Raw genomic sequence first — 57,671 nt, 5'->3', positions numbered from 1 at the left:
CCCATGGGTTCCATCACATAATTTCGCAGCTCCATAATACGCTTTTGAAAGATTTCACCTTCATTTAATGGGCATCCTTCTTTAGCAAGCCGCTGGTGTAAATTAGCCCAGATGCGTTCATCTGACCAATCTTCTAAAGTATCGGTGCTGGGAATTTGAAGGTAATAACGAGAAATCTTGCTATTGCGAAGCATATGAGCCGCAAAACCATCTGGATGTACACCATAAAGAGTATGCTGGGCTGAAGGGGGAGCGTAGGCTAAAATGGCTAACCAGCGATAGTTGTATTGTTTGCTGTAAATGTCTACAGCTTCAGAGGCAACAGATTGACGAGCTAAGCCATGATAACCATCACATCCAGCTACAAAATCCGCTTGAATCGTTACAGTTGTTTGATTATCTAAATCAGAACATACAACTTCGACTTTGTCATCACTTTGAATAATCTTTTTGCCTTCATGATGAAAGAGTAAATTACCGCCATCCTTGATATATTTTTCAATCAAATCATCGTTGAGATCGCTTTGAGGATAAACATAATGAACATCTCCTCCACTTAAGTTTCCATATTCAAAATTTAGGCTTTTATCGGGATAGCGAAATTCACAAGAACCGTGAGTATAAGCCTTTTTGAGCAGGGTATCCGCCAGGTCATTTTTTCTGAGGATTTCAACCGTTGTACTTTCTATCACTCCGGCTCTTCCTCTGGCATAAATTTCTTCACGATTGTATTTATCAATGATAATACAGTCTATCCCATTTCTCAGCAAAATACTTCCGAGCACAATACCAGCAGGGCCAGAACCGAGAATACAGACCGATGTTTTTAACTGTGTATAATTTTTCATAGTAAACTCCTGATATGTGTCATTTTTGGTTGAGCAATAATGTGAGTTAAATACCAACATTATTGCTCAGTTTAAGTGAATCATTAAACCGTCACAAGTTGCTTGACAACTGAAGGAAAATGAATTTTTTTTCGTAGCTGTTGAGTCATTGGATGTAAGTCACGGGGTTGAGTTCTGGGGCGGAATAATCCATCCTTTTCCCATCGGTGTTCATTGAGGCTAATTGCCCAAGCATTTAACCAGGCAGACTCCGGAAAATCAGCTAATTTTTCAGGCATTGTATCTTCAAGTGCCATGCGAAAAATAACCTGGGCAAGTTCCTCAAACATTTCTAAACTAGCAATATGATCATCGATGAGTTGCTGCTCAGTTTTATTGGATTGTAAATTACGCGATCGCAATTGCTTGATGAAATCCATTTCTAAGTAATCAAGATACTCATAAGTTCCCCGATTTTGCGAGAGTTCTGCCCAGTCTATAAACAACTTTTGCATCCGGTGAGCTAACAAAAAGAATTGACCTGAACCTTGACGAATTTTTGCCCGTTTTTCAGAGTCAAGGAAAATCGAATTAAACATCAGAGGCGCACTAAATGCCCAGCCGGATAAGGTATCCCAAATCACCTTAATGGCCATGACCAAATCTTGATCAAAGCAGGAGTAAACTTTGTGAATATTATCTTTTACCCCTTCGGAATAGGTGAGTAAAAAGCGATTTGCTTCCGCCACTATTTCTGAAGTTAACTTGCCTTGCAAATCCGCTTCAATCATCTGAGTGACGAGAGAATTTCCAAATCCAATTAGGTCAGTGCCAGGAGAATAGAATGGATCGGGAAATACCCCAGCTTCACCAACACAAGCCCAACGATTATTTGAGAAAACTTGCTTAGAGGAATAGCTATAGTGAGGCATCTTCATAAATTTTTGAGTTGAAATCCCTTGAAGATGATTAGCTAAAGTAGGTTCATAGGTTTGGAGCCAATTAAATGCTTTTTCCTCAGTGTTATGTTCTCCGAAAGGATGAACCGTTTCATCAGTGACAATCCCAATACTGGTATAGTTACCGGGGAGCGGAATCATCCAAATCCAGTAGCCTTTTCCACACAAGTGATTAGTTGAATAATATCGTTGATTTCCAGGGACACGCTCATGCCAGTTTTGGTTACTTTTGGGAACAAAATCACTGACATCCACCCGTTCATTGACCCAGAACCAAACCGCACTATGTTTAGAACTATTCCGTTGAGCTAAACCCAGTTTTTTCTGCAAAAATCGACGACGACCCATCGCATCAATAACCCATTTAGCTTTAATAATATTTTTTTGCTTCGTGTCATCTTGAGTGTAAACAATTTCATGGAATTCTTGATTATTTTTAGATAGTATAATATCAATAATCTTACAATTTTCTAAAGATTCAATTCCTGCTTCGATGTTTAAGTTTCGCAGATCATTTTCAAACTTACCTCGGTCAATTTGATAAGAGGAAGGGGAATGAAATTTAGAGAGTCCGAGTTCAGGACGTTCTTCAAATTTACCTTGAGCATCACCTAAGAAGAAACGGAGTCCCAACTTTGGCATATGATTCAGTTTAAAATAATTATCGCTAAACTGAAGTATTTCAGCAAGATAATAGGAACCGACTTCAACCGTTGATTCTCCAACTTTAAAAGCACCTTCAGGTAGAGGTCGAGCCAAACGGTCGAAGACAATAATAGAAAGATCAGGCATTGTTAACTTCAACTGTCTAGCTAAAGTTGAACCCGCTAAACCACCACCGCAAATTGCTACATCATAAGTCATTGTATTCATTATAAAATCTCCTGCTGTATTGAGAGTAAACCTGATTTTAGTTAACATTAATTCAAAGAAAAATGAGACTAACCTAAGCAAGCCTTTAAAGTCTCAGCTAAGACCTGTACATTCGGTTGATCAAAAATTGAATAATGGTCTCCCGGTACATCGTAAATTTCTAATTTGTCGCTTGCTAAATTACCCCAGCCCTGTTCAGGGTCACGAGTTTCCCAATCTGCTTGATTCGGTAAATAAAACTTATTGAATTTAGCAGGTTTTTTAGCCCGAAACATGGTAATTTTACCGGAATAAACCTGTGGTGAATAAGCCCACTTTGCCTGCATATTCGCCTCAGCTACGATAGCACGACTGAGATGATGAGGTAAAGGTTTTCCTAAACCTAGATAAAGCTTGCAAAGGATGGCTTGCAGTTGGCGTTTAGTAACGTCTTTGAGTTCCTCAAATAGTGACTTGGATAGTCCCAATTGGGATAAGTATTTGAAGTAGTGTTGGTTTCGGAATACAAGGCGAGGAAAAGCACTTTTATTGAAAGTGTCAAACATCACCAGCAATGCCACCTTTTCTCCTTGCTGTTGAAGTTGTTGTGCGGTCTCAAAAGCAATCGTACCTCCCATAGAGTTTCCTCCGATAAAATAGGGGCCATGGGCTTGAACACTGCGAATTTCTTTAAGATAATTAGCCGCCATTGCTTCGATTGTAAAGTCAGGCATTTGTTTGCCATCTAACCCTTTAGCTTGCAATCCATAAAACGGTTGCTCTGAACCTATAGATTTGGCTAATTCTCGTAAGTTCAACACATTTCCTTGTTGTCCATGAATGCAGAAGAAAGGCGGTTTAGAACCACGAGGTTGAAGTGGAACTAATGAAGACCAAGGGAGAGAAGATTCGTTTTCAGCAAGAATTTCGGCCAGTTGTTCAATGGTTGGAGATTTTAGTAGTGTTACCAAGGGTAAAGTTTTACCAAAGGTTTGTTCAATTTGAGTAAACAAACTCATCGCCATTAAGGACTGTCCACCTAAATCAAAGAAGTTATCTCGAATTCCAATGGATTCAATTCCTAATACTTTACTCCATAATTGAACGAGTTTGAGTTGAGTTGAATTGCGGGGTGCAATATAAGCAGGTTTAGACGAATTCCTGGATGGTTTGAATGTAGATTGATTGGCTCGTTTCTCCTCTAATTGTTGCTGTTCAGTTGCGCTTAAAGGGAGTACATCCAAGATAGACTGCTCTGGATTGATTAAAATGTTTTCCAGAATAGTACGATAATTCTCCTGCATTTGAGCAATGGTTGCTTCCTCAAATAAATCAGCATTGTATTTGAATATAGCAGCCAAAGTATCACCTTCTTGAATCAGATAGAGATAGAGATAAAAATCCGCTGTTCCGCTATCAAGATTGAATGTTTCGACATTTAAACCTGGTAATTTTAAGGTATGAATTGTTGTATTTTGCAGTGCAAACATCACCTTAGATATAGGGGTTTGCAGTAAATTTAGAGCGTTAATAATTTCTTGAATGGGTAAATCTTGATAAGCGTAACCTCCGGAGACAACCTGACGAACTTGACTCAAACACTCCCGAAAAGTTTGGTTTACTTTAAACTGTGTCCGTAGAATCAGTAAATTCGCAAAGTAACCGATTAATCCCTTTGTTTCTTTCCGACTCCGATTCGCAATTGGACTACACACAAAAAAATCGTCTTGGTCAGTGTAGCGATATAATAGCACCTTAAATGCAGCTAATAACGTTGCAAATAACGTTGCTCCTTCTTTTCGACTGAAGCTTTTAAGTTGAGTCGTGAGTTCAACAGAAAGTAACTGTTTATTGTAGGCACTAGAATGGGTAGGATTAGTCGGATAAGGATGGTCAGTTGGCAGCTTTAAAGCTTGTAAATTATTGCCAAGTTGTTGCTTCCAATAGTTTAGCAAAGTCTCTTTAAACTCACCTTGAATACATTGACGTTGCCAAACAGAAAAGTCCGCATACTGCACTGGAAGTTCTGGGAGGGGTGAAGATTGACCGAGAGAAAATGCTTCGTAGAGTGTTGCTAACTCCTGAAATAAAACTCCTTTTGACCAGGCATCGACGATAATATGGTGAACATTCAGTAACAGAAAATAATCCTGTTCATCAAGTTTAAAAAGTCTTCCTCGAAACAGAGGCAGTTGAGTCAATTCAATCGGTTGCTCAATATCTACCTTCACTAATTCCATTACCTTCTTTTCCCGTTGTTTTTGAGGGAAGCTCTGTACATTAATTACAGATAAACTAAAGGAGAAAGAGGAGTGAATGACTTGAGTGGGTTGACCTTCAACTAAGGTAAAAATCGTTCGCAAAGCCTCGTGACGTTGAATAAGTTCATTCAGACTTTGCTCTAAAGCCAATGGATTGAGTGAGCCGGAAATGCGAAACCCAAACGGCATATTATAAGCAGCAGCTTTTCTTGGTTCCAACTGTTGTAAAAACCATAACCGCTCTTGAGGAAAAGAGAGAGGAAGTGGATTTTCTCGGGAAACAGAGACTAAGGGTGGAGCTTGATTTTGTAAGCTAATGACCGTTCTAATTGCTTCCCATAGCTCCTTTTTAGCAGCCACTGATTGAGTTGAATTATTGGCAACTGGAGAAGTTTTATGTTGTTTTTTGTTCAATGTTTCGAGTGACATATCAGAGCCTAGATACTGTCCAGAGAGTTGGTGAGGAAGCGGCTGGAGTAAAAAATACTCGCAGCCTAGATAGATTTTAAAAATTTAACAACTTTTTTTTTCTTCAATCATCTCCACAATTGTTGAGATATTTTGAAAGTTATCAAAACTAATCTCACTCACATCTAACTGAATTTCAAAAGTCTCTTGCAAGTTAGAAATTAGAGTCATCGTGTTAATCGAATCTAGACCCAAGTTGAAGATATCTACATCGTATTGCAAATCTTCTAGGGTCACATCGGGTATAACTTCCAAAACTAACCCTTGAACTTGTTCTTGAATTGTTGTAGTTGTCATCATGGTGTTAGGCTCCTTAAAATTTCAGTATTTGGACTGTGATGATATCGGTTTAAACTAATTCCTTTCTCATAATTTTTCCGAGTGGACTTTTGGGAATTTCTGGGCGGAATTCAATGATTTTTGGAACTTTAAACTCCGCTAGACGCTGCTTACAAAATGAAAGAATCTCTTGATACTCACAATTTTTTAGACCTTTTTTGACAATTACAGCTTTAACCAACTCGCCAGCATAAGACCCTTTTACACCGACAACAACAGCTTCTTTAACGTGAGGATGATTCATCAAAATATCCTCTACTTCTATCGGGTCAACTTTGCGACCTCCGGTATCAATGAGCAGCTTCTTGCGACCGGTAATATACACTCGACCCCACTCATCTTTTTTCCCTAAATCACCTGTATAGAAACATCCCTCCTTAAAGGCTTGTTGATTCAGTTCTGGCTGATTAATATAACCTTGGGTTAGAGAACGACTTTTTATCACAACTTCTCCACTCATTCCCATGGGTTGTTCATTCCCACTTTCATTAACAATTTTGAGTTCAACATTATTGAGCGGAAACCCAACAGAGTGATAAATTTTGTTGATGTCTTCCTCTAAATTAATTGCCACAGAGCCAGCCTCAGTACAGCCATAAAGCTGTCGAATAGGAATCCTAAATCGCTGCCAAAACTTATCGAAAATGTCTTTGGACAAGAAGTTTCCGGCTGAAAAGCATAATCTCAAACTAGATAGGTTCACCGAGGTTTTTGTTCGAGTTTCTGCTAAAGCCTTGAAGATATAAGGCACTGCTGGAAAGATTGTAATCTTCTCCGTTTCAATCAGTTCAAAAACTCGCGGACACCGGAAGACAAAGGGAACCTCAACAGGTGTACCATCCTTTTGCAAAACCTGTTCTAAAATAACTAAGGTTGCACCATTACAAGTTGCTGCGAGGAGACAATTTCCTAACCCATGGGCATGATACATCGGAACTGCACAAAGAATCTTGTCTGAGGGCTGAATTTGGGTGGTTTCTGCGAAGTTTTTAACCTCATGGTAAAGACTCGCTTGGGTGCGTGCAATTCGTTTTGGTTTCCCCGTTGATCCGGATGAATATTGATACAGAAGCTCAGAAGAAAGAGCGTTTTCTGAATACTCTTGATGTTGAGATTTTCCTGGCAGAATTAGATGGTAGAGATAGTGGCTTCCCGGATAAACACCATCCACAACAATTAACTCAATTTTTCGGTCAATATTTGCAATAATATCCTGAAAAATTTTGGCACGCTTGAGGTCAGTAATTACTGCTTTTGCCTTGCTATCACTGAGACAATAACTCAGTTCTTCGGCTTTGAATAAATGATTGAGGGGCAGAACAATTCCCTGTAACTGAGCAACAGCATAGAAGCTATAAACAAACTCAGGACAGTTGGGTAAAACAAAAGCGACACAATCACCTTGACCAATTTCTAGAGAACTTAATCCCTCACTTAATCCTTGAACTTTGGAGTCAAGTTGCTCATAGCTAATTCGGGACTCATTATAGACAAGTGCTGTATGTTTTGGAAAGGAATGGGCAGCTTCTTTCAACCGTTTAATAATCATACTTTTACCTCTATTATGGGACCTTATCAACCGATACTATTAGAGCTTTCGTCTAAAATTATTTTCCGGAAACTTCTCTGTAATCATCATGGTGTACTGATGATTGGAGATGACGCAGTAGGTTCTATACAGGAGATTGTCTTTGGGTTGAATCTGGAAATAATCGGCTAAATCACCTGCATGTTCTTTGCCAAGCTCGACATTTTCTTTGAAGATTTCCACTTTATTCTCGACCCAGAGTTTACCAATGGGAGTTTTGGTCTGTAACAGTTGGGTTCGCATTTTTTCATTCAGTCTGTCGAGAACTAAAATTGAATCGGCATAGACATAGTTGCGGTCACTCATCTTACCTTGAAGTAACACTTTTCGAGCGATAACTTCTGTGCCTTTTTTGAGGTTCATCGGCAGGATGTCTTCTGTGATTGTAATCTGGTCTTCAAACAGCTTTTTGATTTTGATTGCTTCCCCCGAATAGGCTTCAATCATATCCGTAACAGTGCCGTTTGTCGTCAGCAATATTCGCTGGAATGGGCTGAGTAATACAGGTTGAATATAATTCCGTTTTCTCGGAAAGTTTTGGGAAAAAATTGGCCTTAAGACTAGGGTTTGAGCGTTCATTTGCATTATTTCTCTAGAATTGGGCAAAAAGATCTGTTTGATGAGATATTGTGAGTTGAATCAATCTAAGTTAGCCTTCAATTTTTTCTTCAACTCACAACAAGTTTTAAACAATGGCACTGAATTTTTGGGTAGCTTGAGGGCATGAAGGGGTGAGGGCTAACTTTTCCGGCCAACGACCCACTGTTTCACCAATAACTGCCATTTCTTGCATCAGTTCTTGATAACGATGAGGCGTCAAGGATTGAGGGCCATCAGACAGGGCTTGGGAAGGGTTGGGATGAACTTCTATCATCAGAGCATCAGCTCCTGCTGCAATTGAGGCCATTGCCATTGCCGGGACGTATTCGGCTTTACCAGTCCCGTGACTGGGGTCAATCATAATGGGAAGATGAGTCAATGTCCGCAAGACAGGAATCACGGATAAATCGAGGGTATTGCGGGTATATTTGCGGTCATGGGTGCGAATTCCCCGTTCACACAAAATAACATTGGAATTTCCGGCTGCTAAAATATATTCAGCCGCCATTAACCATTCCTCAATGGTTGCGGACATTCCCCGCTTCAGTAGAACCGGTTTCTCTTGATCACCAACTCTTTTTAACAGAGAAAAGTTCTGCATATTACGAGCACCAACTTGGAGAATATCTGCAACAGTTGCTATCTTTTCAATGTCGGCTGCATCCATTACCTCGGTGATAATTCCCAAGCCTGTTTCTTGACGTGCAATGGCCAGCAATTCCAAACCACTCTCACCATGCCCTTGAAAAGCATAAGGGGAAGTCCGAGGTTTGTAGGCTCCACCACGTAGGAAATGAGCACCTGCTGCTTTAACTTGTTGGGCGGTTTCGACAATCATCTGTTCATTTTCAACCGAACAAGGGCCGGCAGTTTGAACGATGGGACTGTGTTCGCCAAAAGTAACAGAACCGTTCGGTGTTTCAACAATAATTTCACTGGGTTCACCATGTCGGAAGTCTCGACTCGCCCGTTTAAAGGGATGTTCAACTCGTGATACTTTTTCAATAAAAGGACTGACAGCCTGAATTTTTAAGGGATCGAGTTCAGCCGTGTCACCGACTAAACCAATCACCACTCGGTGTTTGCCGATGATTTTTTCGACGCTGACTTTGTATTGGGACAGTTCGTGTTTAATGCGTTCAATTTCGACTGTTGGAGTGGCTGCTTTGAGGACAATTATCATGCTTTATTTCCGTTGAGATTGGGTTTTATGATTTGGGAAGTGATTAACCGGACTTGATCTAACATCAACTTAGTTTTGACGAAGATCAGAAGTTGATATGTAGAGTGTGTAGGTCTTGGTGTGCATACTGAAAAACCCTTGATTGTTAGCTTCTAAAAACTTATCGGGGTTCAGCGTATGTTTTATGCCGAAGAACGATTTTTTTTTCGAAACTTCTCAAAACTGACCTAGACCATTGGGTGAACAAGATTCACCGAAGCCTTGCTCCACTTGAGCTCAAACCAATTTCCAAACCTAGGTCTGATCAAGGCAACAAGACTCACCCAAAACTGGAATCCAAACCCTATAAGTGGTAAGTTGAGTTAGTAACGCACCCTACCAGTAGCCGTTGAGATTAGTTTGTCTGATTTGGGAAGTGATTAACCAGACTTGATCTAACATCAACTTAGTTTTGACGAAGATCAGAATTTGATCTGTAGAGTGTGTAGGTCTTGGTGTGCATACTGAAAAATCCTTGATTGTTAGCTTCTATAAACTTATCGGGGGTCAGCCTAAGTTTTATGCCCGAGCAGCGATTATTTTTACAAAACTTTACAAAACTGACCTAGACCATTGGGTGAACAAGATTCACCGAAGCCTTGCCCCACTTGAGCTGAAACCAATTTCCACACCTAGGTCTCATCAAGGCAACAGGACTTACTCAAAACTGGACTCCAGGAAAATTGGCGTACACCAATTACCAATTACCGATTACCAAGTCAACTTCCTAAGTCCTAGGAGGCATGAATACTTACACCCAAGCTAGCGGTGAAGCGTTCCTGAAGTCAATTGAGAGCTTGCCTTGGGTTCACTATCATGGTCACATAGCGCGTTCGCGTAGCGTGGCCGAAAGGCCATCGCATTCGCGGCTCTTTGGTATCGACAGGCAACAGCGGTAGTGTTTCTGTCTGACCGGGAGGGATTTGGACTACCGATTGCCGAAGCCGCATCATTTGGTCGCTTTGTGGTGGTATCTCAAGGGAATCAAGCCGGTTTGGAAGCAGGGGGGTCTGCCATCATCACCGTTGATCCTGATCAGCCCAGGGAGGCAGAAGATCAGGAAACCCCCTGGAAGAACTCCTAGCTGCGATCGCGGTAGAGCAACCACCCACGAAAAACTTAGCACTAGCCAGATATCCGGCTGCTGACTGGATTACGAAACAGGTAATAGTCAGGACAAAACTAACTCCATCTTTGCCCCTTGGGGAAGAATGATGGATCCAAACTAGGACTTGGATAACTTCTTTTTAAAGACATCCGAGTTGAACTTAGCAGCGATTAGTTGAGGGCTGTTCGACCCCAGAAGGTATGGCAAAATGCTCATGGCTTCTTCTGGTTGCCATGGGTCTACTCCTATGCGCTTCAATAAGGTCTTGACCTGTTCAGACACCATGGCACTTCCAGACCAGGGTGCCCAATTGATGCTCAAAGCAGGTAATCCTAGGGCTTGACGATGATGTGCGATCGCATTCAGGAAAGCATTAGCAGCAGCGTAATCAGCTTTTCCCTGACAGCCCCACAGGGAGGCAATCGAGGAGAAGCAGACGAAAAAGTCTAGGTTCATGTCTTGGGTAAGTTCATGGAGCAGCCATGCCCCCATTACTTTAGGTTGCAGGGTAGCCTGAAATACATTCAGGTCCATCCCTTGTATCTCCTGATAATTTTCAATCCCGGCAGCATGGATAACACCTTTGAGGGGAATCTGAGTATTACGCAAGTGTTCAAATACCTCAGACATCTCATCCTGATTACTGACATCAGCCTGAGCCACAATCACCTTGGCTCCCATGGCTTTGAGTTCTTTAACCGCGTTAACCCGTTTCCAAGACTCACTGTCTTGGGGTAAGCTTGCCCACTGATCTGATGGTGGAAGTTCTCGGCGTCCTAGTAGCACTAGGTTTTTTGCCCCTTGTTCAACCATCCACCGGGCAACCCGGAGTCCTAAACTGCCCAAGCCACCAGTAATCAGGTAGATACCATCAGCCTGCACTGTTAAACATTCCGTTTGAGTGGGTTTGCTAGATACCAGGCGAGCCAGATAGCGTTGTCCCTGGCGGAATGCTACATGGTCTTCCCCGTCTCCCTGGCAAATTTCTGAGAACAGAGCCATGGCCTGTTGCGTAGCACCCTTATGATCAGAATTATCAGAATTATCAGAATTATCAGATATAGATGGGTCTAAATCGAGTAGCCCTCCCCAAATTTCAGAGTGTTCTAGGCCAATTACTCGTCCCATGCCCCACAAAGAGGCTTGAGCCAGTGCTACCGGAGCAGGGTTGGCTTCCACTGCTTGGCTGCCAGAGGTTACTAACCACAATTTCGGTAAGGTTGAACTACCAGTATTGACCAGTGCCTGAACTAGTCCCTGAACTAGGTGCAGTACGCTTCCACAACTCAATACGTGAGACTCTTCGAGAGAGGATGGTGTGAGTGCTTCAGACTGTTCAGTCTCTAGACTCCACAGATGAATTACTCCATGACAGGGCAATGGATTATTTCCAAGAATTTCCTGGAACAGCCGCTTAAAATGATTGGGATCAGCAGGGTTGATGGTTCCAAGTCCTCCTGGTAGGCTTTGGTCAACTTCACCTGGATAAATCAGGCAACAGCTCTGACCATGCGATCGCAAATTTTCTGCTAATGCCTGTCCTACGCCACCGTAATCCGCAAAGATCACCCATTGACCAGGCTCAGTTGCTTCAGTGGCCTGAGTTTCTGCTTCGGGTGTACGCTCTTGAAGTTGCCACTGAATCTCGTACAGGGAATCCTCGACCAGGGAATCGGTCAGGGACTCTGGGGTAACCTCCTGTTGCTCTTCCCCTACCAACAAGTTCGGTAGTGGTGTTTGAGATGGTGTTTGAGATTTCTGCTCTACCCAATACCGTTCTTTCTGCCAAGGGTAGCAGGGTAAACTCACAACCCGAGAATTGGAAGATCGGAATAGTTTATGCAACGCGACTGTAAAGCCCTGGGTGTAGAGTTTACCTAGAGAGGTGAGCATGGTGGCCCGTTCCCCCTGACTAGGGCGTAGGGAGGGTAAGACAACCCCCGCTTGATCGAGATGGTTGAGGGTTTGAGCAATATATCCGGAAAGGACAGGGTCAGGGCTAATTTCTAAGAAGATGGTATGACCAGCTTCCACTAGCGCTTCAATAGCTGGAGCAAAGCGGACAGGTTGCCTGATATTTTGCCCCCAGTAGATAGCATCGAAAGCTGAACCTTCACTAGAGCTACCGGTAACTGTAGAGTAGATGGGAATAGTTTCTGGCTGGGGTTCGAGCCCTTCCAGTTCCTGCACCAATTCCTGCTGAAAGGGTTCCATTTGGGAACTATTGAAGGCATAATTCACTGGCAGCAATTGGCATAACACCGACCGTTGCCGCTGTGCCAGGAATTCAAGGAATAATTCCATTGCTGTAGACTCTCCAGACACCACCGTTGAGGTGGGACTGTTAATTGCTGCGATGCCTAGGTTGGGGTTTGCCGATTCGAAAATAGGATCGTATTCAGACAACAGTTGTTCTGTATCCGCTACGGAGAGTTCCAATGCTGCCATCTTGCCATTGCCTGTAGCTTGCTGCATCACGCGACCGCGATCGCAAATTAACTTCACAGCATCGGTTAAGCTCAGAGTACCAGCAATGTGAGCTGCTGCAACTTCACCTACACTGTGACCCACCACTGCTTTTGGCTCTATGCCCCAAGAACGCCACAGCCGAGCCAAGGCAACTTGTAGGGCAAAAATAGCAGGCTGAGCAATTTCCGTTTCCCCAAGGCGGGATTCAGACTCGTCCGCTGTTAACTCCGCTAACAATGACCAGTTAGCCTGGGAGCGAATCAGGGCATCGCACTCCTCTATAGCCCCTCGAAATACTGGTTCCGATTGCAGTAGCTCCCGTCCCATCCCCCACCATTGAGGCACCTGACCAGAGCAAACAAAAACTACATTCGGGGGGCGGTTGCCCGGTTCACTACCACCAGCTAGGTCAACATCTGAGGGGTCTTGGAGTAAATCTTGCAGGCGCTCCTTCGCGTCTTCAGGGGAGTTAACTACCACAGCTAAGCGGTGTTGATGGTGAGTGCGCCGGACACTAGCGGTGTAGCAAATGTCCTCTAATAAGGTAGGGTCGATATCTCTAGTGGCTAACCAGTCTTGATAAGCCTGAGCCAGGGATTTGACCGCTTCTGGACTATGGGCTGAGAGCGGTAGTAAGTAGGGTGGCTTGAGGGGTCTTGTCTGATCCGGGACTTGGGAGGATTCAGGAGCTTGTTCTAAGATCACATGGGCGTTAGTACCGGCAAACCCAAAGGAACTGACCCCAGCCTTGGCTAAACCAAACTCCTCAGGCCAAGGACTTAGAGTCTGCTGAACCCGTAGCGGTAGAGTATCGAAGGGAATATCGGGGTTAGGGTCTTCAAAGTGCAAGCTGGGGGGTAGTTGTTTATGTTTGAGGGATAAGGCAACTTTGATTAAACTAGCAATGCCAGCAGCAGCTTCCAAATGCCCAATATTGGTTTTAACTGCTCCGACAGCACAATAGTTTCCCTCCTGACGATCAGTGGCAAGCACGGAAGCGAGGGCGATCATTTCCATGGGATCTCCCAGGGGTGTGCCAGTACCATGGGCTTCAATGTAGCTAATTTCCGAGGGTGCTACGCCAGCATTGTCTAAGGCTTGAGCGATCAGTTCTTCTTGAGCTGAACCATCGGGAACCGTCAGTCCCTTGCTACGACCATCGTGGTTAACCGCACTGCCTCGGATAGTGGCGTAAATCGGGTCATTATCAGCTAATGCCTGGGATAGGGGCTTGAGGACAATGCAACCTGCTCCTTCACTGCGAACGTAGCCATTGGCTTTGGCATCAAAGGCTTTGCAGCGACCATCGGGAGACAGGGCTTTTAGCTTACTTAGGGCAATGTGACCAATGGGTGACAGGATAATATTCACACCCCCAGCCAAAGCCAAGGTAGACTCTCGAGTCCAAAGACTCTGACAGGCCAGGTGAACTGCAACCATTGAGGAAGAGCAGGCGGTGTCGATTGCGATCGCAGGGCCTTTAAAGTCGAATAAATAGGAAAGGCGACCAGCGGCAATATTCAAGGCATTACCGGTCAGATCGTATCCTTGGGGCTGAGTGGAATAATCTGGATGAGTGTAGCTGTAATCATTGTTGGAAATTCCCACAAATACTCCAGTTCGGGAGCCAGCCAAGTGGTCTCGCACCTGTCCTGCATCTTCCAGGGCTTCCCAAGCCACCTCTAGCAATAGCCGTTGTTGGGGGTCCATGGCAGTGGCTTCTTGGGGGGAGATGCCGAAGAAGTGGGGGTCAAACTGGTCTACTTGGGGCAAAAAGCCCCCGTAGCGAGAGTTCATTTTGCCAGGAGTATCTGGGTCAGAATCATAGAGGTCATCGAGATCCCAACGGGTTTTGGGGATTTCAGTAATGGCATCGACTCCATCACATAATAATTGCCAAAAAGCCTCTGGATTTTCGGCACCAGGAAAACGACACCCGATGCCAATTATTGCAATTGGTTCCATGTTAAAAATCCTTTTAATTACAACGTAATAGTCTTGAAATTGAGTCTTATTGATTAGTCAATTTATGTGTGGCGTGTAATAGTCAAGACTAAAGTTATTGGGGAGCATCCCATTGCTGTCAATCTAGGATCTAAACCAATCAATTGCAATACTAGAGATAACAGCATTTTTTCATGATACTTTTTCCAAATTGTAATGCTCCGATTTATTGTTAAAACTATGAATCTTGAACTAAGCGCTGAGCAAGTTCTTCAACTGTTGGATAGTTAAAAATTAAGACTGGATTAAATTCACGTCCAAGCCACTTTTATAACCGTCCCAGCAAAATCAAAGCCTGGCTATAATCTAAATCATAGTTATCAAAAGGCTCATTAATATCAATATCAGCTGGTTCCATTTCCAGACGCTCAGCTAACTGATCAATTAACCAAGTTTTAATTTCGTCTTGAGTAATAGTAATAGATTGGGCCATTTGCCTAACTCTGGTATTTTTTTCATGGTGACTACAGTAAGGTTTGGTTTGGTTTGGATATCAATTATCCTGTCAGCCTGCAACAACGTTTTACTGCCTTTTGGTAATTGGTAATTTGCAATTGATAATAGCGGTAATTTTACCGAGCATCGATTACCAATAACCCGACAATCTTTTGTTGCATCCCTTTTAGAGAAGGGGTATGATATTCAACTTATTGTACCAAGTTGTTCTATTTATTTGTCTGGGTCACTCAGAGAAGTTACGCAGCTATTTACAAAACTTTATAATTTTTCTGCAATGGTAGTAAAAGTTACCAGGGGGCGGGCGTTTGGGGAGATGGGGAGATGGGGAGATGGGGAGTTGATGTAGGGTGGGCAGTGGTTGATACAGATCAGATTAGCTGACCAAGCCGGTTGGTAGGCACTGCCCACCATCGGATTAATCACAATGGTGCCAGATCTCAGGAGTCCAGTAGGGTACGTTAATATAATGTAACGCTCTCAATAAATATAGAAACTATAGCGTTTTTAATAGCTATTAGGATTAGGCTGATTATCAGCCAGTAATCTTAATTTTGCTTCAATTTTTGGCTTTAAATTCGGTTCACGTTTAATGATTGCCTTAAAAGCTCGTTTAAATGATGAAGTTAAAATTAAATTAGTCATTGTTTAATTCGGCGATAACATCATCAACTGTACCCCGAAAAACGTTACCTTGTTGATATTCTTGGTGAGCTTTAGTAATATTAACAGCGATTTATTCTCTTCTTTGTTCAATTTGTCTATGTCTAACAATATTAATTAAATCGTTCTGTTCATCTAAAGAAAGAGCGTCAATCATTTCTAAAATTTGATTGAAGTTACTTGTTATCATTTTTTCCTCTTTTGTCAAAAAAAATCTTATTTTACTCTAATTTAATCTAATTTATTCCTAGAGGGGCGACAAGCGCCCCTCTAGGTTGTATGTAAGCATATGCGCTACTTGAGGTGCTGCGCGAACAGCTATCAGCCGTCAGCTAATTAACGGGAGGTAGTTCACGTAGGGTGGGCAGTGCTTGATACCGATCAGATCAGGTGACAAAGCCCGTTGGTACCCACTGCCCACCATAGCAATCTTGTAGGGTAAGTTACTATAATGTAACGCACCATCTCAATAAACATAGAAACTATAGCGTTTTTCATAGGTACGAGGTAAACAATTTTTTTTTCTATTGCCTCTTGCCTCTTGCCTCTTGCCTGCTCCCTGCTCCCTAAAAAAAAGTACCTCACCTAATTCAAAACCGCTATATATGACCACTGCCACTCCACCCCTAACCTTAGAGGAGTTCCTCAAACTCCCAGAAACCAAACCCCGATCAGAATTTATTAATGGGGAAATCGTGATTAAGCCCATGCCACAAGGCCAACATAGTCTGCTTCAGATTGAGTTGTGTCAAGCTATCAATCGAGTCGCTAATCCCAACAAAATTGCCAAGGCTTTCCCCGAACTGCGCTGTACCTTTGGGGGTCAATCAATTATTCCCGACATCACAGTCTTTCGTTGGGAAAACATCCCCATTGAACCAACTGGCAAAATTGCCAACCGCTTTGAAATATCTCCAGATTGGGCAATCGAAATTCTTTCCCCAGACCAAAGACAAACCAAAGTCCTGAGCAACCTGATCCACTGTTTGCGTCACGGAACTGAACTAGGATGGTTAATTGATCCGGAAGAAGAAAGTATTATCGTGATCGATCAGACTCAACGATTGGAAATTCTTTCAGCAACGTCTACGTTACCGATTCTCAATGGAGTAGAGTTAGAACTAACAGTTGAGGAAGTTTTTGGGTGGTTAACCCTAGGGTAGACCGTATCAATCTTAATTTGGTGCGTTACATTTGATGCTTCGCACCCTACAAGAGCTTACTGATAACTAATAACTGATAGCTGATAGCTGATAACTGATAGCTGATAACTGATAGCTTACCCCTAAGCCTCCCCCCATCCCTCAATGGTAGCTACCAAAATGTTAACTAAAGGATGGTCTAGGGCTTCCTTGAAAGCTTCCACTCCTCCTGCTTTCAGGGCATTGATAACCTTAGCTTTTAGGGTTGGGTTATTCTCAATTTGGTCAACAACTTCACTGACAACTATCATCTTTTCTTGACTTGTTGTAGTGGGATTACTCTGGGATAGTTGGTTTAGAAGTTGCTGGATTTCAGCTGCTGCTTCGGCTAGGCTTTGTTTTTGCTCTGGTGTCGCATTATTATTCTCAATATTTTGTGTAGCGTTGTCGCCTGTTGCGACCGGAGCATTAGCATTAATAGCGTGCCTTTGGTCTATATTAAAATTACGTGAATTATCTGACATATTATTCTCCGCTTCAGCTTTATTTATAACTTTGACTATAGAATTGGATGACTGGTTACTGATCAAAGCGTCTATAACATCTTTGAAGTTATGAACATAGCGATTGTTAGCCTCATATTTACCCTCTAGAAAAGCAATTCTTTTAGCATCTTCCAACCTAGCATTATCATAACTTTCCAAAAATTGTCTCTCAACCTTACCCTTATCTATTGATTCTGGAACTTCCAAAGTAAGTAAAACATCATTTCCCTTCCTCTCAATTCCTTGAATCGAATCACCAGTAATTTCATGATTTTCCGCCATTAATTTTTGAAAGGCTTGACGAAATGCTTCTGGATTAACCCCATTACGCAGAAGAATCTGCACCGTATTCGTAATCTGCTTATAAAGCTTGTCAAAATCCCCTGGTTCAAAAACCCGATTAAAGTCATGGGGACGACGCTCTCGACTTCCCATATCATTGGGATTCTCTAGTAAAAATAAAAACCGACAATCAACCTTAGTTAAGGTAGTTGTTGAATCAATATTCCACGCTTCTAAACAAGCTCCCGTAAGATAAGCATGGGTAAAATCAGTACCAACGCAATTAGCTTTAGTTAAATTAGCCCATTCTAAATTAGCATCCTCTAAAGTTGCTTCGCTAAGATCAGCCAGTTTTAAATTAGCCTTATTTAAATTAGCCCCTTTTAAATTTGTACCTCTAAGATTACCATTAACATAAGACTTATTGTAACCATTACCACTAACCAATAATTTTCTAACAGCCGTATCAGCTAAGATAGTATTACCAGGTCTAGCTCGGTCAAGCTTAATAGTATTTTTCCAACAAGTACGAGTAAGATTAGCCTCTCTTAAATCTGTACTTTTAAGAATAGCTCCCGTAAAATCAGCATCGGTTAAGTTAGCCTTGTAAAAACTTGTTCCTCCTGTGGCAGCAAAAGCAATAGCAATAGTGCGAATCCAGGCATCTCTGGGGTCCCCCTTTAGAGCACGCCAGCCCAGGTAAGTGCCAAGTAAAACGAAGGCGAAGGCTCCGGCTACGGCTCCGGCTAAGGCTACGGCTAAGGCTACGGCTTCGGCTAAGGCTAAGGCTACGGCTACGGCTACGGCTACGGCTAAGGCTAAGGCTTCGGCTACGGCTACGGCCACAGCGAAGGCTACGGCTAAGGCTACAGCTACGGCAAAGGCTACGGCAAAGGCTTCGGCTTCGGCTTCGGCTAAGGCTACGCCTACAGCTTTGGCTACGGCTACGGCTACGGCTAAAGCTACGGCTAAAGCTACGGCTAAGGCTACGGCGAAAGCTACGGCTCCTCCGATGCCTTGACGAAGGATAACAAAAAATAAGACAATTATTACAACCAGTGCTATCCAGCCGAAAATTTGTACCTCTACCTTGCTAGACACAAATATTGACGTTATTAACACCCCACCCAATAAAGAAATAATTCCTGATAGTCCTGACGTTATCCAGGAAACCAACAGAAGAACAATTACCTGCCGTTTTTGTAATCCAGCCTTTGCCTTACAGAACTGAGTTTCCTTTAGAATAGCATTCTTAAAATTTGTTCCTCGAATATCAGCGTAACTAAAATCTGCTCCTGAAAGGTCTTTCTCCTGAAACGATTGACCTCTAAGATTTACCCCTTGGAAATCCCGTTGTCCTGCTGCATATCGTCTCAGAACTTCTTTAGCTTTCATTAGCGATAATTATATATAGTTGAATGAAGGCCGAATCGCTCCTCGATGTAAACTACAGTCGATGAATCAGGATTCCGGAAATACTTACGTAGGAATAAATTTACTTGGTCACATAGGTTTTATTGTAACCCTGTTACCGTCCCACCCCTGGGATGCGCTACGCACAGCCAAAGGCGATTGGCCTACGGCCACGCTACGCGAACGCAGGTATTCAGTTAGGTTCATCTGAACTAGAACACTGTTACCAGCAGTGCGATTGGCCTACGGCCACGCTACGCGAACGCACCAGTACCAAGAACCAACATTCCAATTCAAACGCGATCGCACCAGAACCAATATCCCAATTCAAACGCGATTGGCCTACGGCCACGCTACGCGATCGCACTCTTTGGCAAAAACCAATCATCCCAATTCAAGCCCATCGCTAATTAAAACTTGTTCAAGAATAAGCTAAGTTTAGAGGCTCCAGCTATTTCCCAGTTTCTTTGCCATCTTCGTATATCCAGCACATTCTTTCCGGATTTTTTACAAATATGAGATAAACCATTAGCAGCTGTGTATACCCGCACAGCTGATCACACAGGTGCATCTTACTGATTACTAAATTACTATGTTGGACTTCTTTTTGAGCCGCGACACCAACTGGCTGTTTGAAACTGCCATGGACAACCCCGAATTGGCTCCGTCCGTGGTTGAACTGCTCTTCCTAGAAGAGATTAAGTACAACGTTCGTGACAGCTCAATCTTAAAACACGACTATCATCTGACAAATTTAAGACAAGTCTATGTTGACACTCTCCGGTCTAAAGACCCGGGGCAGGATAGTAGTTATCAATAGTGCTAAGATAATAAGTTGCACTATATATAAATAGTTCATGTAGGGTGGGCAGTGCTTGATACAGATCAGATCAGCTGACAAAGCCCGTTGCTAGGCACTGCCCACCATCGGTGTAGCCCCAATCGGAATCTGATCGGATTGGCCGTTGGCCACGCGGGGCGCGTTCGCACTTCCCAATTCCATTAAATTAAAACCAAAAAAAATAGCCGTAGAAATACTATCCACGGCTATTTCACTGCTGTAAACCCTATGTCATATCTATCAGTTTCCGAATCAATCCGCATGTGATCCTACGCGAACAAATCGGATCCTTTGACCGGGGGGGGAAACCCCCCCAGAAATTTAACCTATTAACGCCAAGTCCGATACTTGGTTGCAAAACTAATTACTTCCCCTGGAATACCCGTCGGCTGCAAAGGGCTCCACTCGGAAACATCTGCATACCCCAGTACATAAAGGCCGTAAATAGTATTAGTTACTGCTTCAGGAGAACCCTTAATATACTTAATACGTTTTTTCTTCGGCTTAGAATCATCAGCATTATTGTCTTGATTCGGAATAAAGTCTGTAGACATGACTAAAAAACTCAATTACGTTTATAATGATTATTGTAATGATTATAGTTTAATTTTTCAAGGGTTTTGAAAAATTTTTTTTGGGGAGGTAATTTTAGGAGAAATTGTCAGGGTGGGCAGTGCTGAATAGGGATCACCTTAAAAAGCCCCTTGCTAGACACTGCCCACCTTACGATTCATCTAGCTTATGTAGGCTGGGCAGTGCTGAATATATATCCTCTTAAAAAGCCCCTTGCTAGACACTGCCCACCCTACGATTCATCTAGTTGCTCTTGTTGTGTTGCTGGATCTGGACTAAACCATTCCATTACCTTGTCATTAAGAAGTCCGCCAAACAGCCAAGCCCCTAATCCTACAAATAAGGTCGCTATTATGCTCATCAGAGCAAGTTTATTGGAGAGATTCCATTTCTTCTCTGTGGGTGACTCATTCAAGGTAACTTCTAAATTCTTGTTGTTAGAATCTCTACCTGCTGCTCCTATGACCGTACTTCCGTCCCCAACCTTGATTTCGCTTTTTTCAGACATAGTTTTACTACCTGTCGCTTCAATATTAATATTAATAGAACTAGCAGCTTTGTTTGGCTGTCGATCTATATCTGGTTGTTCATTTTTAGTGAACTGCTTTAAACCTATCACATCATCAATTAAACGTAACACCTTAACTGTATTATAGGGAGGACTACCACATTCAATCGTATCCTTACCATAAGCAATCCGCTCTCTTAATTTATCAAATTCATAGAAATGAGGATTTTGACTGTTTTTACAAGTAGAACAATTACAGGGGATAAACTTACTACACTTCAATCGGTTATAAGACTTATGGATCTGATCTAGTTCGTAAGTAACAGTAGTCAACAAGTCTCGTTTATGTCTACCAGTAACTCTAATTTTAATTTCTCGTTTTTCGTAATATTCAATTACTTCTGCTTTGGTGTTATCTTTGTTTAAGATAACACCACTTCTCCAGACATATTGCTGCTGGTCAATCCACTTATGCATTACCACAATAAACCGAGTTATAATACCTTTGGGCATGAATTCATAGGTATAGCGGAGAATTAGATTGTCAGATTCATCCCAATCATACTCAGGTTGATTTAAAGTTAGTAGTTGTGGCGCGATGTAGCTATCTTTCCTCTCAGGGATTGGATAGCAAAGTTGAAACTTGATCATCAATTGTAGCAGTTCATCCTGCATATAAGCATAGTTTTCTTCCGACCAAATTTTTTCTAAATCAGCGCGGTTAAAGCGACCTAGATTCCGAATAACTTGATTGTTATCCAGCACTTTATAGACAGCATAAGTCCCCCATTCCGGTTTGATAATTACCGTTTTCTTTAATAGAGGGTCATCTTGAAAATGCAAACACACTCCCAGATCGTGTAGGTACCCGCTTAACTGTAATTTATCGTTGTATAAAGTAAACCCATTGTTTGAGCAGATGTTTAGATATTCATCCAGACTGATGTGATTACGGCTATCTTCTTCTAAAGCTTCTCTGACTTGTTTCCATGTTCTAGGTAAAGCTGCTTCTTTGATGTGGGGGAGGTTGCTAATATAAAATTTAATTTGGGTAAGAATATCCTCTAAACCTCGGTTAGTAGCTAGGTTTGTTGCTAGAGTTTCTTTCAAATTGTTAAACTGTCCCCGTAAGGCGCGATCGTTTATTTCTCTATGACGATCTTGTTTTTCATTCTTGATAATTAATATAGGACTGTTGTCGCTTAAGAGTTCTACTATATTAAGCCAGTAGTAGAAGTCTGTGTCTTCTTTCCTGGTATCTGCTACTAGGGTGTAAAGGGAACGTTTGGTCAGGAAGAATTGATGGGTGGCGTGATAAATTTCTTGTCCCCCAAAGTCCCAGATATTAACCCGAAAGTCTCGACCGTTCTCCAGTGGAAATTCCCATTGGATAATGTCAATTCCTTCTGTATATTTTTCATTTTGCTGTAGTTGATAGTCTGGCTTTTCTATCTTTTTGGCTAGTGTTGTTTTTCCAGCACCTGCTTCACCGACAATCAGGAGTTTTGCTTCATAGATATAATCTTTTCCTTCTTCCAGCAGTTGTCGGAAATAATCTCTGATTGCTTCAATCCCATTTTTTACAATTTCTATTGGTGGAGTTTCAAGGGTATTTCCGCTTAAATTAAGCTGGGTTAAGTTGGTAAGCTTAGTGATTGATTCTGGGACTGTTGTTAATTGATTTTTGCTTAAGTCAATCCTGGTTAATTGGGTTAGCTTAGTGATTGATTCTGGGACTGTTGTTAATTGATTTTTGCTTAAGTTAATCCTGGTTAATTGGGTTAGCTTAGTAATTGATTCTGGGACTGTTTTTAATTGATTTCCGCTTAAGTAAAGCTGGGTTAATTGGGTTAGCTTGGTGAGGGATTCTGGGACTATTATTAATTGATTTCCGCTTAAGTCAAGCTGGGTTAAGTTGGTAAGCTTGGTGAGGGATTCTGGGACTGTTGTTAATTCATTAAAGCTTAAGTCAAGCTGGGTTAAGTTGGTAAGCTTGGTGAGGGATTCTGGGACTGTTGTTAATTCATTTACGCTTAAGTCAAGCTGGGTTAAGTTGGTAAGCTTGGTGAGGGATTCTGGGACTGTTGTTAATTCATTTACGCTTAAGTCAAGCTGGGTTAATTGGGTTAGCTTGGTGAGGGATTCTGGGACTGTTGTTAATTCATTTCCGCTTAAATCAAGCTGGGTTAAGTTGGTAAGCTTTCCGATGGATTCTGGGACTGTTGTTAATTTATTGTCGCTTAAATCAAGCTGGGTTAAGTTGGTAAGCTTTCCGATGGATTCTGGGACTGTTGTTAATTTATTGTCGCTTAAATCCAATTCTTCCAACTGTGATAAATTAAAAACTTCAATTGGTATTTCAGTTAACTGATCATCATCAAAAATAACAGTATTGCTTAAATATAAATGCTTAAGCTGCTTCTCTTTTGCTTTTGTTATTATCTTAACAATATGTTTTGGGACAGCCATTTTTATGATTTATTAATTAGAAATTATAGCGGTTTTTAGGTGAGGTACATTTTTTTTTAGGGAGCAGGGAGCAGGTAAAAGGCAAGAGGCAAGAGGCAAGAGGCAAGAGGCAAGAGGCAAGAGGGGAAAAATCCTATGTACCTCATTAAACTAAAAACTGCTATACTTATCAAGTTCGTAGGGTGCGTGATAAGACGGGGGAGCCATGATTGTAGTGTTAGGATAATCCATCCCGTAACGCACCATCCAAACGGCAAAAATGAGATGCACCCTTTCAAGAATACCAAATTTTAGCACATAACTAATGTCAGAAGTCACAATTAACTTACCTGAAGAGGTTTTTAGTGCCCGTCGTCTTCCCCCAGAAGAATTTGTGCAGGAAATGCGGCTTGCTGCTGCTATCTACTGGTATCAAAAGCGGGAAATCTCCATGGAAAAAGCAGCCTCCGTCGCTGGGTTAAACCGTAGAGACTTTCTTGCCGCCCTAGCCCGGGAACAAATTGATGTCTTTGCTGTTGACTTTGATGATCTAGAGCGTGAGTTAAACCGTGGCTGAACTTCCTGCTATCAACACCTGCTCACAGATAAAAAAGTTATAATTTGGGCGTTGCGTCAGTCTTTGAATGAATAGGAGTAGAGTGGGCATCCTGCCCGCCCGAAAATAAGGAGGAAACTGGCAAGATGCCAGTTCTACACAAGATGCCAGTTCCACGTCTGATGCCCATTCCACCTGACTCTTAAAATCATTCCATTATTAAGCAACGCCATAATTTGAGTCGAGTAGTAACTCACTAAAACGAGATTTGTCTCTGAGTAATGCTGAGAACAAAATGTTGGTATCAACTATAACTGGTTGGTTTTGTCCAATCACAATTTACTACTTATCAAGTTTAGATTTAACCAATGACCAAACCGTAGAGTCAATCTCATCAGCTAATTCAGCCGCCACCTCTTCTGTGAGTTGACTGCGCTGGCTGATTGACTTGAGTTCAAGATAGTTGAGGAGTTGGGTCAGTTGCTGATAATCAATTGCTGTCTTATCAATCTTGATGATGATCGTTTGGTCATCAACACTAAGATTGTAATAAGGATTGTTAGACATAAGTTATAATCCAATACAGTAGTATTGTAGTATATTCTATATAATATCTATAGCGTTTATTGCATTTATGAGGTACGCTTATCAAGCTCAAAGTCCCCCTTGTTAAGGGGGATTTAGGGGGATCCCTTTGTACCTCATGGCAAATATAATTGCTATTATATCTATAAGGTTTCAAACCGCTAAGAATTGCTGAATCACATCCTGACTCAGTTCACTAGTCGCCCCGGATGCCACAATGCCACCCTTCTGCATGGCATAGTAGCGGTCAGCTTGTCGGACAAAATGTAGATGCTGCTCGACCAAGAGCACAGAAATTCCAGTAGTTTTAATAATCCGCCGCACAGCCGCTTCAATTTCCAAAATAATCGACGGTTGAATCCCTTCGGTAGGTTCGTCTAACACTAATAACTGAGGACGTCCCATTAATGCCCGTGCGATCGCTAATTGTTGCTGTTGTCCACCACTCAAGTCACCACCCATCCGGGACAACATTGATTTTAAGACCGGAAACAGCTCAAAGATACTGTCTAGGATGTCATCTTCAGCCTTTCTACCCCCTCGACGTGCTTCTAAACCCAGCAACAAATTCTCTTTCACCGTTACCCGAGGGATAATCTCCCGCCCTTGGGGCACATAGCCAATCCCTAATCTGGCTCGTTTATCCGTCGATAGTTTGGTCAGCGGTTGACCAGCAAAGGTAATGGTGCCAGTGCGGGGTTTGAGTAATCCCATAATCGTTTTGAGTAGAGTAGTTTTGCCCACACCATTCCGTCCAATCAGGCAAACCATTTGTCCTGCTGGTACATTCAAATCTACATTTCTGAGAATGTGGCTTTCACCGTAGTAGACATTTAAATTGGAAATTTGCAGCATAAGAGTTTTTTAGAATTTAGAATTTAGAATTTAGAATTTAGAATTTAGAATTTAGAATTTAGAATTTAGAATTTAGAATTTAGAATTTAGAATTTAGAATCGGAAATCGGGAATCGGGAATCGGGAATCGGGAATCGCAAAAATACCGATATATTGGATTAACTCTTGCCTATTGCCTATTACCTATTGCCTATTGCCTATTGCCTATTGCCTATTACCTATTACCTATTACCTATTACCTATTACCTATTACCTATTACCTATTACCTATTACCTATTACCTATTACCTATTACCTATTGCTAGCATGCCTCTTGCCTTAAATGCTATAACACTTTACCCTTTACCCTTCTCCTACTTCTGCTTCCAAGCTTTTTACCACTTCTGCTGGCAGATCCAACAGCTTCACCAAGTTTTGGTAAGCCGCTGCTTCAGCATCGTTAATCTTTGGTTCGCTAGGTGTACGGGAACTTGATTTAATCACTTCATAAGCCAGCTTCACGATTAGTTTTCGTTCTTCAATAGTTTCTATTTCAGTAGTCAACTCTTCGATGGAAACATTAAGTGCTAAATAATTCTGTAACTCTTGTTGCAATTGTTGCTTTTGTTCTGCATCTGTAGCAAACACTTCGCTAAAGCGAGATATCATCACATCAATTTCTTCTGGTGCCATATTACCATCAGACCAAGCCATAGCAGACACAATCCGTAGCATTTTCATTTGCTCCGCTGTAATCGATGGCTTTTGTCCTAAATACACTTCAATCACCCGGGGGTCATTTTGGACTTGATCCATTGTGCCTTCACACAACACTGAACCCTGATGTAACACGGTTACTTGACGAGCAATCTGGCGCACGAATTCCATATCGTGTTCAATCACAATAATGGAATGACTCTTGGCTAGAGCTAACAGCAAATCTCCGACATTTTCTGTCTCTTCATCCGTTAAACCAGCCACCGGTTCATCTACTAGTAATAAATCCGGAGACTGAGCCACTAACATCCCAATTTCTAACCGCTGTTTTTCTCCATGGGAGAGTAACTCCGCCAGTAAATTCGCTTTTTCCACTAAACCAATGGTGTGCAGCAAACCTGCTACTGTCCGTTTTTCCCCGGGTAATGTACGTCCAAACAGGGTGGAAAACACATTCTTATCACGATTGCAGGCTAAATCTAAGTTTTCTCGAACCGTTAGATTTAGGTAGACTCGTGGTGTCTGAAATTTTCGACCAATGCCGAAGCGAGAGATTTGGTGTTCCGATAAGCCTCGCAAATCCTCTCCCTTAAACAACACCCGTCCCTCCGTTGGCTGTACTTTCCCAGTCACCACATCCAGAAACGTAGTTTTCCCAGCACCATTAGGACCAATCATCACTCGCAATTCCCCAGCATCCATACTAAAGTTAAACTGGTTAATTGCTTTGAAGCCGTCAAAACTTACGGTTAAGTTATCAATTTCAAGAATTTTAGAGTTCATTTGTAGTTTGCTAATGGTTAATGACTTTAGAAGTTGTAAGCTATCAGCTATCAGCTATCAGCTATCAGCTATCAGCTATCAGCATATGCTTAGATGGGCTTTTCCCCAGACTTTCAATATCTCATGAATCTCGTATAAAATTCTCTCGTTTGCGTATCGGCGCACGCTACGCTGGGTTTATTTTAAGCTGTTCGCGTAGCGTGAGCTTTTAGCTCACGGCTGACAGCTGACAGCTGACGGCTGAATGCTCCCTGCTCCCTACTCCCTTGCTGTAATAACCATGCAATTTAAATCAAGACCAGCTTAACGACCAATCTCTTCTTTTTCCCGTTGGACTACTGGGTCTTTTTCTAGGCTGGGGTAAGTTGTTATCACTGGTTTTTCGGTACCAAAAAGCGATCGCATTTGTTCAATTCCCTCGTCTCGCAACCAGCCGACAATACCATTAGGCAGTACTGTCACTACAATTAGGAACAGCGCACCCTGGAAAAATAGCCAAACTTCGGGAAATTGCTCACTCAACAAGGTTTGACCTAGTCGGACTAATAAAGTACCCAGAATTGCTCCGACTAGAGTTCCTCGTCCTCCCACAGCCACCCAAATCACCATCTCAATGGAAAACGCTACTTCCATATAGCTGGGGGTAACAATCCCTGATTGTACCGTATAAAGGGCTCCAGCAATGCCAGCGATTCCCCCAGAAACCGCAAATACCAGGACTTTGAATCCGGTAGGATCGTAGCCAGAGAAACGCACCCGATTCTCATCATCCCGTATGGCAATTAACAACCGACCAAAGCGTCCACTGGTTAACCAACGGCACAATAAGTAGATCAGAACCACACACAGGATAGTAATTTCGTAGAAAGCTAACTGAGCTTGTTTGGAACTTACTAACATCCCAAACAGGGTTTCTGTATCAGTTTTTAACCCATTAGTACCATTAATTAGCTTTTGCTGTCCATTGAAAAAATTGAATAAAACCAGCAGTGCGGCTTGGGTCAAAATCGAGAAATAAACCCCTTTAATCCGGTTACGAAATACCAGATAACCCAGCAATCCGGCCACGATACTGGGAATTAAAACAATAGCAATTAGGGTGAAAGGAAACGAATAAAATGGCTGCCAGAAAAATGGCAGTTCTTTTACCCCATAGAGGGTAAAGAATTCCGGTATTTCTCCTTCTGGTAGTTGCAGTTTGAGGTGCATAGCAAAGGCATAGCCCCCCAAAGCAAAAAATATACCATGTCCTAGACTCAGCAGTCCGGTATACCCCCAAATCAGGTCAATCCCTATCGCGACAATAGATAATGACAAAAAACGCCCCAACAGCTTGAGGCGAAAATCCGGCAAAATTGCTGGCATTAATAACGCGAAAACTAGAGCAATTGCTACGATTGCTACTATTTCTATAATTAACTTTCGTCGCCGCTGCTTTTTAATGGCTAGTGTTCTAGATACATAGGTCATAATTTCTGAAAATAGCAACTATAGCAGTTCTCAATTTGGTGAGGTACTTTAGCAAAGGGAGCAGGGAACAGGGAGTCGGGAGTAGGGAATCGGGAGTAGGGAATCGGGAGTAGGGAATCGGGAATAGGGAATCGGGGGAATAAAATTGACTGTACCTCATAAATGTTGAAAACGCTATAATTCTGCCGTGCGTCCTTTTTGTGGGAATATTCCTGAAGGTCTCACTTGTAAAAAGGTAATAATTAAAGCGAAAACCATAACTTTTGCCATACTGGTGGTCGCAAAGAAGGTAAAGAAGTCCGTTACCGGTTTAAGGAACTCTACTGGCATCAACATAAAGGCTATGCTTCCCGAACCAATAATATAGGTAAGTGTACCAATTGCTAGGGCGGCTATTATGCTTCCCAGTAAGTTTCCGACACCGCCAACCACTACCACCATAAAGGTATCGACGATATAATTTTGACCAGTATTGGGACCGACAGAACCTAGTAATGTAATCGCACAACCTGCTACACCAGCTAAACCAGAACCTAGGGCAAATGTTAACGCATCTACCGTTTGTGTTGGGATACCTAAGCAAGCACTCATACTGCGATTTTGGGTAACAGCTCGAATCCGTAATCCCCAACTGGAGCGATTTAAGAACCAGTAGGTTCCCAATAGACAAATAATCGTCAAAATAATGATAAAGATCCGGGCATAGGGCAATTGGAAGTTACCAATCGGAAATCCCCCTTGAAGCCATGCTGGTGCAGTCACGTCTACATTTCTGGCACTAAACCAAGGTCGAGTAATTGCCCGTTGACCCGTTTGTCCTAACAACACCCCAGTTACGATCGCAATTCCTAGAGATAAGAATACCATCAAAGCGATCGCCCAATTGCGAATTCTCTGCCAATCTAAACGACGGCTTAGAACCCACCTTGACCCAAAAAACAGCAGGCAAAATACCGCAATCCCAATCACCAATACCCAATTTACACTGCGGACAAACTGTCGCAATATCAAACTTACCCCCCAAGTAGCGAGAAGGGTTTCCAAGGGTCGCCCATATAGATAACGAATGACCCCCCTCTCTAATACCAGTCCTACCAACGCTGCCACCAGAAAAGCCATGGGCAGGGCAAATAAGATATAGACATTAAACAATGAATCGCCCAAAAAGGCTTTAAACGTATTTTGGACAACATACGTTGTATAAGCGCCCAACATCATTAACTCGCCGTGAGCGAGATTAATCACGCCCATCAGTCCAAAGACAACAGCTAGTCCTAGGGCAGCAATCAGTAGCACTGAGCCAATACTAATCCCGTTAAAAATTCCTTCTAAAAGTGGCAGCACAATTGAATTAAATATGAATTATGAAGGATGAACTATGAAGGATGAACTATGAAGGATGAATTATGAAGGGATAAAACTACTTTAGTTTTATCTTTTTGAAGTTTACAGTAAGCACTCAATACTCAACTAACAAAACTCAATTTTAAATGCCTTAAGGCGCGCTTTCCAATGGCCGGGGAACCCGGCCTTGGGTCGCGCCTGTAGTTTACTTCATAGGTCATAATTCATCCTTGATCACTTATGCTTTCTCCTTTTTGTACTTCCCTCCCTTATTGGGATCGCTCCAGTCACACCCATACCCTTTCGTTTCTGCTACATATTGATTCCAGGGGATGGGAGGAACGGGTTTAGGTGTGGATGAGACAATTTTGAACTGACCATCGGCTTGGATTTCACCAATGCGCACTGTCTTAGAAATGTGATGATTTGGATACATCTCTACTGCTCCTTCTGGTGCGCCAAATTTTTGACCGATAGCAGCTTTGCGCACAGGCTCTAGGTCAGTAGTTCCAGCTTGCTCTACCGCCTGCTTCCATAGGTAAACCATAATGTAAGCCGCTTCCATGGGGTCGTTGGTTACCCGGTCTTCGCCATACTCGGCTTTGAAGGCTTCCACAAACTGCTTATTGTCGAGGCTATCAACAGATTGGAAGTAGTTCCAGGCGGCGTAGTGACCAATTAGAAATTCTGGACCAATCTGCCGGACTTCCTCTTCTGCAATACTCACCGACATCGTGGGATATTTGTCTGGAGTGAGTCCAGCACCTTTGAGTTGTTTGAAGAAGGCGACGTTACTATCCCCGTTGAGACTGTTGAAGATTACGCCACCATTTGGTAGTGCAGCTTTAATCTTAGAAATGATCGGGGTAACTTCTGTATTACCAAGGGGAAGGTAATCCTCGCCCACGGTCTCTCCACCCAGGGCTTTGAGTTGCTCCTTAATAATCGTGTTAGCGGTACGAGGGAAAACATAGTCCGAGCCCACTAAGAAAAACTTTTTGCCCTTGTTTTTCAGCAACCAATCTACCGCTGGCTCAATCTGCTGATTTGGTGCAGCACCTGTGTAGAAAATATTCTTGGAACACTCCTGCCCTTCGTACTGCACAGGATACCAAAGCATATGGTCTTTGGATTCAAACACTGGTAGCACAGCCTTACGGCTAGCCGATGTCCAGCAACCAAAAATAGTAACAACTTGATCCTTATCAATCAGTTTGGCAGCTTTCTCAGCAAAGGTTGGCCAGTCAGACGCACCATCCTCAACAATAGGCACAATTTTCTTGCCTAATACCCCCCCGGCTTCATTAATCTCCTTGATGGCAAGCTTTTCAGCTTCCACCACAGTGGTCTCACTAATTGCCATAGTACCGGTCAGGGAGTGGAGAATACCCACTTTGATCGTGTCTTCACCACTAGCATCTGAACTCTCGGTGGCTGTGGAGCAAGCCTTCAACAGAAGACTAGTTCCCAATGCCGCTGAGCTATAAAGCAGAAATTTACGTCGTCCTAATCCACTTACCATACTTTCGTACAATCCTCTACCAAATTTAGGCGTAGCCTCATTGAAAAAATTGCGAAGCTAGGGTGTGATATTAGACCTAGGATTGCAAGTAAACTGTTAATTAGGATACAAAAAAGCTAAACTTTCGATCAGTTCATGAAAAATTGACATTTTTTAACATTTTTTAACATTTTTTTGAATCAGATCTACCCATGCTGAGCACTATCTATTCACATTCTGTTAATGAACTCTTTACAGCCTGGATAAGCAAAACCTCCTTTACAAAAGCAAGAGAGAGCAGGCGAAGCCAGGACCGGTTACTATGGTTCAATAACCTCGAAAAAAGCCTATTTTTGCCTAAAAATATAATATTGCCGCCATTAGGCATCATCTATTCAAGCTTTATTGCTCAACTTCTAAACTTACGGTTGTCTTGTAACCTATTGTCTTGTAACTCAGTGTACAGATTGACCATAAGGTTGATGTATTAATAAACACTAACGACTCATGCGCTAACATTTGGCGAGATTTAAGCTTTGTCAGGGGAGGATTTCCAAGGATGTCACACTGGATGTCACCCGAACTCAGGGGCATCCAGAATCAACTGGATCAATCAATTCCTAGCCAGTGCGAGCATTCGGCAGAAAGTTTTTGTTGGCTATGCACTCTCCATTGGTTTGGCCATTTTGGGAACAACGACTGGATTAGGGATTGGCCAGCATTACCAAAAGTCAGCACTAGCTGAACTCACTCGTGCCCAAAAACAAGAACATCTGCTGAAGAATTTACAAATCGCGATTTTAGACCTACGTTCCTATCCCTACTTAGGTGCGCTTTCCGTGATGGCGAGCAATCCCTCGCCATCACGGGTCGCACCTCCTGTTGCTGTGCCCTTGGAAGACCTACAGCCGCTTCAAGAGAAAATTGACCAAGCTCAGCAACTGCTGTTGGAAGCGCAACGGTTTGTCAGAGAGTTTGATACCTGTTCTAAAACAAATACCAATCATTTACTGGATTTACTCAAGACCTACAGGATAATTATTGATTCCTACAACACTCTCATTCAATCCCTGTTGCCGGAAAGCGCACCTGATGATCAGCTTAAACTTGCCCAAAGGCAACTGTTGCCACAGAACAATCCTGAATTAACCACTGCCCTAGAACGCTTTTTTGAGCAGTCAGACCAGCTGATTAGAGCAGCTCAAGTCAAACAGCAGCAAGGGTTGAGCGCCCTTAACCGTGCTGATCAGTTGTGCTTTGGGATCATTGTCAGCAGTATGATCGCCTCAGTTGCGATCGCAATCCTATTAGCTATTCATACCAGTAATGCGATCGCACAGCGAATCAAAAGCCTGACTGAGATCACCGAACAGGTCAAACAGGAGTCTAACTTTACCCTGCAAGCACCAGTCACGACCCGAGATGAAGTGGGTGTGTTAGCCACTTCTCTCAATCAGCTGATTCACGGTATGGCTGACTACACCCAGGAACTCCAGCAAACGGAAATCCAGCTGATTCAAAACGAAAAAATGTCCAGTTTGGGTACTATGGTTGCTGGTATTGCCCATGAAATGAACAATCCGATTAACTTTATCTACGGCAATCTGTTCTTTGCCAGCGATTATATTGAGGATTTACTCTCTCTGGTGGAACTCTATCAGCAGTATTATCCCAACCCTGACCCAGAGATTAAAAATCGGCTCGAAGAGATTGATCTGGAATTTTTGGCCCAAGACTTGCCTAAAATCATCGCTTCCATGAAAGGCGGAGCTGAGCGCATTCGTGAAATTGTGCTTTCGATGAGGAATTTTTCCCGATTGGATGAAGCCGAGATCAAACCGGTTAACATCCATGAAGGAATTGACAATACCCTCGTTCTGCTCAGCAACCGCCTCAAGCCAGGGATTGAGGTGATCAAGCAGTATGGGGATTTACCTGTGGTGGATTGCTACCCAGCTCAACTGAATCAGGTATTTTTGAGTATCTTGGAAAATGCCCTTGATGCTATAGATTACAAGAGTGTCGAATCTTGTCTATCCCCAGTCTTCACCATTCGGATTCAAACCGAGCTAGTTGACCAAAACTGGGTAGTTATCCGAATCGCTGACAATGGCCCTGGGATTGCCGCAGCCATTAAAGACCGGATATTTGACCCATTTTTCACTACCAAAGACCCAGGCCAGGGAACTGGCTTGGGACTCGCCATTACCTACCAAATTATTACCCAGCATCGAGGAAAAATTGAGGTGGCTTCAGAACCAGGTCAGGGAGCCGAGTTTGTCATTAGTTTGCCAAGATAAAATCTGAAAACCTCAGGTGCGATTGACCCATTAAGAATTAAATTCGCCACAGGTCGCACCTTCTGCGACAAGGGTTAAGTAAAGGTAAGCTATCAGCTATCAGCCGTCAGCAGTCAGCTAATCAACGGTCGTAAACAAGCATCGGGGGTGCTGGTGGCACAGGCTAGAAGCCTGTGGCGTAGCGCATTAGCTGATAGCTGATAGCTGACCGCTGAATGCTTACAAGTAAAGAATTCCTATTACTTATAGGGTTTCGTGCGCAGTTGAGCCTAAGTCCTGACAGCGTACCATCAACAGTCAACTATATAAGTAATATTTTGTATCAAGGACTACAAACACCTGGTCAGAGGTTTGTTACTTTCATCCATTAGACTGATGACAGGTGTGAGTGAGAACAATGAATAAACAATTACGCGCGATGTTACTGATGAGTCCATTGATGTTGGTATCCCAATGGGCAGCATCCAAGGTCGCGATCGCACAAGAGGTTTCACCAAACCTTGACCCAGTAAACCTGGGGCAAATGCCTGCACAATCAAAGCAGGTGTCAGTTGATAAACTGATCAAACAGAGTAAACAAGAGTCAGCTTCCATGGGTCAAGTCACCAGTGTTTCCCAACTGCGTGATGTATCTCCTGGAGACTGGGCTTATGAAGCGCTACGGAGTTTGGTAGAGCGCTACGGTTGTATTGCAGGATATCCCAATCGCACCTTTCGCGGGAATCGCGCAACAACCCGGTATGAATTTGCCGCTGGTTTAAATGCTTGCTTGAACCAGATTGAGCGTTTAATTGCTGCGTCTACCGCCGATTTTATCACTCGTGAGGACTTAGAAACCCTGCAACGGCTGATTCAGGAGTTTGAATCAGAATTGGCTACTCTCGGTGCACGAGTGGATAACTTAGAAGGACGGGTGGCATTTTTAGAAGACCATCAGTTTTCTACCACCACCAAGCTAGAAGGGGAAGTGGTCTTCTCTATTGCCAACGCCTTTGGTGAAGACAGTGACAACCAAGTCGTGTTCCAAGACCGGGTACGTTTAGCGTTTGTCTCCAGCTTCACCGGTAAAGATGCCCTCTACACCCGTCTGGATGCCGGTAATGCAGCTACCTTTGATGGCACAGACCAAGGTGCCTTTACTTACAGCTTTGACAGCGGCAACGACCTGGGTATTGGTTGGCTAGCCTACTACTTCCCGATTGGGGATAATATTGATGTCTATCTGCCAGCTGCCTTTCCCCTTTGGCAAGATTTTGTCCCCACCATCAGCCCCTACCTGGATGACTTCACTGGCGCTAGCGGTGTTCTTTCCAGCTATGCTGAATCGAGCCCCATCTATAAAATTGGTTTAGGCGCAGGTGGTGGACTAGGCATCAACTTTAGCCTCGCCGATGCCGTAGTATTGAGTGCAGGTTACTTTGGTGGCAATTCCTTTGACCCCTCTGAAGGTCAGGGTTTATTCAACGGTGAGTTTTCTGCCTTAGGTCAGCTGACATTTTCCCCTAGCGACAGCTTTCAGTTAGCCTTCACTTACGTTCGTGCCTACTTCAATGACTTTGATGATGGCAACGCTATCTTTGATACGGGTGTTGGAACTGAAAACGCCAGGGCACCCTTTGGTGATGGAGGAGATGTCACAGCAAACACTAACTCCTACGGCGTAGAAGCCTCTTTTCAATTCTCTCCCAATTTAGTAATTAATGCCTATGGCGGCTACACCGATGCTGAACAAGCTTCTGGTGGCAACGGTGATGCTGAGATTTGGTACTACGGTCTAGGACTGGCATTACCAGACTTTGGCAAAGAAGGTAACTTACTTGGTATAGTTGCCGGTTCTGAGCCTTATGTTGGTGGTGATGATGATACCGCCATTCATGTTGAAGGCTTCTACAAGTATCAGGTAAATGATAATATCTCGATTACTCCCGGATTAATCTGGATTGCTGCTCCCTTTGGAGACAGTGATAACGAGGATGTCGTGATTGGTGCTCTTAGAACTACTTTCAAATTCTAAGACCTGATCCCAAGTCCGGTTAATCACTTATAATACTGTAGAACCCATGGCTTTTCATGACTTGAAAATTGAAAATTGAAAATTGTTAACTTTCAAGTCACGAAAAGCCAAAAATTATAAGAAGTTAACCGGGCTCGGTATTAGCAAATTATTAGTAATATCATGTCCGCTTGAATACTTATACTAGGGGCGAAAGCAAGGCATTTGGCATTTGGCACCCACCCCTAACCCCTCCCAGGAGGGGAATGGCAGAAGTAAAGGAGTAAGGTTTCAAGGGATAAAGTTTTTTATAACTAATTATCCGAACCTGATATAAGCATATGCTAATAGCTAATAACTGAGAGCTGATAGCTGATAGCTGATAGCTTACAATTATTGAGACGTCTTAAGATTTTTTTCAGTTTGTTTAAACTTGTTTAAGCCGCTTCAGCTAGCTAAAGATTGTCGCTATCGCGTGGATGAAATCGATTACTACTCCAGTCCCTCAGATATGTGGATAGCATTGCCAGTAATGATTTAGAAATTGCTGTCAATGCTTGATCTTATCGAATTATTTATTGTTAATTTGCTTGAATTATTGTAACTAATAAGGTAGTGAGCGCTCACTGTCTCAGGAATTGCGATCAGAAATTGCGATCGCTTCTTTGTCCTCTATGCATAATCTTGGTCATTTGTCAATCAATACCGGGTATTAAGCTTTTTTAAGATTTTTGTTCTTGCTGTTTAAGCTGGTTACCCTTGGTTCTACTATAAATTAATAACTTAAATCCAGATCGACCTTTCCCCCTCATCCCCACTAAGCCGACTTGGCTAGTGTAGTCATACCTGATTATGGTTAGGGGGAAAGGGTAAGTTTGTAGCAACATGATCACAATAAAAAAACCGAGCCAGCAATTAATGTTGGTTCAACTTAACAAAAATAAACAAATTAATTATATCAATTCTGAAATAACTTCCCAATCTAAAAGTTGGAAACAGCTTAGGTGGTTAGATAATAACCTAACCCAGACTAACCTGGTCTGGCGGTTGTGGGTTATTTTGATGATAGTAGTTACTCATCATTTAAGCAATCCTAGACAATTCCAATCCTAAGGCTGAACAACTTTTCGGAAGCTTCTAGCTTAGACCATTGATTGATTAGAAAAAAATTTTAATTTTAGTCCTGGTGAGTTGTTAGCTTTCCAGGATTGGCTGGTAACTCAATAACTATAGCTCCAGTCAATTTGTTCGTTAACCGGTGCTCATTCTCTAACCAACATAATTTTAACGTGAACTATACAGCAATTTAGTGGGACAATGATGGCTATATATCAAGACCGGGAAGCCTTTATCCCTTACCGTCGAACCGATTTGATCGAACTTTGTCTTGAAGATGGAAAACTTGACCCTACCAACTCCCAGAAGTTTCGGGATTTTTGCGAAATTCTGTCAGCCTATTATCATTTTAACTTCCATGAAACCCTGGAGAATTTAAAGGATAACTTTGCTCCCTTTAATCCTGATGCTGACACCAAGTCGATCAAGGAACTGACTCCAGATCAGAAGAGTGAGAGGGAAACTAAATTGATATCGACCTTGACAACTCTCCTGAAAAGTGCAAATTACTTTTCCTTACCTAAAAATATCCTGGAACAGGCTGTGTCAGAACACTCATTGATTGAACTAAAGACTGAGATAGATTTTGATGACTTTGAGGAACTAGTTTGCTATGGTAGAGGAGACAAATCTAAAATTTATTTTTTGAACAAACTTTTAAAACCAACTGAACAAAACATTGAAATCTATGAACGAGTAGTTTTATTGATTAAATTCAAAGATAAATCTTATTTTGAATCAAAAAAATCTAAAAAACTGGAAAATCTAAACTTTATTCCTGGTAAAATGTATGTTTATCTCTATGGCAATATTCCCAAATTTGATCTAGAATTCTTATTTCCAAATGTTAAAATAGGAATGACCTGGAAAGACCGCCTATTATTTGGTTTACCTGCCATTGGAGCTGCCATTCCTCTTCTGGTCAAAGTTCTACCCCAACTTATCTTTATCCTGGGAATAATTTTGTTCGCTATGGGAGTGGAAAGCTTCAGAATTGACCAGGAAAAATCCCATGATATTATGGCTGTACTGCTCACTACTTTATCTGTGGTGATCGCCTTCGGCGGATTTGCATTTAAACAGTACACAAGTTATCAAAATAAGCAGATTAAATTTCAAAAAAGTGTTACCGAGACCCTTTTCTTCAAAAATTTGGCCATTAATGCTGGTGTGTTTAAGTCTTTGATTGATGACGCTGAAGAAGAAGAATGTAAGGAGATTATTCTAGTTTATTATCATTTATTAACTAGTAAAAAGCTACTTAACCCTAAAGAGTTGGATAACCACATTGAAGCATGGATGGATGATAAATTTGACACCAAAATTGACTTTGATATCAATAATTGCCTGCGTAACCTCGAAGAAATAGAGGGCAAAATTGTAAAGGATAACCTAGAACAAGGGAGTAGATGTCCAATCCCTCTGCTGACCTATGATCACCAAGGTCGTTGTCAAGTCTTACCCCTACAGGAGGCTAAAACCTTGATCGATTATGTTTGGGATAATGCATTTGGTTAACCATCTTTAGTCTCCTCTAAGATTCATGGTTCATAGTTCATAGCAACAGTACTAATCAAAACTAATGAACCATGGACAATTAACTATGGATAATTAACCAGCCCACAACCCCCAGAAAAATCGGTTTGGAACACCAACCGATGGTCTAGCTCAAGACATAGACAAGTTTCACGTCTGAGGGTGACAAATTGGCAGGCTGCTGAGTGTCTGGTTGTGTGAGGTTTGCAATTAGGTGAAGCAATAAAGTGAGCATGGCGGCTTGAATTAGTCTTTGGAACATGAGTGTTCTCCTGAATCCCGATGGGCTGGCAGTGATTTTTCTCTGTTGAATATCTACAGAATATCTACACATTCCCAATCTACGACTCCGGTAAAAAACTTGTCAGGTATAAAATTTAGGTAAAATTATGGAAAATTAAGGAATTAAGTCTTATCACTCTACTAGCTGTCTTTCCAATTCTTGCCGCAGACGGAAAAGAATAGTGTCCGACTCCACCCGGTCTAGAATTTCTTTAATGACGGTACTTGCTCCTAGTGGTCCGAAAGAGCAACCTTGTTCGAGATAAACCTGTGCCGCTTGACCAACAGCATACGCCCCATAACCGGCAATTCCAGCTTGGGTAATTGCTGCCCCAGCAAAGGCACCCAAGCCACTCGGACCGATAACCACTGATGCACTCTTACCTACACCAAAAAGCACACTGGTACCCAGTTCACCTAGCAGTAAGCCTCCAGAACTGATCAAAATCTTTTGCCATAGCTTACCTGCTTCATAGCTAGTCATAGGTAGACCATACAGCCGCGCTAGAGAACGAATCATCACCAAGTCAGTCAGAGTACCCCCTAACACATCTAAAATTCCAATCGGATTGAGGGCGACTGCTAGTGCTTTGTACTTAGCAAACTGCCAGATTAAGTCTTCTGCTTCAGTTTTGTGTAACTCAATGGCTTTTTTGGCAATAGTATTCTGAGCATTGCGGGCTTGAAATAGAGCGTTGAGGGCTAAAATTGATCGCCCTTCTCGGTTAAGTAGACTGAAAATTTTCTGTTTGAGCTGATCCACATTCGGAGGTGGAGTTTCCCATTCATAAGTCACTCTACCATCAGGCCACTCCACCCGTACTTCCATAGAAGCTGGTTCTGCTGCCACTAGGACAATTTCATCCGCTGACAACATCTTTTGTAAACGCCGATCCTTGGGGCTACCGGTACTGAGTTTTTGCAACTGTTGATAAATTGCCTCCCGGTCTTGTTCTGGATAGAGGTCAATTTTGTTAAATACCAAGATTAGAGGCTTTTGACTTTGCCGCAGTTCACAAAGAGCTTGATATTCAGTGCGAGTGATATCACCAGCCACGACAAATAAAATTAAATCGGCTTGGGATACCACCTCCCGCGCCATCTGCGCCTTTACTTCTCCATGGATTTCGTCCAATCCTGGCGTATCAATCAACTCGAAGAGGACTTCACTTTCGGAGCTAGGTGTCCACCGTACCGACTTGGGCCATTGAGTGACACCGTGAATCGGACCAGTTTTAAGAATTTTTTGTCCCAGCAAAGCATTAATTACCGCTGACTTACCACGACTAACCAAACCAAAAGCGGCAATGCGAATCAATCCTTGGTCAAGTTTGTTTAGGCTAGATTGCAAAACCTCTAATTCAGTTTGCAGCAAGGCTTCCATTTCCACATCAGCAGGATTCCCCTGGGAACGATGAAAATTGGTGTACCAGGACAAGGCTTGCTGTAAACTGGCACGAGTGCGGTTGAAGAGAGTTTTCTGCTGGTTGTTGGTGCCATAGGATGTCTGATTACCACCAGCTGGTTTAGATTGGGAAGATCCAGGATAACTCAAGGTTAAATAGGGAAAGACCAGTTACAGTTACTATTTTTACCTAAGCCTTGATGAGAAAATACCCATTATCCGATAGCAATTACCTGATACCAAGTTGCAGTCAAAGAATAAACAAAAAGGAATTGGGAATTAGGAAATTTCCCCCAATTCCTCCTGACCCCATAGGTAAATTAAACGTCAACAACGCCACTTGCTATAAGCCTGTAGACTAATGTGGGATTGGCGCAGGCTGATTGATGGAGGTAAATATGAGTGATGTGAATAAATCTAAACAACAGCTGATTCAGGAAGTGAAAGCACTGCGCCGACAAGTGGATCAACTTAAAGCTACACGAATCGTCTTCAGTGCTCAACATCAGCTATTTAAAACCTATGCCACCATGATGCAAACCGCCTCTGGCTCCCTGATGCTTAGAGCTTTGTTACAAGATATACTCCACGTTGCTGGTCGGCTCACTAAGGCAGAGGAGAGTAGCCTGTTTTTACTCAATGCTGATGGTATGGTCACTGAGAGTCTTCTAGCTCGCGGTGCAACCCTCCCACGATATAAAAAGCAGATCATTGGTCAGGTTCTAGACCAAGGTTTAGCTGGTTGGGTTAGCCGCCATCGGGAAGTTGGGCTGATCACTGATACTATGGATGATGACCGCTGGCTTACCTTACCTGGTCAGCCCTATCAAGTACGCTCAGTATTAGCTGTTCCTATTCTCAGGGGCAAGAGGTTATTAGGCATTATCACCCTAATGCATTCCCAGGCGGAACACTTTGGTGCTAAATCTGCCCGTTTAATGGAAATGACTGCTGAGTCCATGGCTTTGATCTTAGAGAATGCTCAACTCCACAGTCAACAACAACACCTAGGGCAACAGTCTCCTCAGAACTATCAAGTTTTCTCCCCACCCAATCAGCTCACTGAGAGTTCAGATAATTTCTCTTCCCTGGGAATTTACATAATTTATAGTAAAGGCGATTTTCTATATGTTAATCCCAAAATGGCGGAAATTTTTGGCTATTCCTTTGGTGAACTTATTTCTCTGCAATCCTTACTACACGTGGTGGCAGAAGACAAGCGTAAATTTGTGGATGATCGAATAACTAATTGTCTTCAGGGTCAGGGTAAAAATCTCTACTTTACCTTTCCTGGTCAGTGTAAAGATGGCAGCAGGATTAACCTAGAAATTTATGGTTCCCGAACTAAATTATACGGTAAGTTAGTAATCATTGGAGCTTTGCGAAAACTTAATCATTTAAGGGGTTAAGTTCTATGATGTTTGCTCGATTATGTTTGCTCGATGGTGTTTCCTCTAGCAATACTATTGCCCTGAGATATAGTCATCGGCAGGTTTAAAAAAATAAGTTTTATAAAAATTATGGATAGTGTCTCTAATTTTTTGATAGTTTAGAGCTGATTCGCTTAATATTTCTGGAACGGCTAGCAATGGTAGCTTTCCCTTTACCGATTTGTACAAATACTTTACCAGAGAAAAGATTACTGAGAGCTGGGCGTTGGTAAACTACAAAATCATCTAGCTTTGATGTTTCCTCAAACCCCATCTCGGTCAGAGCATCATTGAGAGCAGCAGTAAAAACTTTCTTACTCCTGAATTCTAGGGATACTGTAACGGTTCGATTGAAGTAGGTACCTAATAAACCACCGATTAAGCCAAAAATTATACCAACACTATAGGGCATCCCTGTCACCAGACTTAGCCTCAAAACTTGCGAGGAAAAGACAGTGGTAATTAGGGTTGTACAGGTGAAGTAGTACAAGAATGTTATTAATAAACCAGGACCGAGCTGCATAGAAATTTTATTTGATGTTATAACTATACATTTGCCATTAGTTTAAGACATTTTGAATCTGTTTCAACAGGTGCGACCCGTGGCGAATTTAATTCTTAATGGGTCAAGCGCACCTTTGTTTTTTCCAGAGCGCGTTCGCGCTCTGCTGACCATCTCCATCTTCCGAGAGAGGTAAATCTCGGTCTCTATCCAGGGATGGATTGGGGTAGTGAACGGATTAACATACCTTAGTCTAGCTGATCAACTGGTTCACAGGGGTTGATCAAGTTAGCGATCGCTTTTAGCGGAAGCGAAGCTTCATCGCGTGTAAATCCCTTTCATCTGCCTAGGGTCTCATGGTCAATGGTTCCGCTAAAAGCCGTTAAATACCGGTTTGTCAAAGATACTGATTGTGCTGTTTAAATAGATGAATTATAAATGGGCGGTATAGGAGTCGAACCTATCTAGTACGGATTAAAAATCCGTTGCACAGCCGCTATGCCAACCACCCAGATTCTATGGGAATGACAGGAGTTGAACCTGCAACAATTCGGTTAAGAGCCGACTGCTCTGCCAATTGAGCTACATTCCCATCACAAAAGCAAAACCCCTCTGGGTCGAGTTGAACAACCACATCTAAAATTAGGACTGTCAGTGCCAGTTCCGCGCTTCAGAGGGAAATCCACCAGGGAGGTACTGACCCTCCTACCACTGCGTTATAAAAATCCTTTAGAGCCGAAAACCCCTTGTCTAATGACCGGGGATGAAGGCTCACAGCGGCTTGACGCGCCGTGAAAAAAACATTCTGAAACTTTCCAAATTTTTATTCTGAGTATGGTAAATTAAAATAATAACGGTAGAGGTCGATAACCGATGATCATATTAGAGTTTAAAGCGAAAGGCAAGAAACATCAATATTCTGCAATAGATGAGGCTATTCGGACAGTTAAATTCATCCGAAATAGTTGCCTAAGGTATTGGATGGACAATAAAGGGGTAAACAAATTTGACCTCAATAAATACAGTGCTGTCCTTGCTAAAAAATTCGCTTTTGCAAATGAGCTAAATTCTACCGCTCGTCAGTCCAGCGCTGAAAGAGCATGGTCATCAATTGCCCGATTCTTTGAAAACTGCAAGAAAAAAGTACCCGGAAAGAAGGGTTTTCCTAGGTTCCAAAAACACTGCCGCTCAGTCGAATATAAACAGTCAGGCTGGAAGTTGTCCCCCGACAATAAATCGATAACGTTTAGCGACAAAAAGGGAATTGGAAAGCTCAAACTCAAAGGTACATGGGACTTGTGGCGCTTTGACAAGAAACAAATAAAGAGGGTTCGGATAGTCCGTCGAGCTGATGGCTATTACGTTCAGTTCTGCGTCTCGGTTGATATTAATGAGCAGTTAAAACCTGCTGACGCCACCATTGGCTTAGATGTCGGCCTAAAGGATTTTTATACCGATTCTAGAGGAAATACTGAACCTAACCCCAGATTTTACAGAACGGGAGAAAAACGTTTAAAGTTTTACCAACGCCGGGTTTCCCGGAAAAAGAAAGGCTCATCCAACCGCAAGAAAGCAATTAATAGACTAGGTAGGACACACCTCAAAATAAGTAGGCAACGTGAAGAACATGCCAAGAGACTGGTTAGAAGTTACCGCAAGAAGAGTGCAGCCTTTATAGTTGGTAGGCTATGCATCAAAGGTGGCAGGTTTTGTTGTAAGGCTGCACTCTTCTAAGGTTTCGTCTCCGGCGCGTTGCGTGGTTCGATCTAACGATTTGGTCGCTTACGAAGATTTGAGGGTTAAAAATTTGGTTAAAAACCACTGCTTGGCTAAGTCTATTAATGATGCAGGTTGGTATCAATTTAGGAAATGGTTGGAGCATTTTGGAACCAAGTTTGGTAGGATCACTGTTGCAGTAAACCCCGCCTACACCAGCCAAAACTGCTCTGACTGCGGTGAAGTGGTCAAAAAGTCTCTGTCAACTAGAACCCATGTTTGCAAGTGTGGTTGCCAGTTAGACAGAGACCACAATGCCGCAATAAATATACTCCAAAAAGCCTTGGGTACGGTAGGGCATACCGGAACCTGGATCCTGGATCCGAACACTTTGGGAGATCTGTCCTCTACTCTTCCTGGTTCCGACCTGGTTGAGCAAGACGGTTCTGTGAACAAAGAATCCCCGCGTCTTTAGACCGGGGAGTGTCAACAGCACAGTGCCTCGCTTTTCGGCTTCTGGTGGCTAGAGGAAGATGGAGGAATCGAACCCCTACAACATCGCTGCCGTACCACGGTTTTCAAGACCGATTGCCGTCCACTCGGCGGCATCTTCCTTAAGGTGCGCTTTCCGTTGGCGAATTAAATTCGCCACGGGTCGCACCTAAGGGTGTCTGACGGGACTTGAACCCGTTATGACTGGTTCCACAAACCAGCGCCGCGACCACTTTGGCTTCAGACACCAAGTTGTTTAAAACAATACAAAGTTCTAATTATTTAGTGCTAATTATTTAGGATTGCTATCGTTAGCATCAAGTTCCTTGTCACGCAATATTGCCCTGACTGTCATTAAAATCTCTCCTAGTTTGTTTTTCCCACTACCATCAGCACCACAACCCCAGTAATAATCTATGGGTGAATTCTCAACAATTAGCTGATCACCTGTAGCAAGTAGTAACTGGCGAAGATCACCATGGGTTTCAAATTTTTGTAACACTCCTCGCTGCATAATCTCATCTTTGACTTTTTCCCAATCATCACGAAGAGGATGAGAGCGATTGCGTCCCATTTTTGCTGCTTCCTTTGGTGTTTTTGCCTCACGTATTTTGTCATACCAAGAGGAATCAGTAGTCACAAATTTTTGGGCTTGGAAGAAATGCTCACTAGTCGCCCACCACAATTCATCTAGCTCAAAGCCATGTCGGGAGAAGTTGGAAAAACAACCATAGGGTTTTTGGCGAGTACCGTAAAAATAGATTGTCATAATTGTTGCTGAATAATGAGAATGCTGACCACTCAGCCAGGTGGAAACCTCAAGGTTTTATGGAACCTAAAACCATAGTCCCTGGATTTTATCGATGGTTGACTTTTATGGTTTGAAGGTTGATAAGCTAAGGTTTGATGATTGAGGTTTAAGGGTTAACCGTTAACCTTTGACCTTTAAATTTAGCTTAAGATGGAGTCGGATTTGAACCAACAATCAATGATTACAAATCATATGCTCTACCAATTTGAGCTATCCATCTTACTTAAAAACCATAAATTTAGAGATTTTCGAGTGACCAGCACGCATCACCATTTTAATCAGGAATTTCGATCATTGTCCTAGCATTGCTGATCGAGAGTACTCGATCAACTGTTGACTTGAACTGTTCAATAAAGGTTTGTCGTCTTTCAAGTTCTTCAGCCAGGTTAGTAGGATCCAGTAGTTCAACCCCTTCTCTAGCTAGAAAGCTATCTGACAAGGATTGATACTTCTGTGAACCAACCGATGCATTCTGTCCTAGCACTTCCAGAGCTAGTTTATCAAGTCTGTCTTTGACTCGTGCTTGTGCCGTCTTATAGTGATTCAGGGTTTTAGTATATGCTGACTGCATAGTACCGATAACTGCTTCATAATACATGATAAACATCTTCATCTCAATGGCTTCTGCCACAGTCATCTCTTGGTCAGCAACCGTAACCATTGTAGACGCATTGGATAAGACAATTACTCTCTTGATCGTCCGCCTTCTGGCAATCAAGGCATCCACTTTTTGCAAAGCTGCTTTAGCTTTTATCTCATAATCTTCTCGTGATTTGAAGCCTGTTGGCACTTGACCGACTTCAACCACAGAAATTAAGGTGTTGTTGTCCAAAGCTGCTCTGGCTGAGTCAATGCGCTTTTGCAGCAAGGTCAACTCTGCTAGAGCATCTGTGACAGTCATAGTTGTCATTTTACCCTCCTTATCTCTTCATTTGTATCTCCTAGCTCATCACTTGTCAACCATGGTGTTAGTGTCAGCATTCAGCTCTCAGCTGTCAGCCGTCAGATTAAAATAAACTTCGTTCGCGTACCGTGCGCATCCCACAAACGGTAGAATTGAATAGTTCGACATTAATGACAATTGAAAGTCTGGTAAAAAGCCCATTAAGCATCCCGCATAAGCTGATAGCTGATAGCTGATAGCTTACGTTATTTGTTATTTGTTATTTGTTATTTATTATTTGTTACTTTATAGTTTTTACTTGACAAACCCCTTTCAATAACTTTCAATAATAAGTATTCAACCAGAGATGATATTACATCATGGCTGCAAATTGGTGGCAGGGGTGAGAATTGCACTCACTGATTTCCAGGTTATGGGCCTGGCGAGCCTACTCTTGCTCCATCCCTGCGATACCCCTGGCAGGATTTGAACCTGCAAGACACTCGTTCTGGGGGAGTGATGTCTACCAATTGCATCACAGGGGTAAAGTCGGGGTGACAGGATTTGAACCTGCGACATCTTGCTCCCAAAGCAAGCGCGCTACCAAACTGGGCTACACCCCGTTAGTACTCCTGGTGGGAGTCGAACCCACAACTGACCGTTTTTAAAACGGTCGCCTCTGCCAATTGGGCTACAGGAGCATATTTGATACCAAGTTGCTATCAAAATTGATTTGGTTTGAAGGTTGAACGCGATCGCGTGGCCTTAAGGCCTACGGTTGTTTGGTTGTTCGCCTTTGGCGTCCGAAGTAGGGTAGGTTGTTTGGTTAAAGCTTACAACCGGTTAACCTTCAACCGGTTAACCTTCAACTGCTTAACCTTCAACAATAGAATGCCGGAGTTGGACTCGAACCAACCTCTCCGTGATTCAGAGTCACGGCGACTTGCCAATCGTCCATCCGGCATTGAGCACTTGCAATAGCAAGTGACAGCCCCCCAAGGTCGGCATCGAACCGACGACCTCTCGCTTTTCAGGCGAGCGCTCTACCCAACTGAGCTACCGGGGGATACAAAGGAGAAAGATCAAACCCCTCCTGACTGCCCTGGCAGGGATCGAACCCGCGACCATCGAGTTAACAGCTCGCTGCTCTTCCAACTGAGCTACAGGGCATTCATCGTGCCGACGGGGATCGAACCCGCAATCACCTGCTTGAAAGGCAAGCGGCTTAACCAAATTTGCCTACGGCACGGGAGCGCGGAGACTGAGATTTGAACTCAGATCAACGGTTTTGGAGACCGTCATGTTGCCAGTTACACCATCTCCGTATGTGGTAGCAGCGGCGGGACTTGAACCCGCACCCACCTGGTTATGAGCCAGACGCTCTACCTTTGAGCTACGCTGCTTGGAGTCACTGCTTGGAGTCACTGATTGGAGCAGGATTTGCACCTCCAACCGATAAAAGCGACTGCAAAGAGCGATGCAGAGGTGCGACCCGTGGCGAATTTAATTCGCCTACGGAAAACGCACCATTACGGTCTTGGGGGTTTCCCCCATGAGCGACTGCATCAAGACAGCGAGGCTGACGGGAATCGAACCCGCGACTTCCTGTTCGACAGACAGGCGCTCTGACCGTCTGAGCTACAGCCCCAGGACTTGAGCAGTTTATCCGTTGGAGTTTAGATCAATCTTTTAGATAAATCTTTGAGTTCACTCTGTGGGGAATCAACCCAAGGGTCTATCCCCACGTGATGAGCAAACACAGTTATATCCAAACATGAATCAAAAGGTATGTTACATATTTAGTTGTCAAGGTTCGGTGTAAGCTTTGGGATTCGAGCTTTTTGACTCTTTCCTCTGCGCTCTGTTTATATACTACATAAATACTACAAGCGGTGTCAAGGGTTTGGGCAAACTTTTTTTGGAAATTTTTAGGAGTTATGTGGATAGTCCCCAAAAACCATACATGTAGTGTTTTTAGATAAAAATACACACTATATATATATTTAGGGGGGTAACTCCTCATTGCTAGAGGGGCAAGGGATGGTTTAACCGATGTAATGGATGACAGGATCGAGCAGGTCTCGATCAGGAGAAACATGTTACTCAGTTGTTACTGGTGCCTCTTCCCCCTCTTCGGTCTCTTCTTCAATCCTGAAGGAGGGTGGGATTGGGATTCGGTATGATGTACAGACAGTGCACTATGGCAATAAGCAACAAGCAAGAATGCATTTAGATCCCCTAGTCCCTAATTCTTTGTTGAATCTTTTGCAACTGGCTAGTCCCGTACTACCAGTGGGTGCTTACGGCTATTCCGAGGGTTTGGAAACGTTAGTTGATATTGGTGTGATTCACAACCAGGCTACTCTGCACCAGTGGCTAGAGCATCAACTGCGCTATGGAGCCATTCGATTAGAAGGTTATGTTATGGTCCGAGCTTACGAAAGTTATGGCAAAGGGGATTTAGAGGGTTTGAACTACTGGAATGCTTGGGTAAGTGCTGCTAAGGAAACTGCTGAATTGCGGACGCAAAGTTGGCAGATGGGTAACTCGTTGATGCGGTTACTGCTGGATTTGCACCCACCCAGTGAAACCATTGTGGAGAGAACTCATGTAACCTCTGAAGCAAATGTAATCTCTCTACACGATGTAGCATCAGCTGTGGGTCAACCCTGTAATTATGCGATCGCGTTTGGGATTGGGGCTGCTCACTGGCACATTGACATTACAGCCACAGTCTTAGGTTACTTACATAGCTGGGCATCTAATGTGATCGGTGCTGGGGTCAAAGTGATTCCCCTTGGTCAAACCGTTGGTCAACAGCTACTCCTAGCACTCAACCATAGACTTACTCTGACCACCGAAGATGTTTTAACTTTGGCGGATGAAAAATTAAGTAGTTGTGGCTGGGGATTAGCCCTGGCAAGTATGGCTCACGAAACTCAGTACACACGATTATTTCGCAGTTAATTCTTTTGAAAATAAATAATCCTTTTTTTAAAGACTTAATAAAGTTAGCTATATTTTGTTGCTGATGTTACTGAGAGATGCTAGATTTTCTAGTTAGCAAAGTATCCTACGACAATTAGCGTATCTTAAGACTTATATCATAGTTATGATTAAGCCAGAATAAATAAAGTTAAGTTTAATTAATTTTATTTAAAAAACAACCTTAATGAAGCTAAAATTTATCAAGGTCAGCTACTAATTTACCTTCATTTTGGCTAACCGAGTTTTGCTTATGGTTAGTGAAACTCGATAATGGTGCATCTCCACAACCTTGGCTTGACTTGTCTGCTAACATTACCAGTTTGGTGCATTCCTACAAAACCATGATTTACGGAAAACTGGGCGAAAAACCCGATATTTTGTAAACAATATACAAATATAGTGGCTGCGTAAGTTCTGAAAACTATACACAATATCAGGATTCACAATATTATAATTCACAATATTACCTATTAGGTATCTAGGTATCTAGGTATCTAGGTATCTAGGTATCTAGGTATCTAGGTATTAATTAAAACAGGAACTATTGACAACATCGGTGCTAATAGAGGCGCTATAAAACTATGATTATTACTTGTTAATTATTCATTTTTAATTGTTAGTTAATAGTTACTAATTACTAGTGGCATTGCTATATATCCATAGAGACACCAATGACGACTGACAAATTATTGACTACCGACAAACTGGCACAACAGATTCAAGCTTGCGCAAAGGCGCAATTGACTGGTCGGTTGAAGATTAAAGATCCCCACGGTCAGCAGTGGAGTCTTTCTTTCCACTTGGGTCGTTTGATTGGGGGTGCTAGTAAAATGCATCCGATTCGTCGTTGGTGTCGGCAGTTGTCTGTACACTGCCCAGAACTATCAGCATTTCCTGTGTGTCAGGGATCGTCGGTTCAGCCGGTGTATTGGGATTACCCATCTCTAGCAGAACTAGTCAGACAGGGGAAAGTACCGCTAAAACAGATGAGGTCGGTTGTTGTTGGCAACTGTACAGAAATAGTTTTCGATATCATCCAACGGCAGGAACAACTCCGCTGTGGTTCATCAGAGCAACTAACTTACAGGCAGATTCCTCAAGACACTATTGATTCAACCTCTGATTCAACGTCTGATTTAACCTTTGATTCAAAGTTGGTAGTAATTCGAGCTGATCAGATTTGGCAACAGGCAAGCCTTGCTTGGGAGCCTTGGCAACAGGCTGGTTTGGTAAATATTTCCCCTTCTTTGGCTCCGGTGATCTGGGATGCTGACAAATTGCGACAGCAGACCTCATTACTTGCCTACCACAATCTAACTACCTTGGTGGATGGCGATCGCACTTTGAGGGATTTAGCTCTCAAGTTGAAACAGAATCTTTTGGCTCTGGCCCAATCAATCATGCCCTACATCCGAGATCAGGTGATGGGTCTGATCGAGGTTGGGGACTGGCGCTGTGATACTCACTTTACTAAAGCCACTAACCCAATGCCAGAAAATGCTCGAAGGTTTGGAGGACCAGTAATGACATTACCAGCTAGTCCCTTGGTAGTTTATATCGAAGACAGCCACATCGATCGGCTGACCATGAGTCAAATTCTTGCCAATGCTGGCTATCGATTTATCAATGTTCAAGACCCCATCAAAGCCTTGCCGACCTTGCTAAAGTGCAAACCACAGCTGATCTTCTTGGATTTGGTCATGCCAGTTTTAAACGGGTATGAAGTCTGTGCACAAATTCGTCGGGTTTCGGTGTTTCAAGACACGCCAGTGATTATGGTCACCAGTAATGACGGAATTGTAGACCGAGTGCGGGCAAAGATGGTCGGTTCTACAGACTTTTTAGCAAAGCCTATTACTCGGTCAAAGGTATTGACAATTCTACAAAGGTATCTCGGGGTTAGTCGTAATATCCTGTCCGGTTGACTACTTACTTTAATACTTTAGCAAAGTGAACAGGGAGTAGGGAGTAGGGAACTTTCGATAAAAAATTATCACAATTAATTGAGTATACCTATTAAAGTACTAATTATTAATTTTTTTATTGTAAATTAAAAAAATTGCAAATCAGGGCAAATATATTATAATATAAATAATATTTACTAGTTATAATATATCAAAAAAAATTAACAGACTCAATACTTTTATATTCAAAAAAAATTATGACTACAGTCCTTTTGGTTGAAGATAGCTTGACAGAAAATGAGATGCTAAGTGGTTACCTCAGAGAAGCTGGTCTCAAGGTAGTTAGTGTCACAAGTAGTGAGGATGCCCAGATCAAACTCCAGTCCCAGAAACCAGATGTGGTGATTGTTGATGTTATTTTGCCAGGACAAAGCGGGTTTGAACTGTGCCGGGAACTCAAGACTAATTCCAACACCCAAACCATCCCAGTGGTGATTTGCTCAACTAAAGGAACTGATGCCGACAAACTCTGGGGTTCGATGCTGGGAGCTGATGCCTATTTACCTAAACCGATAAACCAACAAGAACTAATACAAACAATCCAGCAATTGTTAGGCATTAGGTCTTAGGTATTAGGTCTTAGGTCTTAGGTATTAGATAATGTTGAACTCCCTTGACCCAGTGGTAACACAAACCAATCTTGACCTACTGAATTTAGATCCACTAACCCCAGAAACCCGAGTGCGGTTGCTGCGTTTTCCTCTTGGCTTTGAGGATAGTATTCTGTTGCCCCTAGAGCAGATTACAGAAATTATCAGGGTGAATCTGCCGGACGTTCTGCTGGTGCCGGAAATGCCCAGTTGCATTTTGGGAATTGGTAATTGGCGCTCAGAAATGCTCTGGTTGGTAGACCTAAACCAGCTGCTTGGCTATCCACCTTTGTCGGAGCAAGGGCAAGTTTCCCTATCTCCTGTGGCAATAGTGGTTCAGGTCAATGACCAGTCTGTGGGTTTGGTGGTGTCGCAAGTAAATGATATTGAGTTACATGAATTGGAGCAACTCCAGCCACCGGCTTCTGGCTTATTTCCTCCTAGGTTACTGCCTTTTGTCCTGGGGTACCTACCTGGGAATGGCGGTGCAGTCTTGGATGTCACGGCTATTACTCAGTGTCCCCTATGGCAGACACATCAAGCAGGGGAGTCTTGGGGAGGGGAGTCTTGAGGTTTTTCGACTTAGCCTCCTCCGAGATCTGGCAATTGATCAGGGCAATTATGACGAGTTTTGATCAACCAAATCAATCCCATCAAACCAATTATGACTGGTTGGCAAGCTCGTCACTAACTCTGCCCATTGAACAGTCGATTGGCAGGGTTACTACCGACTCGATTGCCTCTGAGATGCCATCATGGTCGGAAATTTTACCATTACCAGATGTTGAACAAACCGAAACTATAACTATGCCACAATTTGAGAAATTTGATCAATCTGAGGAAATACTCAGTTCTAAGTCCCAACTTAATCAATCATCGAGTAATGGCAATGGCAAGGGGACACCTACCGGGGTGAAGTTCCACCTAGCCGTGGATATTGAGCAACACTGCAAGGGTGAGCGGCAGTGGTTATTCCACCTGGCCACTCAGATGCGCAAAGCAGAAACTAGTGATGCCCTGTTGAGAACCACAGTGACTGAGGTTAGTCAGGGTTTACGGGTAGACCGAGCCTTGATTTTTCGCTTCCAGTCCGAGAATCGGGGTACAGTGCTAGTTGAGTCGATGGTGGGTGGCTATACTCCCAGTCAGGGGGAGTACCTACCAGTGATTGCTTTTGGGGCAGAGAATCCCTCAGCCTACGAGGAACAGGAAGTTGTAGCCCTTAATGATATTAATGACCGGGCTCTGAGTCCGTTTCAACTCCAACTGCTAGAACGATTCCAGGTCAAAGCCAGCTTAAGTCTACCGATTTTGATCGATGGGCAATTGTGGGGCTTACTGGTGGTGCAGCAATGTTCTGGTTCCCGGGAATGGCAGGAAGCTGACATTAGTCTGCTCTACCAAGTTGTTACTGAACTGAGGCTAAGTCTACAGCCAGTGGAATCTTTTACCCGACGGCGAGAGCAGGTGAAGCAGGAAAAGGTCTTGGCTCAAATCTTGGCCACAATTCCACCGTCTTCTGATCCCAATATTGCCCTGGGCAACATTTGCCACGAACTACGCCTGTTTTTCAAGGCTGATCGGGTAGTGGTTTATCGCTTCAATCGAGACTGGAGTGGTGAATTTGTGGCTGAGTCGGTTGCAGAGGGTTGGGTGAGCCTGCTCCAAGACCAAAAGCAAAATCCTAACCTGACATCACCAGATCTATTGTCCTCTAAGCGCTGTACGGTCAAGCAAATCGGATCCGTGGCCAGCCCTACGACCGATACCTATTTAAAGCAGACACAAGGGGGCAGCTATTTCAAAAGTCAGCAGGTACAGCGAGTTGACGACATCTATGCCGCTGGTTTTTCACAGTGCTACATTGAAACCTTAGAAAAATACCAGACCAATGCTTATATTATAGCCCCAATCTTTGATGGTGAACACCTCTGGGGCTTATTTGCCGTTTACCAAAACTCTCGCCCTCGGCGCTGGCTTGATAGTGACGTCGTGCTGCTGTCACTACTCAGTGACCGTCTCAGTAGTATTCTCAAGCAATTGGACATTGTAGCCCAGCTACAGGAGAAATCCGACCAACTGGATATTGCGGTTAAGGGGGAAAAAATAGCAAATCGCTTGCTTGATAAGATACTTAAGAGTTCCGACATCAACAGTGTTTTCCAGACCGCTACTCAAGAAATCCGGCAGCAGCTCAAGTGCGATCGCGTGGCTGTGTATCGCTTCAATCCTGACTGGAGTGGTGAGTTTGTGGCTGAAGATGTGGCACACGGTTGGATACCGTTAGTTGGACCGAGTATTAAAAAAGTCTGGCGCGATACTTATTTGGAGGACACCGAAGGCGGTCGGTATCGCCACAATGAAACCTTAGCGGTTAATGATATTTACAAGGTTGGTTACGATCAGTGTCACATTGACCTGTTGGAGCAATTTCAGGCTAAAGCTTATGTGATTGTACCGATTCTGCAAGGAGAAACCCTGTGGGGTTTACTCGCAGCTTACCAAAACAATCGCCCTCGTCACTGGCAGAAAATGGAGGTGGGTATACTGGCTCAGATGGGCCGACAATTTGGGGTTGGCCTCCAGCAAACGGAGTATCTTGAGCAACTGCGCGCAAAATCCAGCCAACTGCTGAAGGCTGCAGATCTAGAAAAATCAGCGGTCAGAGTCATCAACAAGATCCGGCAATCTCGGAAACTGGAGACGATTTTCAAGACTACAACCATAGAAATCCGTAAGCTCCTGATGGCTGACCGGGTGGGTCTGTTTCGCTTTGACCCTGACTCCGATTTTAATGATGGAAAGTTGGTGTCGGAAGATGTGGTCTCAGGGTACGATGCTATGCTGGGCAAGAAGATTCACGACCATTGCTTTAGTCAAAAGTATTCCCGCCACTATGTCGAAGGGCGAGTACACGCAGTTGCTGATATCTACAATGGGGACCTGAGCGATTGCTACATTGAGCTGCTAGCTCAGTTTCAAGTCCGGGCTAACCTGGTGGTGCCATTGCGTAAAGGATCTGAACTGTGGGGATTTTTATGCATTCACCAATGCAGTAAGCCCCGTCAATGGCAGGAGTATGAGATTGATTTTGCCAAGCAGATTGCCCTACACTTTGAAGTTGCCCTACAACAAACAGAGTACCTGGCGCAAGTAGAGGCCAAATCCACCCATGTAGCTAAAATCGCACAGATGGAGCGAGCGGTAGTTGGAATCATCAACAAGATCCGTCAGTCTCGAAACCTGGATACCATTTTCAAGACAACCGCTATCGAAATTCGCAAGCTTCTTCAGGTTGACCGGGTGGGTGTATTTCGGTTTTACCCTAACTCTGGCTTTGATGATGGGGAATTGGTATCTGAGGATGTGGCATCAGGCTACGATGCCATACTAGGAACCAAAGTTACCGACCACTGCTTTGGTGAACAGTATGCCCCTCACTACACCGAAGGACGAGTGCAAGCGGTTGCTGATGTCTACAATGCCGGACTGAGCGATTGCCATATTGAGCTGCTGGCTCAGTTCCAAGTCCGGGCTAATCTGGTTGTGCCCCTACTTCAAGGACCTGATTTGTGGGGATTGTTGTGCATTCACCAATGCAGTCAGCCCCGTCAATGGCAGGAGTATGAGATTGATTTTGCCAAGCAGATTGCCCTGCACTTTGGGGTAGCCCTACAGCAATTGAGCTACCTGGATCAAGTGGAGGCCAAATCCCACCAGCTTGCCCAAGCTGCTGTGCGGGAACGAGTAGTCGCAAGCCTTAGCAACCATTTGTCCCAGTCTGTAGATGTTTACAGTGTCTTCCAGAGCATTACCAAAGAGTTGCGGCAAGTGTTGGGAGCTGACCGGGTAGTGATCTATCGCTTCAACTCCGACTGGAGTGGTGAGTTTGTGGCGGAATCCGTTGCCCCTGGCTGGCTTTCCCTAATCACTGAACAAGAAAGAGACGACCGCCTGAAGGTGGAGACAACGGCTTCTGAGCGCTGCACAGTTACAGCCCTGAGTGTTAATTCTCTGTCTAATGTTGATACCTGCTTGCAAGAAACCCAGGGTGGGGACTTCGCCCGAGGTGACCGCTTCAAGCAGGTTGATGACATCTATGCCATTGGTTTCTCTCCTTGCTACATCAACACTCTGGAACAATACCAAGCCAGGGCATATCTGATTATGCCGATTTTCCAAGGTGAAAAGCTCTGGGGGCTGCTGGCGGCTTACCAAAATACGGGACCCCGTCAGTGGCAAGATACTGATGTCACCCTCATGCTCCAGATTAGTAATTCCCTGGGATTAGCCTTGCAGCGATCCCATTACCTAGATCAGTTGCGAGCCCAATCTAGCCAACTCACCAAAGCGGCTTTTATTGCTCAGGGGGTAACCAAAATAGTCGGTAAGCTATTCCAGTCTCGGGAGGTAACTAAAATCTATGGTATCACAACCCAAGAAGTCCGGCAGTTGCTCAAATGCGATCGCGTAGCCCTCTATCAATTCAATCCTGATTGGACTGGTGAGTTTGTGGCTGAGGCAGTTGCCACCGGTTGGTTACCATGGGTGGGAGCGGATATCCAAGCCTTCTGGCCCGATACTTATCTACAAGACACCCAGGGAGGTCGGTATCGCAATCGTGAAAGCGTGGCAGTTGATGACATTTACACCTTTGGTTATTCTGACGGTTACCTGGAAACCTTGGAGCAATATGAGGTTAAGGCTTATATGCTGGCACCAATTTTTCTAGAAGGAACCTTATGGGGTTTACTGGCTACCTACCAAAATACTGGTGCTCGTAACTGGCAAGAGTTTGAACTCAACGCCCTGGCTCAGATTGGGGTGCAAGTGGGGGCAGCCCTGCAACAGGCTGAGTATCTGGCACAAATCCAGAACCAGTCCCAGCAGCTGACCAATGCCGCACAACGGGAGAAAGCCGACAAAGAAGCGGTACAGCGGGAGGTAATGCAGTTGCTCTCAGCAGTGCGGCCAGCTCTAGAAGGAGACCTCACTGTCCGAGCTCCGGTAACCAACAATGAAGTAGGTACCATTGCTGATGCCTACAACAACACCTTACAAAGCCTGCGCCGGATCGTGACTCAAGTCCAGCAAGCCTCCAGGAAAGTTGCCCAAACGTCTGTTGACAGGGAATCCTCCATTGCTTTGCTCACAGCCCAAGCCCAGCAACAATTTATGGCTCTCGGTGAAGTCTTAGAGCACATCCAGACCATGGTTAATTCTACAGAAGCTGTAGGTCAGAGTGCTCAACAGGTAGAAGTGGCAGTCCAAACCGCTAACCAAACCCTCCAAGCAGGGGATGCCGCCATGAACCGTACCGTAGATGGAATTCTGGAAATCCGGGAGACAGTGGCAGAAACCAGCAAACGGCTCAAGCGCCTGAGCGAATCCTCCCAGAAGGTTTCGAGGGTAGTGAACCTGATTAGCAACTTTACTAATCAGACCCAATTGCTAGCGTTGAATGCAGCCATTGAAGCCACAAGAGCCGGTGAGTATGGACGGGGTTTTGTAGTTGTTGCCGATGAGGTGCGTTCTCTAGCCCGTCAGTCAGCCGAAGCCACCACTGAGATCGAGCAGTTGGTGCAGGAGATCCAGAAGAGTACTGCTGAGGTATCTACAGCCATGGATAAAGGTATTCAACAGGTTGCCCAAGGAACCGCAATGGTACAAGATACCCGTCTAACTCTCAATGCCATTGTTGAAGCCACCAGCCAAATCAGCCAGCTCGTAGACGGTATTACCCAAGCAACCCAGGTACAGACCGAAGAGTTCCAATCAGTGACCCAAACCATGACTGAGGTTGCAGGAATTGCCAACAAGACTTCTGAGGATGCCATAGAAATTTCTACCTCTTTCCAAGAACTCCTCGCCATGGCTCAGAATCTTCAAGCCAGTGCTGACCAGTTCAAGGTTGAGTAGTTATTTGCCTTGCTAAGATTAATTTTAGCAAGGCAAAAGGCAAAAGGCAAAAGGCAAAAGGCAAAAGGCAAAAATAGACTAGAATATATATTTTTGATTGGATTTTATGATGATAACTAACTTTTAAACAAAAACTTAGTTAATATTGGCAATTATTGTTTAAACAAAAACCAATTAAATAGAGGGTTTAATTAAAACAATAATCACTAATGATACGAGCATTTTTTAGTCTAATCCGGTAGAGATATTTTGTTTTATACCGATTCCCGATTCCCGATTCCCGATTCCCGATTCCCGATTCCCGATTCCCGATTCCCGATTCCCGATTCCCGATTCCCGATTCCCGATTCCCGATTCCCGATTCCCGATTCCCGATTCCCGATTCC

43 protein-coding genes, 15 tRNA genes and 2 pseudogenes (1 of these 60 running past the window's edge) are annotated in these 57,671 nt (G+C 43.3%); 18 read left to right on the top strand and 42 right to left on the bottom strand.

From position 1 onward, the window contains the following. From F6K63_RS07640 to aroF, 7 genes are all read right to left on the bottom strand, one after another. On the bottom strand, positions 1-848 hold the 5' portion of the coding sequence (locus F6K63_RS07640; RefSeq protein WP_287311502.1) for a 4-hydroxybenzoate 3-monooxygenase. 355 nt of this gene lie to the left of the window's left edge; 848 of the gene's 1,203 nt are visible here — the first part of the coding sequence; it begins with the start codon at positions 846-848; its stop codon lies off the left edge, out of view. An 83-nt stretch (positions 849-931) separates the two neighbouring features. Next, the gene (locus tag F6K63_RS07635; protein ID WP_044494878.1) at positions 932-2,659 is read right to left on the bottom strand and encodes an NAD(P)/FAD-dependent oxidoreductase; all 1,728 of its coding nucleotides are present in this window, start codon (positions 2,657-2,659) and stop codon (positions 932-934) included. 68 nt (positions 2,660-2,727) lie between these two features. After that, positions 2,728-5,328 (bottom strand): condensation domain-containing protein, encoded by a 2,601-nt coding sequence (locus tag F6K63_RS07630; RefSeq protein WP_008188544.1) that lies wholly within the window; start codon positions 5,326-5,328, stop codon positions 2,728-2,730. 84 nt (positions 5,329-5,412) lie between these two features. Next, complete coding sequence (locus F6K63_RS07625) at positions 5,413-5,667, bottom strand: acyl carrier protein (RefSeq protein ID WP_131827248.1); 255 nt, start codon at positions 5,665-5,667, stop codon at positions 5,413-5,415. Positions 5,668-5,716: 49 nt separating this feature from the next. Next, positions 5,717-7,255, bottom strand: coding sequence for a class I adenylate-forming enzyme family protein (locus F6K63_RS07620; protein ID WP_008188546.1), 1,539 nt, complete (start codon positions 7,253-7,255; stop codon positions 5,717-5,719). Positions 7,256-7,294: 39 nt separating this feature from the next. Then, positions 7,295-7,873, bottom strand: coding sequence for a chorismate--pyruvate lyase family protein (locus F6K63_RS07615; protein ID WP_287311500.1), 579 nt, complete (start codon positions 7,871-7,873; stop codon positions 7,295-7,297). 106 nt (positions 7,874-7,979) lie between these two features. Beyond that, positions 7,980-9,077, bottom strand: coding sequence for a 3-deoxy-7-phosphoheptulonate synthase (aroF, locus tag F6K63_RS07610; RefSeq protein WP_008188548.1), 1,098 nt, complete (start codon positions 9,075-9,077; stop codon positions 7,980-7,982). A 937-nt stretch (positions 9,078-10,014) separates the two neighbouring features. Here aroF and F6K63_RS07605 point away from each other — a divergent pair. After that, entirely contained in the window at positions 10,015-10,200 is a 186-nt protein-coding gene (locus F6K63_RS07605) for a hypothetical protein (protein WP_008188549.1), read from the top strand. A gap of 141 nt (positions 10,201-10,341) precedes the next feature. On the opposite strand, the gene F6K63_RS07600 is transcribed toward F6K63_RS07605, so the two are convergent. The 4 genes and pseudogenes from F6K63_RS07600 to F6K63_RS37685 all read right to left on the bottom strand — a co-directional run bounded on the left by F6K63_RS07600 (position 10,342) and on the right by F6K63_RS37685 (position 16,006). Beyond that, on the bottom strand, positions 10,342-14,658 hold the full coding sequence (locus F6K63_RS07600) for a type I polyketide synthase (RefSeq protein ID WP_287311498.1): 4,317 nt from the start codon (positions 14,656-14,658) through the stop codon (positions 10,342-10,344). 307 nt (positions 14,659-14,965) lie between these two features. After that, positions 14,966-15,130: a hypothetical protein gene (locus tag F6K63_RS07595; protein WP_008188552.1), complete on the bottom strand. Its 165-nt coding sequence runs from the start codon at positions 15,128-15,130 to the stop codon at positions 14,966-14,968. A gap of 542 nt (positions 15,131-15,672) precedes the next feature. After that, positions 15,673-15,798: pseudogene (locus tag F6K63_RS07590) on the bottom strand (plasmid stabilization system protein); the annotation flags it as partial. Continuing rightward, a pseudogene (locus tag F6K63_RS37685) lies at positions 15,791-16,006 on the bottom strand (hypothetical protein). The pseudogenes F6K63_RS07590 and F6K63_RS37685, both read right to left, overlap by 8 nt. A 415-nt stretch (positions 16,007-16,421) precedes the next feature. Here F6K63_RS37685 and F6K63_RS07585 point away from each other — a divergent pair. Further along, positions 16,422-16,979, top strand: a complete 558-nt coding sequence (locus F6K63_RS07585) for a Uma2 family endonuclease (protein ID WP_008188559.1) — start codon at positions 16,422-16,424, stop codon at positions 16,977-16,979. A 122-nt stretch (positions 16,980-17,101) separates the two neighbouring features. Here the strand turns inward: F6K63_RS07585 and F6K63_RS07580 are convergent, their stop codons facing one another. Next, complete coding sequence (locus F6K63_RS07580) at positions 17,102-19,180, bottom strand: pentapeptide repeat-containing protein (RefSeq protein WP_287311495.1); 2,079 nt, start codon at positions 19,178-19,180, stop codon at positions 17,102-17,104. Positions 19,181-19,332: 152 nt separating this feature from the next. Here F6K63_RS07580 and F6K63_RS07575 point away from each other — a divergent pair, with 152 nt between their 5' ends. Beyond that, the gene (locus F6K63_RS07575; RefSeq protein WP_008188565.1) at positions 19,333-19,608 is read left to right on the top strand and encodes a hypothetical protein; all 276 of its coding nucleotides are present in this window, start codon (positions 19,333-19,335) and stop codon (positions 19,606-19,608) included. 197 nt (positions 19,609-19,805) lie between these two features. Next, a complete protein-coding gene (locus F6K63_RS07570; RefSeq protein WP_131827246.1) occupies positions 19,806-20,018 on the top strand; it encodes a hypothetical protein in 213 nt (70 codons plus the stop codon). 350 nt (positions 20,019-20,368) lie between these two features. Here F6K63_RS07570 and F6K63_RS07565 read toward each other — a convergent pair whose 3' ends face one another. Together F6K63_RS07565 and F6K63_RS07560 are read right to left on the bottom strand one after the other, a co-directional pair. After that, positions 20,369-20,593, bottom strand: a complete 225-nt coding sequence (locus F6K63_RS07565; RefSeq protein WP_008188571.1) for a hypothetical protein — start codon at positions 20,591-20,593, stop codon at positions 20,369-20,371. Between the two features lie 251 nt (positions 20,594-20,844). Next, positions 20,845-23,589 carry a COR domain-containing protein gene (locus F6K63_RS07560; RefSeq protein ID WP_287311494.1) on the bottom strand — a complete coding sequence of 915 codons (2,745 nt, stop codon included), beginning with the start codon at positions 23,587-23,589 and terminating at the stop codon, positions 20,845-20,847. A 304-nt stretch (positions 23,590-23,893) separates the two neighbouring features. Between F6K63_RS07560 and F6K63_RS07555 the strand changes: the two genes are divergently transcribed. Continuing rightward, positions 23,894-24,145 carry a UPF0175 family protein gene (locus tag F6K63_RS07555; RefSeq protein ID WP_287311492.1) on the top strand — a complete coding sequence of 84 codons (252 nt, stop codon included), beginning with the start codon at positions 23,894-23,896 and terminating at the stop codon, positions 24,143-24,145. On the opposite strand, the gene F6K63_RS07550 is transcribed toward F6K63_RS07555, so the two are convergent. From F6K63_RS07550 to urtE, 3 genes are all read right to left on the bottom strand, one after another. Beyond that, positions 24,131-24,319, bottom strand: a complete 189-nt coding sequence (locus F6K63_RS07550) for a hypothetical protein (RefSeq protein WP_287247764.1) — start codon at positions 24,317-24,319, stop codon at positions 24,131-24,133. The two genes, F6K63_RS07555 and F6K63_RS07550, sit on opposite strands and share 15 nt — an antisense overlap. Before the next feature lie 147 nt (positions 24,320-24,466). Further along, positions 24,467-24,691: a hypothetical protein gene (locus tag F6K63_RS07545; protein WP_008188586.1), complete on the bottom strand. Its 225-nt coding sequence runs from the start codon at positions 24,689-24,691 to the stop codon at positions 24,467-24,469. A gap of 171 nt (positions 24,692-24,862) precedes the next feature. Further along, the gene (gene urtE, locus F6K63_RS07540; protein ID WP_287247768.1) at positions 24,863-25,564 is read right to left on the bottom strand and encodes an urea ABC transporter ATP-binding subunit UrtE; all 702 of its coding nucleotides are present in this window, start codon (positions 25,562-25,564) and stop codon (positions 24,863-24,865) included. A gap of 172 nt (positions 25,565-25,736) precedes the next feature. On the opposite strand from urtE, the gene F6K63_RS07535 reads away from it, so the two are divergent. Beyond that, the gene (locus tag F6K63_RS07535) at positions 25,737-25,886 is read left to right on the top strand and encodes a hypothetical protein (RefSeq protein ID WP_287311489.1); all 150 of its coding nucleotides are present in this window, start codon (positions 25,737-25,739) and stop codon (positions 25,884-25,886) included. Positions 25,887-25,906: 20 nt separating this feature from the next. Here the strand turns inward: F6K63_RS07535 and urtD are convergent, their stop codons facing one another. From urtD to urtA, 5 genes are all read right to left on the bottom strand, one after another. Next, positions 25,907-27,043 carry an urea ABC transporter ATP-binding protein UrtD gene (gene urtD / locus F6K63_RS37680; protein ID WP_502708287.1) on the bottom strand — a complete coding sequence of 379 codons (1,137 nt, stop codon included), beginning with the start codon at positions 27,041-27,043 and terminating at the stop codon, positions 25,907-25,909. A gap of 303 nt (positions 27,044-27,346) precedes the next feature. Further along, positions 27,347-28,513 carry an urea ABC transporter permease subunit UrtC gene (gene urtC, locus F6K63_RS07525; RefSeq protein ID WP_287311488.1) on the bottom strand — a complete coding sequence of 389 codons (1,167 nt, stop codon included), beginning with the start codon at positions 28,511-28,513 and terminating at the stop codon, positions 27,347-27,349. Continuing rightward, complete coding sequence (locus F6K63_RS07520) at positions 28,497-28,673, bottom strand: hypothetical protein (RefSeq protein WP_287311486.1); 177 nt, start codon at positions 28,671-28,673, stop codon at positions 28,497-28,499. The genes urtC and F6K63_RS07520 overlap by 17 nt, the downstream gene beginning before the upstream one ends. A gap of 14 nt (positions 28,674-28,687) precedes the next feature. Next, entirely contained in the window at positions 28,688-29,857 is a 1,170-nt protein-coding gene (locus tag F6K63_RS07515; protein ID WP_071104095.1) for an ABC transporter permease subunit, read from the bottom strand. A 238-nt stretch (positions 29,858-30,095) separates the two neighbouring features. After that, complete coding sequence (gene urtA / locus F6K63_RS07510) at positions 30,096-31,379, bottom strand: urea ABC transporter substrate-binding protein (protein WP_008188596.1); 1,284 nt, start codon at positions 31,377-31,379, stop codon at positions 30,096-30,098. A gap of 515 nt (positions 31,380-31,894) precedes the next feature. Between urtA and F6K63_RS07505 the strand changes: the two genes are divergently transcribed. The 3 genes from F6K63_RS07505 to F6K63_RS07495 all read left to right on the top strand — a co-directional run bounded on the left by F6K63_RS07505 (position 31,895) and on the right by F6K63_RS07495 (position 38,285). Next, positions 31,895-33,658 carry a sensor histidine kinase gene (locus tag F6K63_RS07505; RefSeq protein WP_287311483.1) on the top strand — a complete coding sequence of 588 codons (1,764 nt, stop codon included), beginning with the start codon at positions 31,895-31,897 and terminating at the stop codon, positions 33,656-33,658. Positions 33,659-34,055: 397 nt separating this feature from the next. After that, positions 34,056-35,672, top strand: a complete 1,617-nt coding sequence (locus F6K63_RS07500; RefSeq protein WP_287247781.1) for an iron uptake porin — start codon at positions 34,056-34,058, stop codon at positions 35,670-35,672. A gap of 1,299 nt (positions 35,673-36,971) precedes the next feature. Next, entirely contained in the window at positions 36,972-38,285 is a 1,314-nt protein-coding gene (locus tag F6K63_RS07495; protein WP_287311676.1) for a TMEM143 family protein, read from the top strand. A 145-nt stretch (positions 38,286-38,430) separates the two neighbouring features. Here F6K63_RS07495 and F6K63_RS37675 read toward each other — a convergent pair whose 3' ends face one another. Both F6K63_RS37675 and F6K63_RS07490 read right to left on the bottom strand, forming a co-directional pair. After that, positions 38,431-38,565 (bottom strand): QAALIT motif small membrane protein, encoded by a 135-nt coding sequence (locus F6K63_RS37675; RefSeq protein WP_502708286.1) that lies wholly within the window; start codon positions 38,563-38,565, stop codon positions 38,431-38,433. A 153-nt stretch (positions 38,566-38,718) separates the two neighbouring features. Beyond that, positions 38,719-40,140 carry a GTP-binding protein gene (locus F6K63_RS07490; protein ID WP_287311481.1) on the bottom strand — a complete coding sequence of 474 codons (1,422 nt, stop codon included), beginning with the start codon at positions 40,138-40,140 and terminating at the stop codon, positions 38,719-38,721. A gap of 248 nt (positions 40,141-40,388) precedes the next feature. On the opposite strand from F6K63_RS07490, the gene F6K63_RS07485 reads away from it, so the two are divergent. Continuing rightward, a complete protein-coding gene (locus F6K63_RS07485) occupies positions 40,389-41,399 on the top strand; it encodes a GAF domain-containing protein (protein ID WP_044494882.1) in 1,011 nt (336 codons plus the stop codon). Between the two features lie 124 nt (positions 41,400-41,523). Here the strand turns inward: F6K63_RS07485 and F6K63_RS07480 are convergent, their stop codons facing one another. The 3 genes from F6K63_RS07480 to F6K63_RS07470 all read right to left on the bottom strand — a co-directional run bounded on the left by F6K63_RS07480 (position 41,524) and on the right by F6K63_RS07470 (position 42,514). Further along, positions 41,524-41,943 (bottom strand): hypothetical protein, encoded by a 420-nt coding sequence (locus F6K63_RS07480; protein ID WP_008188611.1) that lies wholly within the window; start codon positions 41,941-41,943, stop codon positions 41,524-41,526. 418 nt (positions 41,944-42,361) lie between these two features. Further along, positions 42,362-42,433: transfer RNA gene (locus F6K63_RS07475), tRNA-Lys, on the bottom strand. Positions 42,434-42,441: 8 nt separating this feature from the next. After that, positions 42,442-42,514, bottom strand: a tRNA-Lys gene (locus F6K63_RS07470). A 281-nt stretch (positions 42,515-42,795) separates the two neighbouring features. On the opposite strand from F6K63_RS07470, the gene F6K63_RS07465 reads away from it, so the two are divergent. Both F6K63_RS07465 and F6K63_RS07460 read left to right on the top strand, forming a co-directional pair. Continuing rightward, positions 42,796-43,656 carry an RNA-guided endonuclease InsQ/TnpB family protein gene (locus F6K63_RS07465; protein WP_008188613.1) on the top strand — a complete coding sequence of 287 codons (861 nt, stop codon included), beginning with the start codon at positions 42,796-42,798 and terminating at the stop codon, positions 43,654-43,656. Between the two features lie 22 nt (positions 43,657-43,678). Next, entirely contained in the window at positions 43,679-44,113 is a 435-nt protein-coding gene (locus F6K63_RS07460) for an RNA-guided endonuclease InsQ/TnpB family protein (RefSeq protein ID WP_287311479.1), read from the top strand. A 191-nt stretch (positions 44,114-44,304) separates the two neighbouring features. Here the strand turns inward: F6K63_RS07460 and F6K63_RS07455 are convergent. From F6K63_RS07455 to F6K63_RS07385, 15 genes are all read right to left on the bottom strand, one after another. Beyond that, positions 44,305-44,378, bottom strand: a tRNA-His gene (locus F6K63_RS07455). Between the two features lie 44 nt (positions 44,379-44,422). After that, positions 44,423-44,899, bottom strand: coding sequence for a riboflavin biosynthesis intermediates N-glycosidase (ybiA, locus tag F6K63_RS07450; RefSeq protein ID WP_008188429.1), 477 nt, complete (start codon positions 44,897-44,899; stop codon positions 44,423-44,425). Positions 44,900-45,088: 189 nt separating this feature from the next. Beyond that, positions 45,089-45,161 (bottom strand) — tRNA-Thr (locus F6K63_RS07445). A 54-nt stretch (positions 45,162-45,215) separates the two neighbouring features. Then, positions 45,216-45,851, bottom strand: a complete 636-nt coding sequence (locus F6K63_RS07440; RefSeq protein WP_008188427.1) for a hypothetical protein — start codon at positions 45,849-45,851, stop codon at positions 45,216-45,218. Between the two features lie 365 nt (positions 45,852-46,216). After that, positions 46,217-46,293: transfer RNA gene (locus tag F6K63_RS07435), tRNA-Met, on the bottom strand. 2 nt (positions 46,294-46,295) lie between these two features. Further along, positions 46,296-46,369 (bottom strand) — tRNA-Leu (locus tag F6K63_RS07430). A 4-nt stretch (positions 46,370-46,373) separates the two neighbouring features. Then, positions 46,374-46,447, bottom strand: a tRNA-Pro gene (locus F6K63_RS07425). A gap of 4 nt (positions 46,448-46,451) precedes the next feature. Then, positions 46,452-46,525: transfer RNA gene (locus F6K63_RS07420), tRNA-Leu, on the bottom strand. A gap of 190 nt (positions 46,526-46,715) precedes the next feature. Then, positions 46,716-46,788: transfer RNA gene (locus tag F6K63_RS07415), tRNA-Gln, on the bottom strand. Between the two features lie 28 nt (positions 46,789-46,816). Beyond that, positions 46,817-46,890 (bottom strand) — tRNA-Phe (locus F6K63_RS07410). A gap of 31 nt (positions 46,891-46,921) precedes the next feature. After that, positions 46,922-46,994: transfer RNA gene (locus F6K63_RS07405), tRNA-Asn, on the bottom strand. 4 nt (positions 46,995-46,998) lie between these two features. Next, a tRNA-Glu gene (locus tag F6K63_RS07400) sits at positions 46,999-47,073 on the bottom strand. A 4-nt stretch (positions 47,074-47,077) separates the two neighbouring features. Continuing rightward, positions 47,078-47,148: transfer RNA gene (locus tag F6K63_RS07395), tRNA-Trp, on the bottom strand. A 4-nt stretch (positions 47,149-47,152) separates the two neighbouring features. Next, positions 47,153-47,227, bottom strand: a tRNA-Met gene (locus F6K63_RS07390). Between the two features lie 171 nt (positions 47,228-47,398). Next, positions 47,399-47,472 (bottom strand) — tRNA-Asp (locus F6K63_RS07385). 575 nt (positions 47,473-48,047) lie between these two features. Here F6K63_RS07385 and F6K63_RS07380 point away from each other — a divergent pair. The 6 genes from F6K63_RS07380 to F6K63_RS07355 all read left to right on the top strand — a co-directional run bounded on the left by F6K63_RS07380 (position 48,048) and on the right by F6K63_RS07355 (position 57,285). Beyond that, a complete protein-coding gene (locus tag F6K63_RS07380; protein WP_008188423.1) occupies positions 48,048-48,791 on the top strand; it encodes an urease accessory protein UreF in 744 nt (247 codons plus the stop codon). Positions 48,792-49,069: 278 nt separating this feature from the next. Further along, complete coding sequence (locus tag F6K63_RS07375; protein ID WP_267872098.1) at positions 49,070-49,195, top strand: hypothetical protein; 126 nt, start codon at positions 49,070-49,072, stop codon at positions 49,193-49,195. Between the two features lie 288 nt (positions 49,196-49,483). Further along, positions 49,484-50,737 (top strand): response regulator, encoded by a 1,254-nt coding sequence (locus F6K63_RS07370; protein ID WP_008188422.1) that lies wholly within the window; start codon positions 49,484-49,486, stop codon positions 50,735-50,737. 236 nt (positions 50,738-50,973) lie between these two features. Continuing rightward, positions 50,974-51,345: a response regulator transcription factor gene (locus tag F6K63_RS07365; RefSeq protein WP_008188420.1), complete on the top strand. Its 372-nt coding sequence runs from the start codon at positions 50,974-50,976 to the stop codon at positions 51,343-51,345. A 31-nt stretch (positions 51,346-51,376) separates the two neighbouring features. Beyond that, positions 51,377-51,937, top strand: a complete 561-nt coding sequence (locus F6K63_RS07360; protein WP_008188418.1) for a chemotaxis protein CheW — start codon at positions 51,377-51,379, stop codon at positions 51,935-51,937. Continuing rightward, positions 51,892-57,285 (top strand): GAF domain-containing protein, encoded by a 5,394-nt coding sequence (locus F6K63_RS07355; RefSeq protein WP_287311477.1) that lies wholly within the window; start codon positions 51,892-51,894, stop codon positions 57,283-57,285. The genes F6K63_RS07360 and F6K63_RS07355 overlap by 46 nt, the downstream gene beginning before the upstream one ends. Positions 57,286-57,671 lie beyond the last annotated feature (386 nt).

The sequence above is a fragment of the Moorena sp. SIO1G6 genome, assembly GCF_010672795.1.
In the GTDB taxonomy this organism is placed as follows: Bacteria; Cyanobacteriota; Cyanobacteriia; order Cyanobacteriales; family Coleofasciculaceae; genus Moorena; species Moorena producens.
Note: the sequence above shows the minus strand (reverse complement) of the source record. Positions and strands in the feature narration are given on the sequence as shown.

Bases quoted from the DNA above. Each gene is read 5' to 3' on its own strand.
- F6K63_RS07635 (WP_044494878.1), bottom strand. From the start codon at position 2,659: ATGAATACAATGACTTATGATGTAGCAATTTGCGGTGGTGGTTTAGCG.
- F6K63_RS07630 (WP_008188544.1), bottom strand. From the start codon at position 5,328: ATGTCACTCGAAACATTGAACAAAAAACAACATAAAACTTCTCCAGTT.
- F6K63_RS07625 (WP_131827248.1), bottom strand. From the start codon at position 5,667: ATGATGACAACTACAACAATTCAAGAACAAGTTCAAGGGTTAGTTTTG.
- F6K63_RS07620 (WP_008188546.1), bottom strand. From the start codon at position 7,255: ATGATTATTAAACGGTTGAAAGAAGCTGCCCATTCCTTTCCAAAACAT.
- F6K63_RS07615 (WP_287311500.1), bottom strand. From the start codon at position 7,873: ATGAACGCTCAAACCCTAGTCTTAAGGCCAATTTTTTCCCAAAACTTT.
- aroF (WP_008188548.1), bottom strand. From the start codon at position 9,077: ATGATAATTGTCCTCAAAGCAGCCACTCCAACAGTCGAAATTGAACGC.
- F6K63_RS07600 (WP_287311498.1), bottom strand. From the start codon at position 14,658: ATGGAACCAATTGCAATAATTGGCATCGGGTGTCGTTTTCCTGGTGCC.
- F6K63_RS07595 (WP_008188552.1), bottom strand. From the start codon at position 15,130: ATGGCCCAATCTATTACTATTACTCAAGACGAAATTAAAACTTGGTTA.
- F6K63_RS07585 (WP_008188559.1), top strand. From the start codon at position 16,422: ATGACCACTGCCACTCCACCCCTAACCTTAGAGGAGTTCCTCAAACTC.
- F6K63_RS07580 (WP_287311495.1), bottom strand. From the start codon at position 19,180: ATGAAAGCTAAAGAAGTTCTGAGACGATATGCAGCAGGACAACGGGAT.
- F6K63_RS07575 (WP_008188565.1), top strand. From the start codon at position 19,333: ATGCGCTACGCACAGCCAAAGGCGATTGGCCTACGGCCACGCTACGCG.
- F6K63_RS07565 (WP_008188571.1), bottom strand. From the start codon at position 20,593: ATGTCTACAGACTTTATTCCGAATCAAGACAATAATGCTGATGATTCT.
- F6K63_RS07560 (WP_287311494.1), bottom strand. From the start codon at position 23,589: ATGGCTGTCCCAAAACATATTGTTAAGATAATAACAAAAGCAAAAGAG.
- F6K63_RS07555 (WP_287311492.1), top strand. From the start codon at position 23,894: ATGTCAGAAGTCACAATTAACTTACCTGAAGAGGTTTTTAGTGCCCGT.
- F6K63_RS07545 (WP_008188586.1), bottom strand. From the start codon at position 24,691: ATGTCTAACAATCCTTATTACAATCTTAGTGTTGATGACCAAACGATC.
- urtE (WP_287247768.1), bottom strand. From the start codon at position 25,564: ATGCTGCAAATTTCCAATTTAAATGTCTACTACGGTGAAAGCCACATT.
- urtD (WP_502708287.1), bottom strand. From the start codon at position 27,043: ATGAACTCTAAAATTCTTGAAATTGATAACTTAACCGTAAGTTTTGAC.
- urtC (WP_287311488.1), bottom strand. From the start codon at position 28,513: ATGACCTATGTATCTAGAACACTAGCCATTAAAAAGCAGCGGCGACGA.
- F6K63_RS07520 (WP_287311486.1), bottom strand. From the start codon at position 28,673: ATGAGGTACAGTCAATTTTATTCCCCCGATTCCCTATTCCCGATTCCC.
- urtA (WP_008188596.1), bottom strand. From the start codon at position 31,379: ATGGTAAGTGGATTAGGACGACGTAAATTTCTGCTTTATAGCTCAGCG.
- F6K63_RS07500 (WP_287247781.1), top strand. From the start codon at position 34,056: ATGAATAAACAATTACGCGCGATGTTACTGATGAGTCCATTGATGTTG.
- F6K63_RS07495 (WP_287311676.1), top strand. From the start codon at position 36,972: ATGGCTATATATCAAGACCGGGAAGCCTTTATCCCTTACCGTCGAACC.
- F6K63_RS37675 (WP_502708286.1), bottom strand. From the start codon at position 38,565: ATGTTCCAAAGACTAATTCAAGCCGCCATGCTCACTTTATTGCTTCAC.
- F6K63_RS07485 (WP_044494882.1), top strand. From the start codon at position 40,389: ATGAGTGATGTGAATAAATCTAAACAACAGCTGATTCAGGAAGTGAAA.
- F6K63_RS07480 (WP_008188611.1), bottom strand. From the start codon at position 41,943: ATGCAGCTCGGTCCTGGTTTATTAATAACATTCTTGTACTACTTCACC.
- F6K63_RS07465 (WP_008188613.1), top strand. From the start codon at position 42,796: ATGATCATATTAGAGTTTAAAGCGAAAGGCAAGAAACATCAATATTCT.
- ybiA (WP_008188429.1), bottom strand. From the start codon at position 44,899: ATGACAATCTATTTTTACGGTACTCGCCAAAAACCCTATGGTTGTTTT.
- F6K63_RS07440 (WP_008188427.1), bottom strand. From the start codon at position 45,851: ATGACAACTATGACTGTCACAGATGCTCTAGCAGAGTTGACCTTGCTG.
- F6K63_RS07380 (WP_008188423.1), top strand. From the start codon at position 48,048: ATGCATTTAGATCCCCTAGTCCCTAATTCTTTGTTGAATCTTTTGCAA.
- F6K63_RS07370 (WP_008188422.1), top strand. From the start codon at position 49,484: ATGACGACTGACAAATTATTGACTACCGACAAACTGGCACAACAGATT.
- F6K63_RS07365 (WP_008188420.1), top strand. From the start codon at position 50,974: ATGACTACAGTCCTTTTGGTTGAAGATAGCTTGACAGAAAATGAGATG.
- F6K63_RS07360 (WP_008188418.1), top strand. From the start codon at position 51,377: ATGTTGAACTCCCTTGACCCAGTGGTAACACAAACCAATCTTGACCTA.
- F6K63_RS07355 (WP_287311477.1), top strand. From the start codon at position 51,892: ATGGCAGACACATCAAGCAGGGGAGTCTTGGGGAGGGGAGTCTTGAGG.